At 70.2% G+C, this 56,917-nt stretch carries 54 protein-coding genes and 1 pseudogene (2 of these 55 cut by a window edge); 16 read left to right on the top strand and 39 right to left on the bottom strand.

The features are described 5' to 3' along the window. From ACZ63J_RS12605 to ddaH, 11 genes and pseudogenes are all read right to left on the bottom strand, one after another. Positions 1-115, bottom strand: partial view of a heparinase II/III family protein gene (locus ACZ63J_RS12605; protein ID WP_465439439.1) — the 5' end (the start) only. The gene continues 1,829 nt to the left of window position 1, outside the view; 115 of the gene's 1,944 nt are visible here — the first part of the coding sequence; it begins with the start codon at positions 113-115; its stop codon lies off the left edge, out of view. Next, complete coding sequence (locus tag ACZ63J_RS12610; protein ID WP_465439441.1) at positions 112-2,289, bottom strand: bi-domain-containing oxidoreductase; 2,178 nt, start codon at positions 2,287-2,289, stop codon at positions 112-114. The genes ACZ63J_RS12605 and ACZ63J_RS12610 overlap by 4 nt, the downstream gene beginning before the upstream one ends. Then, positions 2,286-4,196: an asparagine synthase (glutamine-hydrolyzing) gene (gene asnB / locus ACZ63J_RS12615; RefSeq protein WP_465439443.1), complete on the bottom strand. Its 1,911-nt coding sequence runs from the start codon at positions 4,194-4,196 to the stop codon at positions 2,286-2,288. Before asnB ends, ACZ63J_RS12610 begins: the two co-directional genes overlap by 4 nt. A 36-nt stretch (positions 4,197-4,232) precedes the next feature. Beyond that, positions 4,233-6,008: a Wzz/FepE/Etk N-terminal domain-containing protein gene (locus ACZ63J_RS12620; protein ID WP_465439445.1), complete on the bottom strand. Its 1,776-nt coding sequence runs from the start codon at positions 6,006-6,008 to the stop codon at positions 4,233-4,235. After that, positions 6,005-7,339 carry a YveK family protein gene (locus ACZ63J_RS12625; RefSeq protein ID WP_465439447.1) on the bottom strand — a complete coding sequence of 445 codons (1,335 nt, stop codon included), beginning with the start codon at positions 7,337-7,339 and terminating at the stop codon, positions 6,005-6,007. The genes ACZ63J_RS12620 and ACZ63J_RS12625 overlap by 4 nt, the downstream gene beginning before the upstream one ends. A gap of 125 nt (positions 7,340-7,464) precedes the next feature. After that, entirely contained in the window at positions 7,465-8,646 is a 1,182-nt protein-coding gene (locus ACZ63J_RS12630) for a glycosyltransferase family 4 protein (RefSeq protein WP_465439449.1), read from the bottom strand. Then, a complete protein-coding gene (locus ACZ63J_RS12635; protein WP_465308499.1) occupies positions 8,636-9,952 on the bottom strand; it encodes a nucleotide sugar dehydrogenase in 1,317 nt (438 codons plus the stop codon). The genes ACZ63J_RS12630 and ACZ63J_RS12635 overlap by 11 nt, the downstream gene beginning before the upstream one ends. A 185-nt stretch (positions 9,953-10,137) precedes the next feature. Beyond that, positions 10,138-10,296: pseudogene (locus ACZ63J_RS12640) on the bottom strand (helix-hairpin-helix domain-containing protein); the annotation flags it as partial. A gap of 100 nt (positions 10,297-10,396) precedes the next feature. After that, a complete protein-coding gene (locus ACZ63J_RS12645; protein ID WP_465439451.1) occupies positions 10,397-11,104 on the bottom strand; it encodes a glycoside hydrolase family 75 protein in 708 nt (235 codons plus the stop codon). Positions 11,105-11,543: 439 nt separating this feature from the next. Then, entirely contained in the window at positions 11,544-12,197 is a 654-nt protein-coding gene (locus ACZ63J_RS12650) for a polysaccharide deacetylase family protein (protein WP_465403544.1), read from the bottom strand. A gap of 80 nt (positions 12,198-12,277) precedes the next feature. After that, on the bottom strand, positions 12,278-13,105 hold the full coding sequence (gene ddaH, locus ACZ63J_RS12655; protein ID WP_465439521.1) for a dimethylargininase: 828 nt from the start codon (positions 13,103-13,105) through the stop codon (positions 12,278-12,280). Between the two features lie 83 nt (positions 13,106-13,188). Between ddaH and ACZ63J_RS12660 the strand changes: the two genes are divergently transcribed. After that, a complete protein-coding gene (locus ACZ63J_RS12660) occupies positions 13,189-13,635 on the top strand; it encodes an Lrp/AsnC family transcriptional regulator (RefSeq protein ID WP_155548792.1) in 447 nt (148 codons plus the stop codon). Positions 13,636-13,639: 4 nt separating this feature from the next. On the opposite strand, the gene ACZ63J_RS12665 is transcribed toward ACZ63J_RS12660, so the two are convergent. Beyond that, a complete protein-coding gene (locus ACZ63J_RS12665) occupies positions 13,640-14,023 on the bottom strand; it encodes a hypothetical protein (protein ID WP_465439453.1) in 384 nt (127 codons plus the stop codon). A gap of 23 nt (positions 14,024-14,046) precedes the next feature. On the opposite strand from ACZ63J_RS12665, the gene ACZ63J_RS12670 reads away from it, so the two are divergent. The 4 genes from ACZ63J_RS12670 (at position 14,047) to ACZ63J_RS12685 (ending at position 18,475) form a co-directional block, all read left to right on the top strand. After that, positions 14,047-14,802 carry an enoyl-CoA hydratase gene (locus ACZ63J_RS12670; protein ID WP_465439455.1) on the top strand — a complete coding sequence of 252 codons (756 nt, stop codon included), beginning with the start codon at positions 14,047-14,049 and terminating at the stop codon, positions 14,800-14,802. Between the two features lie 262 nt (positions 14,803-15,064). After that, positions 15,065-16,987: a 2-oxoacid:acceptor oxidoreductase subunit alpha gene (locus ACZ63J_RS12675; RefSeq protein ID WP_465439457.1), complete on the top strand. Its 1,923-nt coding sequence runs from the start codon at positions 15,065-15,067 to the stop codon at positions 16,985-16,987. Further along, positions 16,984-18,048, top strand: a complete 1,065-nt coding sequence (locus tag ACZ63J_RS12680; protein ID WP_465336036.1) for a 2-oxoacid:ferredoxin oxidoreductase subunit beta — start codon at positions 16,984-16,986, stop codon at positions 18,046-18,048. Before ACZ63J_RS12675 ends, ACZ63J_RS12680 begins: the two co-directional genes overlap by 4 nt. A 97-nt stretch (positions 18,049-18,145) precedes the next feature. Next, a complete protein-coding gene (locus ACZ63J_RS12685) occupies positions 18,146-18,475 on the top strand; it encodes a VOC family protein (protein ID WP_465439459.1) in 330 nt (109 codons plus the stop codon). Between the two features lie 43 nt (positions 18,476-18,518). Here the strand turns inward: ACZ63J_RS12685 and ACZ63J_RS12690 are convergent, their stop codons facing one another. The 3 genes from ACZ63J_RS12690 to ACZ63J_RS12700 all read right to left on the bottom strand — a co-directional run bounded on the left by ACZ63J_RS12690 (position 18,519) and on the right by ACZ63J_RS12700 (position 21,298). Next, the gene (locus ACZ63J_RS12690; RefSeq protein WP_465439461.1) at positions 18,519-19,787 is read right to left on the bottom strand and encodes a sunset domain-containing protein; all 1,269 of its coding nucleotides are present in this window, start codon (positions 19,785-19,787) and stop codon (positions 18,519-18,521) included. A gap of 16 nt (positions 19,788-19,803) precedes the next feature. Further along, positions 19,804-20,856 (bottom strand): polyprenyl synthetase family protein, encoded by a 1,053-nt coding sequence (locus ACZ63J_RS12695; protein ID WP_465309405.1) that lies wholly within the window; start codon positions 20,854-20,856, stop codon positions 19,804-19,806. A 115-nt stretch (positions 20,857-20,971) separates the two neighbouring features. After that, positions 20,972-21,298 (bottom strand): DUF6204 family protein, encoded by a 327-nt coding sequence (locus ACZ63J_RS12700; protein WP_465403532.1) that lies wholly within the window; start codon positions 21,296-21,298, stop codon positions 20,972-20,974. Between the two features lie 170 nt (positions 21,299-21,468). On the opposite strand from ACZ63J_RS12700, the gene ACZ63J_RS12705 reads away from it, so the two are divergent. The 5 genes from ACZ63J_RS12705 to ACZ63J_RS12725 all read left to right on the top strand — a co-directional run bounded on the left by ACZ63J_RS12705 (position 21,469) and on the right by ACZ63J_RS12725 (position 25,274). After that, a complete protein-coding gene (locus ACZ63J_RS12705) occupies positions 21,469-22,125 on the top strand; it encodes a hypothetical protein (RefSeq protein WP_465403531.1) in 657 nt (218 codons plus the stop codon). A gap of 235 nt (positions 22,126-22,360) precedes the next feature. Further along, complete coding sequence (locus ACZ63J_RS12710) at positions 22,361-22,708, top strand: hypothetical protein (RefSeq protein ID WP_465403529.1); 348 nt, start codon at positions 22,361-22,363, stop codon at positions 22,706-22,708. Further along, a complete protein-coding gene (locus tag ACZ63J_RS12715) occupies positions 22,708-23,337 on the top strand; it encodes a DUF3558 domain-containing protein (RefSeq protein WP_465403527.1) in 630 nt (209 codons plus the stop codon). The genes ACZ63J_RS12710 and ACZ63J_RS12715 overlap by 1 nt, the downstream gene beginning before the upstream one ends. After that, positions 23,337-24,596: a PPE domain-containing protein gene (locus ACZ63J_RS12720; RefSeq protein ID WP_465403525.1), complete on the top strand. Its 1,260-nt coding sequence runs from the start codon at positions 23,337-23,339 to the stop codon at positions 24,594-24,596. Before ACZ63J_RS12715 ends, ACZ63J_RS12720 begins: the two co-directional genes overlap by 1 nt. Further along, a complete protein-coding gene (locus tag ACZ63J_RS12725) occupies positions 24,597-25,274 on the top strand; it encodes an ESX secretion-associated protein EspG (RefSeq protein ID WP_465403523.1) in 678 nt (225 codons plus the stop codon). A 44-nt stretch (positions 25,275-25,318) separates the two neighbouring features. On the opposite strand, the gene nuoN is transcribed toward ACZ63J_RS12725, so the two are convergent. From nuoN to ACZ63J_RS12810, 17 genes are all read right to left on the bottom strand, one after another. Beyond that, on the bottom strand, positions 25,319-26,887 hold the full coding sequence (gene nuoN / locus ACZ63J_RS12730; RefSeq protein WP_465336045.1) for an NADH-quinone oxidoreductase subunit NuoN: 1,569 nt from the start codon (positions 26,885-26,887) through the stop codon (positions 25,319-25,321). Positions 26,888-26,889: 2 nt separating this feature from the next. Beyond that, the gene (locus tag ACZ63J_RS12735) at positions 26,890-28,440 is read right to left on the bottom strand and encodes an NADH-quinone oxidoreductase subunit M (RefSeq protein WP_465336046.1); all 1,551 of its coding nucleotides are present in this window, start codon (positions 28,438-28,440) and stop codon (positions 26,890-26,892) included. Next, the gene (nuoL, locus tag ACZ63J_RS12740; protein WP_465403521.1) at positions 28,440-30,341 is read right to left on the bottom strand and encodes an NADH-quinone oxidoreductase subunit L; all 1,902 of its coding nucleotides are present in this window, start codon (positions 30,339-30,341) and stop codon (positions 28,440-28,442) included. The genes ACZ63J_RS12735 and nuoL overlap by 1 nt, the downstream gene beginning before the upstream one ends. 11 nt (positions 30,342-30,352) lie before the next feature. Then, positions 30,353-30,652, bottom strand: coding sequence for an NADH-quinone oxidoreductase subunit NuoK (nuoK, locus tag ACZ63J_RS12745; RefSeq protein WP_247060354.1), 300 nt, complete (start codon positions 30,650-30,652; stop codon positions 30,353-30,355). Continuing rightward, positions 30,649-31,509: an NADH-quinone oxidoreductase subunit J gene (locus tag ACZ63J_RS12750; RefSeq protein WP_465403519.1), complete on the bottom strand. Its 861-nt coding sequence runs from the start codon at positions 31,507-31,509 to the stop codon at positions 30,649-30,651. Before ACZ63J_RS12750 ends, nuoK begins: the two co-directional genes overlap by 4 nt. After that, the gene (gene nuoI, locus ACZ63J_RS12755) at positions 31,506-32,030 is read right to left on the bottom strand and encodes an NADH-quinone oxidoreductase subunit NuoI (RefSeq protein WP_465308457.1); all 525 of its coding nucleotides are present in this window, start codon (positions 32,028-32,030) and stop codon (positions 31,506-31,508) included. Before nuoI ends, ACZ63J_RS12750 begins: the two co-directional genes overlap by 4 nt. Next, positions 32,017-33,378, bottom strand: a complete 1,362-nt coding sequence (gene nuoH, locus ACZ63J_RS12760) for an NADH-quinone oxidoreductase subunit NuoH (protein ID WP_465403517.1) — start codon at positions 33,376-33,378, stop codon at positions 32,017-32,019. Before nuoH ends, nuoI begins: the two co-directional genes overlap by 14 nt. Continuing rightward, positions 33,375-35,849, bottom strand: coding sequence for an NADH-quinone oxidoreductase subunit G (locus ACZ63J_RS12765; protein ID WP_465403515.1), 2,475 nt, complete (start codon positions 35,847-35,849; stop codon positions 33,375-33,377). Before ACZ63J_RS12765 ends, nuoH begins: the two co-directional genes overlap by 4 nt. Then, positions 35,846-37,129 carry an NADH-quinone oxidoreductase subunit NuoF gene (gene nuoF / locus ACZ63J_RS12770; protein WP_465403514.1) on the bottom strand — a complete coding sequence of 428 codons (1,284 nt, stop codon included), beginning with the start codon at positions 37,127-37,129 and terminating at the stop codon, positions 35,846-35,848. The genes ACZ63J_RS12765 and nuoF overlap by 4 nt, the downstream gene beginning before the upstream one ends. Further along, positions 37,129-37,986: an NADH-quinone oxidoreductase subunit NuoE gene (gene nuoE / locus ACZ63J_RS12775; RefSeq protein WP_465403512.1), complete on the bottom strand. Its 858-nt coding sequence runs from the start codon at positions 37,984-37,986 to the stop codon at positions 37,129-37,131. Before nuoE ends, nuoF begins: the two co-directional genes overlap by 1 nt. Next, positions 37,983-39,314, bottom strand: coding sequence for an NADH-quinone oxidoreductase subunit D (locus ACZ63J_RS12780; protein WP_465403510.1), 1,332 nt, complete (start codon positions 39,312-39,314; stop codon positions 37,983-37,985). The genes nuoE and ACZ63J_RS12780 overlap by 4 nt, the downstream gene beginning before the upstream one ends. Then, positions 39,311-40,060: an NADH-quinone oxidoreductase subunit C gene (locus ACZ63J_RS12785; RefSeq protein ID WP_465403508.1), complete on the bottom strand. Its 750-nt coding sequence runs from the start codon at positions 40,058-40,060 to the stop codon at positions 39,311-39,313. The genes ACZ63J_RS12780 and ACZ63J_RS12785 overlap by 4 nt, the downstream gene beginning before the upstream one ends. Positions 40,061-40,064: 4 nt before the next feature. Further along, positions 40,065-40,613 (bottom strand): NuoB/complex I 20 kDa subunit family protein, encoded by a 549-nt coding sequence (locus ACZ63J_RS12790; RefSeq protein ID WP_155548771.1) that lies wholly within the window; start codon positions 40,611-40,613, stop codon positions 40,065-40,067. 4 nt (positions 40,614-40,617) lie between these two features. Then, positions 40,618-41,037, bottom strand: a complete 420-nt coding sequence (locus ACZ63J_RS12795) for an NADH-quinone oxidoreductase subunit A (RefSeq protein ID WP_465308443.1) — start codon at positions 41,035-41,037, stop codon at positions 40,618-40,620. Between the two features lie 605 nt (positions 41,038-41,642). Continuing rightward, positions 41,643-42,929, bottom strand: coding sequence for a geranylgeranyl reductase family protein (locus ACZ63J_RS12800; protein WP_465403506.1), 1,287 nt, complete (start codon positions 42,927-42,929; stop codon positions 41,643-41,645). A gap of 10 nt (positions 42,930-42,939) precedes the next feature. Further along, the gene (locus ACZ63J_RS12805) at positions 42,940-43,629 is read right to left on the bottom strand and encodes a demethylmenaquinone methyltransferase (protein ID WP_465403504.1); all 690 of its coding nucleotides are present in this window, start codon (positions 43,627-43,629) and stop codon (positions 42,940-42,942) included. Between the two features lie 9 nt (positions 43,630-43,638). After that, entirely contained in the window at positions 43,639-44,184 is a 546-nt protein-coding gene (locus ACZ63J_RS12810; protein WP_465403502.1) for a DUF4386 domain-containing protein, read from the bottom strand. Positions 44,185-44,237: 53 nt separating this feature from the next. Between ACZ63J_RS12810 and ACZ63J_RS12815 the strand changes: the two genes are divergently transcribed. Further along, positions 44,238-44,705 carry a MarR family winged helix-turn-helix transcriptional regulator gene (locus ACZ63J_RS12815; RefSeq protein WP_465336057.1) on the top strand — a complete coding sequence of 156 codons (468 nt, stop codon included), beginning with the start codon at positions 44,238-44,240 and terminating at the stop codon, positions 44,703-44,705. A gap of 3 nt (positions 44,706-44,708) precedes the next feature. Here ACZ63J_RS12815 and ACZ63J_RS12820 read toward each other — a convergent pair whose 3' ends face one another. Beyond that, entirely contained in the window at positions 44,709-45,812 is a 1,104-nt protein-coding gene (locus ACZ63J_RS12820; protein WP_465308433.1) for a glycosyltransferase family 4 protein, read from the bottom strand. A gap of 1 nt (position 45,813) precedes the next feature. Next, positions 45,814-46,884, bottom strand: coding sequence for a glycosyltransferase family 4 protein (locus ACZ63J_RS12825; protein WP_465403500.1), 1,071 nt, complete (start codon positions 46,882-46,884; stop codon positions 45,814-45,816). Between the two features lie 176 nt (positions 46,885-47,060). Here ACZ63J_RS12825 and ACZ63J_RS12830 point away from each other — a divergent pair, with 176 nt between their 5' ends. Beyond that, a complete protein-coding gene (locus ACZ63J_RS12830) occupies positions 47,061-47,897 on the top strand; it encodes an inositol monophosphatase family protein (RefSeq protein WP_465308429.1) in 837 nt (278 codons plus the stop codon). 358 nt (positions 47,898-48,255) lie between these two features. Here ACZ63J_RS12830 and ACZ63J_RS12835 read toward each other — a convergent pair whose 3' ends face one another. The 3 genes from ACZ63J_RS12835 to menD all read right to left on the bottom strand — a co-directional run bounded on the left by ACZ63J_RS12835 (position 48,256) and on the right by menD (position 52,041). After that, positions 48,256-48,705, bottom strand: a complete 450-nt coding sequence (locus ACZ63J_RS12835; protein WP_465403499.1) for a DUF3592 domain-containing protein — start codon at positions 48,703-48,705, stop codon at positions 48,256-48,258. Between the two features lie 16 nt (positions 48,706-48,721). After that, on the bottom strand, positions 48,722-50,239 hold the full coding sequence (locus ACZ63J_RS12840) for a M1 family metallopeptidase (RefSeq protein ID WP_465403497.1): 1,518 nt from the start codon (positions 50,237-50,239) through the stop codon (positions 48,722-48,724). Positions 50,240-50,364: 125 nt separating this feature from the next. After that, positions 50,365-52,041, bottom strand: a complete 1,677-nt coding sequence (gene menD, locus ACZ63J_RS12845; RefSeq protein ID WP_465403495.1) for a 2-succinyl-5-enolpyruvyl-6-hydroxy-3-cyclohexene-1-carboxylic-acid synthase — start codon at positions 52,039-52,041, stop codon at positions 50,365-50,367. Between the two features lie 51 nt (positions 52,042-52,092). Between menD and ACZ63J_RS12850 the strand changes: the two genes are divergently transcribed. The 4 genes from ACZ63J_RS12850 to ACZ63J_RS12865 all read left to right on the top strand — a co-directional run bounded on the left by ACZ63J_RS12850 (position 52,093) and on the right by ACZ63J_RS12865 (position 55,381). Then, positions 52,093-53,016 carry a 1,4-dihydroxy-2-naphthoyl-CoA synthase gene (locus ACZ63J_RS12850; RefSeq protein WP_465308421.1) on the top strand — a complete coding sequence of 308 codons (924 nt, stop codon included), beginning with the start codon at positions 52,093-52,095 and terminating at the stop codon, positions 53,014-53,016. Position 53,017: 1 nt separating this feature from the next. Next, the gene (gene menE, locus ACZ63J_RS12855; RefSeq protein ID WP_465403694.1) at positions 53,018-54,151 is read left to right on the top strand and encodes an o-succinylbenzoate--CoA ligase; all 1,134 of its coding nucleotides are present in this window, start codon (positions 53,018-53,020) and stop codon (positions 54,149-54,151) included. Between the two features lie 51 nt (positions 54,152-54,202). Then, positions 54,203-54,349, top strand: a complete 147-nt coding sequence (locus tag ACZ63J_RS12860; RefSeq protein WP_465308419.1) for a hypothetical protein — start codon at positions 54,203-54,205, stop codon at positions 54,347-54,349. Between the two features lie 159 nt (positions 54,350-54,508). Next, positions 54,509-55,381, top strand: coding sequence for a 1,4-dihydroxy-2-naphthoate polyprenyltransferase (locus ACZ63J_RS12865; RefSeq protein ID WP_465403692.1), 873 nt, complete (start codon positions 54,509-54,511; stop codon positions 55,379-55,381). A gap of 4 nt (positions 55,382-55,385) precedes the next feature. Here ACZ63J_RS12865 and ACZ63J_RS12870 read toward each other — a convergent pair whose 3' ends face one another. Together ACZ63J_RS12870 and ACZ63J_RS12875 are read right to left on the bottom strand one after the other, a co-directional pair. Beyond that, on the bottom strand, positions 55,386-56,132 hold the full coding sequence (locus ACZ63J_RS12870) for a response regulator transcription factor (RefSeq protein ID WP_465403493.1): 747 nt from the start codon (positions 56,130-56,132) through the stop codon (positions 55,386-55,388). Between the two features lie 123 nt (positions 56,133-56,255). Continuing rightward, positions 56,256-56,917, bottom strand: partial view of a DUF7405 family protein gene (locus ACZ63J_RS12875; protein WP_465403491.1) — the 3' portion only. The gene runs 913 nt beyond the window's last position; 662 of the gene's 1,575 nt are visible here — the last part of the coding sequence; its start codon lies beyond the right edge, outside the window; it ends in the stop codon at positions 56,256-56,258.

Consider the following 56,917-nt stretch of genomic DNA (forward strand, 5'->3'; position numbering starts at 1 on the left):
GCTCCGGCAGCGAAGACCGCCACTGCCGCTGGACGACGGCGTGCCGCGCGCGGCCGACGACCTCCGCCGGCCCCATCCGGGACAGCCGGCGCAGGTACCAGCCGGGACCCATCATGCCGGGGCACCAGCCTTCCGCGGCAGGTCGAGCCGGACCGGCGCCGCGTTCGCGACGCTCGTCTGCGCGGCGAGCGTGGCCAGGGTCGTCGCGGCCAGCGAGGCGACCGAGATCGGCATCGGGCCCCCGGTCCGGACGGCTTCGAGGAAGGCGTCGACCTCGGCGGCCTGGCCCTTGTCGCGGCCCTTCGGGATCCGCGAGCTGGCCCACTTCTTGCGCGAGTAGACCGACGCGCGGACGAAGTCGTCGAACTTGAGGACCTTGCCGTCGGCCGTCAGGTCGAGCGTCTCCTTCGGGAAGCCGGCCGAACCCGTCTCCGCGTAGGTGATGACCGCCGTCGAGCCGTCCGGGTAGGTGAGCGTCACCTGGACGTCGCCGGTCGCGTACACCGAGACCGGGTCGGCGTCGAGCAGCCAGCTCACGGTGTCGATGAAGTGCCCGCCCTCACCGGCGAAGCGGGAGCCTTCGGTGGCGGTCTGGTTGTACCAGCTGCCGTGGTCGAGGCGGCCGGCGTTGACCAGGTACCGGACGGTCGCCGGGCCGACGCGCGGGCCGAACTGGCCGCGGGCCTCGTGCAGCAGCGGCGCGAACCGGCGGTTGAAGCCGACCTGCAGGCGGTCGTTGCCGGACTCCTCGATCGCGTCGAGGACCTTCTGGAGCTCCTCCGGCGACAGGGCGAGCGGCTTCTCGACGAACACCGTCTTGCCCGCGAGCAGCGCCTGCCGGGTCAGCTCGGCGTGCGAGCTGTGCCGCGTCACGACGAACACGGCGTCGATCGAGTCGTCGCCGAGCACGTTGTCGATGTCGGTGGACGCCTCGGCGAAGCCGAACTTGCGCCGGGCGTTGGCGCCGGAGAGCGCCGACGTCGTCACGACGTGCTTGAGCTGGGCGTCGGCCCGCTCGGCGAGGTGCGGCAGCAGCATCGACGACGCGTAGTTGCCGGCCCCGATGAACCCGAGGCGCACCGGCTGCCCGGCCGGCAGCGGCGCGGCCTTGTGCTCGACCAGCCCGACCCGCGCGGACGTCACGACCGGCTCGGTCTTCGCGACCGCGTCCGGGTAGCGGAACAGCACCGCCACGGCCTTCAGCTCACCGTCGTTGAGCGCCTGGTAGGTCTCGGCGGCGTCGGAGAAGTCCGAGATGTGCGTGATCAGCGGCTCGACGTCGAGGCGGTCGCGGGCGACGAGGTCGAGCACGCACTCGAGGTTGCGGCGCTCGGTCCAGCGGACCTGGCCGATCGGGTAGTCGCGGCCTTCGAGCTCGTAGGACGGGTCGTAGCGGCCCGGGCCGTACGAGCGCGAGAATCGGACGTCCAGTTCCTTTTCGTAGTAGGCGTTCCACGGCAGGTCGAGCTTGCACTTGCCGATGTCGATGACCCGGCCGCGGTCGCGCGAGAGCTTCGCGGCCAGCTCCACCGGCTCGTTCGTGTTGCCGCCGGCGGCGAGGTAGGTCTGGTCGACACCCGCGCCGTGCGTCAGCTCCGCGACGGCGGTGTCCACGATGCCGGACGCCGGGTGTGCGCAGGTCAGCGCGCCGAGGCTCTCGGCGAGCTTGCAGCGGTCCGGGTCCGGGTCGACGCCGACCACGCGCACGCCGGAGGACGCCAGCAGCTGCACGACGAGCTGGCCGATCAGGCCGAGCCCGATGACCAGGGCGACGTCGCCGATCTGCGGCTCGCCGCGGCGGACCCCCTGCATCGCGATCGAGCCGACGGTGCCGAACGCCGCGTGCCGCGGGTCGACGCCGTCGGGGACACGGGAGTAGAGGTTCTTCGGCACCCAGTTCAGCTCGGCGTGCAGCGCGTGCTCGTTGCCCGCGCAGGCCACCAGGTCGCCGACCGCGACGTCGGTGATGCCGTCGCCGACCTGCTCGACCACGCCGCAGAGCGAGTAGCCGAGCGGGGTGTAGGAGTCCAGTTTGGACGTCACCTTGCGGTAGGTCGCGGAGAGGCCGTTGGTGGCGACGCTCTGCATGACCTTCGCGACCTGGTCCGGGCGGGCCTTCGCCTTGCCCACCAGGGACATGCTCGCCTCGGACACCTTCATCATCTCGGTGCCGGTCGAGATCAGCGAGTACACCGTGCGCACCAGCACGCCGCCGGGCTTGCAAGCGGGCTCGGGGACCTCGAGGAGCGCCAGTTCCCCGCTCTTGTAGTTCTGGACTACCTGCTTCACTTCGCTCCCGCTCCAGACATCGCGTTCCGGTACCAGTACTCAAGGGTCAAGACGTGCCAGAGATGCTTGCCGCGGTCCTGCTGCCCGGCGGCGTCTTCGTCGACCATCCGCTGCAGGGCCTCGCGTTGCAGGAAGCCCGAGGAGACGAGCACCCCTTCGTTGACGACTTCGCGCACCAGCGGCGCCAGGTCGCGGCTCATCCAGGCCCGCAGCGGCGCGCTGAACAGGCCCTTGGGCCGGTGCACGATCTCGCTCGGCAGGATGTTCAGCGCGGCCTTCTTCAGCGCCATCTTCCCGGCGCGGCCGACGATCTTCTGGTTGCCGGGGATCCGGAACGCGGCGCGCACGACCTCGACGTCGACGAACGGCGTCCGCACCTCGGTGGACGCGGCCATCGTCGACCGGTCGGTGTAGGTGAGGTTCAGGCCGGGCAGGAACATCCGCGAGTCGGCCAGGCACATCCGGTTGACGAAGTCGTCGAGCGCCTGGTCGTGGTAGGTGTCCTCGTGCTCGGTGAGGACCTCCCCGACCTGGGGCGCGAAGTCCGGGTTCACCAGCGCGAGCAGCTCCGCCTGGTCGTACATCGTGTAGCTGCGCCGGAACGCCGTCTCCTCGGGCAGGCCCGCGAAGGACAGGAACCGCTTGGCGAAGCGCACCGAGCGGTAGCCGCGCTTGGCCGACGCCACCGGCAGTCTGTCCACAAGGGACTCGACCGGCCTGCGGACCGCGCCCGGCACCTTGTGGTAGCGCAGCGCGATGAGGTTCGCGAGGTGCTTGCGGTAGCCGGCGAACAGCTCGTCGGCGCCCATCCCGGACAGCATCACCTTGACGCCGGCGTCCCGCGCGGCCGAGCAGATCAGGAACGAGTTGATCGCCGCCGGGTCGCCGATCGGCTCGTCGAGGTGGTAGGTCATCTTCGGCAGCAGGTCGAGCACCTGCGGCGCGATCTCGATCTCGTGGAGGTCGACGCCGAACTGCTGGGCCACGATCCGGGCGTACTTGAGGTCGTCCGGCATCGCCTCGAACTTGGCGTCCTCGGCGCGGAACCCGATGGTGTAGGCGGAGATCCCCGGCTGCGACCGCGCGGCCAGCGCCGTCAGGTAGCTGGAGTCGAGGCCACCGGAAAGGAACGTCGCGACCGGGACGTCGGAGAGCAGGTGCTTGGCGGTCGACTCGGAGATCACCTCGTGCAGGTCGACGTCGCCCTCGTAGGCCGCGCCCTCCTCGGCGACCTCGCGCAGCGACCAGAACCGGCCGCGGTCGACCTGGCCGTCCGGGCGGCAGCGCAGCCACGTGCCCGGCTGCAGCTTCTCCGCGCCCTGGTAGGCGCACCGGCTGTCCGGCACCCAGTAGTAGAGCAGCGACGCGATCAGCGCGGCGTTGTCCACCTGCAGCGACCCGCCCAGCTCACCGGCCAGCGCCTTCAGTTCGGAGGCGAAGGCGACCCCGCCGGCCCGCTGCACGAAGAACAGCGGCTTGATGCCCAGCTGGTCGCGGACCAGGAACAGCTCGCCGGTGCCCTCTTCGAACAGCGCGAAGGCGAACATCCCGCGCAGCTTCGGCAGGCAGTCGGTGCCCCAGCGTCGCCACGCCTGCAGCAGCACCTCGGTGTCGGACGTCCCGCGGAAACGGACGCCGGCGCTCTCCAGCTCGGCCCGCAGCTCCGGCGCGTTGTACAGCTCGCCGTTGTAGCTCAGCGCGAGGCCGTCGAGGGCCATCGGCTGCGCCCCGGTCTCGGACAGGTCGATGATCGAGAGCCGCCGGTGTCCCAAGTGGACCTCACCGGCGCCGGCGCGGTGGTCGTACCGGCCGGAGCCGTCCGGCCCGCGGTGGGCCAGGGTCTTCGTCAGCCGGTCGGTCAGCGGTCCGCCGTCCGGCCAGAGATACGTGCCTGCGATGCCGCACATCTCGAGTGTGTCCCCTTCGGTCACGGTGCGGGGTGGTCAGGAGACCTCCGCGCTCTTTTCGGGCTCGAGCTCGGCGCCCAGTTCGCCTTGGTGCGTGGGCTCGCCGTGGTCACGCTTGAACGGCGTCGGCCGCTTCGGCTTGACCGGGGCGAACTTCTTCGTCGGCGCGTCCAGGTGGTCCGGGACGCTCACGGTGCCGGGTTCCGGCAGCGGCGCGGGTTGTGGCTTGGGCTTGGCGACCACCGCCGGCGGCGCCGCCACCGGCCGGACCGGCGCGATCCGGCGGGTCGGCAGCTCCGCGACGGCGACCCGCTCCGCGATGCGGGCGGCCAGTTCGTCGATGCGGTCCTCGTGCTCGACAACCGGGACGCGCTGCACGGTGGACGCCACCTTCGCGCGGCCGCGCAACGCCGTGTGCAGGCCGTCCCAGAGCGTGCCGTCGGACTTGTCGCGCGGGTCCGGGTCGACCAGCACGACCCCGACGATCGGGATCTGCTGCTCGGCGAGCTGCCGCGCGACGGTGTGCAGCCACAGCGTGTTCGCGTGCCCGGCCTTGACGACCAGCACGGTCTCCGGGCCGAGGTGCGCCAGGTCGGTCCACGCGGTGCCCGGGGACACCGTGCCGACGCCGATGCGGCGCTCCTCCGGCTCGGCGTCGGGGTCACCGGCGCCCAGCACGACGACTTCGCTGTGGGTCTCGGCCGCCAGCTTGCGGACGTTCTCGCCCGGCAGGTCGTCGACCACGCTCGCCTTGCCTTCGGCCGCGAGCTCCGTCGCGATGTCCAGCGCCAGCGCGGCCGCGACCTTGGGCGCGCCCAGCTCCAGCACCGACACCCCGGGCTGGTCCGCCTTGATCGCGCGGACCAGCGTCGTCGCGACGCGCTTGCGTTCGGAGACCGCCCGGGACCGCCGCCAGAACCGGGCCGGACCCGGCAGCCGGCTCTGCAGCTGGGCGATGACCGACGCGCCGAGCCCGGCGGAGATCTCGCCGCGCAGCACGGGCTTGTCCCGCGAGATCGCGGCGACCGCGGCGAACGCGAGCCCGAGCGCCAGACCGAGGCCGAGCCCGATGCCGCCGTTCAGGGCGCCGGCCTTCAGCCGGCCGCTCGGCAGCGGCCGGGCCGCGTCGACGACCTGCGTGCCCGCGGCCACGTTCGGGTTCCCGACCCCGGCCTGCTGGGCCCGGGAGGAGAAGTCCGAGATCTGCGACTGCAGCGCGGCGCGGCGGCTGTAGAGCGCGTCGAGGGTGCTGTCGTTCTTCTTGTTCCCCTTGCCCTCTTCCTCGACGACCTGCTGGTTGACCGCGGCCAGGTCGTCCTGGGCGGTCTTCTGCTGGTCGAGCAGGGCCTTGGCCTGCGCGTCGGCGACGGCTTTGTCCTGCTTCACGTAGTCGGCGATGAAGGTGTCCGCCAGCGCCTTCGCCTTGGCGACGGCGTCCTCGCTCGTCTTCGCCTTGACCGTGATCTGCATGATGTTGTTGCTCAGGCCGAGAGCCGCGTAGTCCTTGGTGAAGTCTTCGGGCTTTTCGGTGCTGCCGATGGCCTTCAGCGCTTGGCCCGCCATCTGGGTCGTCTGCAGCACCGTGATGTCGGTGCGGATCAGGGACCCGCTGTCGGTCGGCGAGTCCTGCGCGTGCGTGACCATCACCGTCACCATCGCGGTGGGCGGCGGCGGCAGCAGGACCGTGACCAGCACGCCGCCGATCAGGCCGAGCAGCGCGGTGGCCAGCCAGAGGCGCTTGCGGCGGCGGATCGCGACGACCAGCCGCTGCAGGTCGATCAGCGGCGCCGCCGGGGCGTTCGGGTTCGTCACGATCGACCTGCCAGTGCTTCGCCGGGAGCCTCGGACTCCGCTGAGGGGGCACGACCGGAAGGCCGCACCGGGCACGTCACGACCACCCCGGCGATTTCCCGCCCGGCCTCGGCGCACGCGGCGGACAGGTCGACGAGCTCCCAGTCGATGCGGGTGCCGGGGCTGGCCACGACGATGGTGGTGTCGTCGCCGTCCGGGACCAGCGGCCGCGCCGGCGACACCGGGCACACCCGCGCCGGGATGCTCAGGCGGTCCGCGACCTCGGCGAGCCGCTCGGCGGCCGTCTTCGCACCCGGGTCGTCTTCCGGCACGAGCACGAGGACACCGCGGGCGTCGGCGTGCACCTGGGCGAGCACCCGGCGGAACCGGATCTCACGCTGGGTGTCGCCGTCTGGGACCGCGATCGGGGGCAGCAGCCACGGCTGGTCGGCCCCGAGCAGCCGCCGGACCCGGCCGGCCAGGCCCTCGGCCTGCGGGCCGTCGGCGCCCGGCAGCTCGACGTCGACCACCGCGAGCGCCGCGGTGCCGAGCGCCGCGGCGATCTCGTCCTGGTGGCGCAGCCGGCGGTCCCGCCGGTAGGCCACGAGGTGACCGAAGACACCGACGATCACGAAGAGCAGCGCGCCACCGACGGAGACCTGCACCGGCGTCGGCGAGGCCTGGCCGGTCGGGGCGGGCGCGTTGCCCATCTCGACCGCGTTGTTGCTGCTGGCGGTGGCGTCGGCCTCGCCGAGCACCTTGATCGCCTGGTCGAGCGACGACCGCAGGCCTTCGAGCTGGGTGCGGGCGTTCACGCTCTCCACCGTGACGCCGTTCTGCGCGCCCTTGGCCAGTTCGTCGATCTGCTGCGAAGCCTCCTGCACCTTCTGGCGCAGGGCCGCGCGCTGTTCGCCGGCGAGCTGCACGGCCGCGTCCCCGGAGTTGCTCGCCACCTGACCGGCGTACTTCACGTACTGCTGGGCGACCTCGTCGGCGAGCAGCTGGGCGTGCTCACCGGTGTCGGCGGCCGCGGTGATCGTGATGACGTTGCCGTTCGCCGCCGACGTGCTGACCTGCTTCTTCAGGTCGCTGCCGCTCGGGTGCCACGGCAGCTGCGCGGCCGCCCGGTCGAGCACCACCGAGCTCACCGCGACCTCGGCCTGGGTGAGCAGCTCGTCCGCCTGCCGCGGCCCTTGGAGGAGCACGCTCGACGTGGTCTGGTAGCCGGGCGAGAGCACCATGGACGCCCCGTAGCCGGCGAGACCGCCCAGGACGGCGAGGACGGCGAGCAGCCGCCAGCGCCGTCGGAGAACCTGCCCGATGAGGGCCAGGCGTACCGTGTCGTCAGTCAACGGCGGGTTCTCCATTCCTGGGACGGCTACGCCGAACGGGTCTCACGTGATCGGCCGGTTACCCCAACCGTCGTCGGGCCGGGAGCATTGGTTACACGTCCGGTGGCTTCTTGACCGAATGGCGATCAGGACTTCACAGCGTGCTCATATGCGGCGAGCAAGTTCTTCGCCGAGTTCTCCCACGAGAGCGCGCCGGCCACTCTGGCCTGGCCGAGCTTGCCCATCCGGGCCCGCTCCTCCGGGTCGTCGAGCAGCTGCGCGACGAGCTTCGCGAACGCCGACTCGTCGTTGGCCGGGGCGTAGACGGCGGCGTCCCCGGCCGACACCCGCGCCTCCCGCAGCTCGAACGAGACGATCGGCTTGCTCATCGCCATGTACTCCATGACCTTGTTCATCGTGGAGACGTCGTTGAGCGGGTTCAGCGGGTCCGGCGACAGGCAGACGTCGGCGGTCGAGAGGTAGCGGACCAGGTCCTCGTCGGAGATCCGGCCGGTGAACTCGACCTGGTTGGCCAGCCCGAGCTTGCCCGAGAGGGCGACCATGTCGTCGAAGGCGTCCCCGGAGCCGACGAACACCGCGTGCCAGTCGGTGCGGCCGACCTCGTCCCGCAGCTTCGCGAGCGCGCGCAGGGCGTAGTCGACGCCGTCCTGCGGGCCCATCACGCCGAGGTAGGCCAGCAGGTGCGGCTTGCCCTTCTTCAGCTCGGGCTCGACGGGGACCTCGTGGAACCGCTCGACGACCGGCGCGCTGCGCACCACGAAGACGTCCTCGGGCTTCTTGCCGCCGCGGATCCGGGCGACCTGCTTGTAGCTCTCGTTCGTCGAGATCACGACGTCGGCAGCGCGGTAGGTGGCGCGTTCCAGCGCGCAGACCCCGCGGTAGAGCAGGTCCTGCCCGCGGTCGAACCGCGAGAGGTACAGCTCGGGGCAGAGGTCGTGCTGGTCGAAGATGAACCGCGCGCCCTGCCGCTTCAGGTACTTTGCGACCAGGTAGAGCAGGTCCGGCGGGTTGCAGGCGTGCACGACGTCGACCGGCCCGACCTTGCGGGCCAGCCGCAGCGTGTGCCACAGCGCGCTGCCGTACTCCTGCAGGTACCCGGCCGGGCCGCCGGTCGCGGCCTTCAGCGGGTACCGGTGGATGTGGACGCCGTCGATGACGGCCTCGGCCTCGGTGTCGCGCTTGGTGCCCTGCGGGCAGATGACGTGGACTTCCCAGCCGGCGTCGCGCAGGGTCGTGGACTCCTGCCAGACGCGGCGGTCGAAGGGGACGGACAGGTTTTCGACGAGGATGAGCGCTTTACCAGGCAAGGCCGGCGTATCCCTCTTCAAGGCGACGCGTCTCGGCGTCGGGCAGGCGGACGAGGTCGATCAGCACCCGGTCGCCGCCGTGCGGCAGGGCCGCCAGCACGGCCGGGTCCTTGCAGCCGACGATGACGACGTCGGCGTGGTCCATGACTTCTTCGACGGATCCGGCGAGCAGCTGCCCGAGGTGCGGCAGCCGGCCCTCGATGTACTCGCGGTTGGCGCCCATCAGCCGCGAGAGGCTGACGTTGGCGTCGTAGATCTTCAGGTCGTAGCCCTTGCCGAGCAGCTTCTCGGCCAGCTCGACCAGCGGCGACTCGCGCAGGTCGTCGGTGCCCGGCTTGAAGGAGAGGCCGAAGAGCCCGACCTTGCGCTTGCCGGTGCGCGCGACCAGGTCGAACGCCCGCTGCAGGTGCTCTTCGTTGGAGCTGAGCACGTGCGACAGGATCGGCACCTTCACGTCGGCGCGGTGCGCGGCGTAGACGAGCCCGCGCAGGTCCTTCGGCAGGCACGAGCCGCCGAACGCGAAGCCGGGCTTGAGGTAGGCCGGGCTGATGTTGAGCTTGGTGTCCGCGAGGAAGACGTCGATCACCTGGTGCGAGTCGAGGCCCAGCGCGCGGCAGATCGAGCCGAGCTCGTTCGCGAACCCGATCTTCAGGCCGTGGAAGGAGTTGTCGGCGTACTTCGTCATCTCCGCGACCGGGATCGGCACGCGGAAGACCGGCCCGGGCAGGCCCTCGTACAGCGCCGCGACGGCGTCGCCGCTCGCGGTGTCGATCTCGCCGATCACCGTCTTCGGCGGGTCGAAGAAGTCCTTGACGCTGGTGCCCTCGCGCAGGAACTCGGGGTTCACCGCGACGCCGAAGTCGACCCCGGCGGTGCGGCCCGAGGACTTCTCCAGGATGGGGATCAGCAGGTCGAGGCAGGTGCCCGGCAGCATCGTGCTGCGGAAGACGACGGTGTGCCGTTCGCTCTTGTTCGCGATCGCCTCGCCGATCTCCTCGGCGACGCGCTCGAGGTAGACCGTCGAGAGGCTGCCGTTCGGCGCCGACGGCGTGCCGACGCAGACCAGCGAGATCTCGCTGTCGGCGACGGCTTCCGCGACGTCGGTCGTGGCTCTCAGCGCGCCGCTCGCGACGACTTCGGCGGTCAGCTCGCCGATCCGCTCCTCGACCACCGGGGCCTTGCCCTGGGTGATGAGGTCGATCTTCACCGGGTTGACGTCCACGCCGACCACCCGGTGCCCTTGCCCCGCCAGGCACGCGGCGGAGACACAACCGACGTAACCGAGCCCGAAGACACTGATCTTCACGCCAAACCTCCGCATTTTCCGCGCGACCCTCAAGTTGGTCGGCGGGGCCCCCTGGATCGTTACCGGGGGCGCGGCGAACGAGGTAAAGCGTGAGGAGGCCGTTAGGCGTAACGGTTTTCGCGTAAAAATCGGGTCTCGAATTGCAACTTGGCCGTGGGCGGGCAACACGCTCGGCGCGGTTTTCGTCAGCGGCTTTCGTAAAGCCGTTTCCGTTCGGGGGTGTAGGTCCACCACGGCCGCGGCGGCGCGCCGTCCGCCTGGTCGACCGCCGACATGAAGGTGTCGAGCACGCAGGGGTCGTGCCGGACGCCGTCGGTCTCGCAGAGCCGCTCGTACAGCTCGACGGCGTCGCGCCCGGCGTTTCAGCAGTTCTTGGCTCATGCCCCCAGGACAGCAGCCGGGGCCGATCCGCGTCTTGAACGGATCGGCCCCGGAATGCGTGTGTCAGTTGTTGTTGACGAACGTGGTGGCGAGGCCCTCACCCTTGCTGATCGCGGCGGAGTGGTTCTCGATCGGCGAGACGGTGGAGTTCTTGAAGCAGATGTAGGTCACACCGGAGTCCGTGCCGCCGTTGGACGGGTCGGGGTTGATGCCGAGGTCCTTCGCGGTCGCGTAGGAGGCCTCACCGATGATCTGCGTCGGGCCGGTGTCCCCGATGACGGTGTACTCGACCTTCCCGTTGTAGATCACGGCGCAGGAGCCGCCGCCCTTCAGCTGCGAGGAGGAGTACTTCCAGATGCTGCTCGAGCTCGGCACGACGATGTAGGGCAGCTTCGCGGCGTTGAGCGGCTTGCCGTCCGACTGGTGGAAGGCGGTGTCGTCCTGGTAGCAGCAGTCGGTGTCCTCGTTGCACTGCGTCGAGCGCTGGCCGTCGCAGTCGATGTCCATGTCGGCTTTCCAGAAGACGGCACCATTGGCATCACAGACGGCGACGGTCTTGGCCGAGACGTCCTCGTCGGTCTTGTACTTGCCGTTGGAGATCTGCTTGCAGCTGTTCGTCTTGGCGAGCAGCTGAGCCGCGGTGGGGGCAGCGGCGACGGTCTGGGCCGGCTGGGCCTGGACCGAGGCGGGCGCCGGGGCCGCTGAGGCGAGCGCCGAGGGCATCACGGCCGCGGCCAGCGCCATGGTCGCGAGCAGGATCAGTTTCCGCATTCCTGGTTGCTCCCTTTAGTTAGGAAACTTTCCTTACGGCGGCGAGGCACTCAGGATGCACCCGGGGAGGGGGCGGTTCAAGACCTTGCGGTGCGGGAATTTCCCATCATGCGGCCGGTCTTGACGAAAAGGCTGCTCAGTGGGTGCGGCAGCGTTAAATTGGTCTGGACCGTGTTCCGGCCACCGGGAAACCGGCTGATGAGCAGAGGAACGGTCAAAACGGTCTTAGCGGATTCACGGGGCGTAGTGTGGGCGGCCCGTTCGCGACGGTACTGACGGCGGGTGGTTCCCGGCAGCCGACCCGCGAGCCGCCGGAGGTACTCGGCGAGCCACCCGCGGCCGCCAAGCCGCGCACGAGCCGCCGCGGCCACTCCGGGCACGTCCGACAGTGAACGCAGCATCCCCCGACCACGCGCGCACCCCAGCCGCACCACCCCGGCTAGCGGCCACCCCGCCGAAACAACCGCTCCACCCAGCTCCCCCGCCGCCGTCCCCCGGCGAGCACGCCATCCAGCCACTCGCCGTCCAGGTCGTGCCGGACCTCGGTGCGCCCCTGAAGCCACCCGTCGCGATGGGCCTCGCCGCCGTCGCTCGTGTACACCCGCGTTGCCCCCGCCTGCTTGAGCCGCGCCAGGACCCGCCGGTCGTACGCCCCGAACGGCAGCGAAAACCGCTCCACCGGCCGGCCGCACAGATCCCCCAGGAGCTTCGGCGCGTCCGTCAGCTCGCGGCGGGCGTGACGGTCGTCGAGGCGGCGCCAGTCCCTCGGCTCCCAGCCGTGCGAACCGATCTCCATGCCCGCCCGGACCAGCTCGCGCAGGCCGTCGCGGTCGAGGTAGCCGCGCTGGCCGAGGCGGCCCGCCAAGGGGAAGAACTCCGCCGTCAGGCCGCGGTCGACCAGGCGCGGCAGCACGATCTCGACGTCGGACTCGTTGCCGTCGTCGAAGGTCAGGTGGACGTCCTCCCCCTCGACCGCGTCCAGTACGCGCTCGAACTGCTCGACCGTCACCCAGCGCTCGTCCTCACCGGGGTCGAGCGGGCGAGCCGGACGGCCGATCCCGTGCACGGCGAGGTTCACCGTCACCTCTCCCACCGCCTGCCACCGCGAGTAGTCGCTTTGTTACCTCGATTAATCGCGGTGGCAAACGGGTGAGTTACAGTTTTTCCGGAAATTCAGCCCTTCCGGATTTCCAGCGTGCAGCACTTCGGGCCGCCGCCGGCTTTCCGCAGCTCGGAGATGTCGACGTAGACGGGCTCGTACCCGCGGTCGGCGAGGAGCTCACCCAGCCGGGTGGCCTCGACGGGCAGCACGACATTGCGGCCGTCGGAAACGCCGTTCAACCCGAAGCACTCGGCGTCGGCGGCGGTCGCTTGCACGGCGTCCGGGAACAGCCGCTCGAGCACGCGGCGTGTTCCCGCCGAGAACGCGTCCGGGTAGTAGACGATCTGCGCGCGGGTGGTGTCCGTGGCCTCGGCGAGCACGAACAGCGCCGTGTCGAGGTGGTAGTAGCGCGGGTCGGTCAGGTTCAGCGAGACGACCGGGACCCCGAGGACCTCCTGCGCCTCGGCGTGCGCGGCCGGGTCGGTGCGGAAGCCGGTGCCGGCCAGCAGCACCGAGCCGGTCCAGGCGAAGTCGCCCTCGGCCTCGTTGATCTTCTCCGGCATGGTGATGTCGCGGTAGCCGTGCTCGACGAACCAGCGGCGGAAGTGCTCGGCCTCCGCGGCGCGCTGCGGCGCGCGGAACCGCGAGCCGAGGACGCGGCCGTCGACGACCGTGCCGGAGTTCGCGGCGAAGACCATGTCGGGCAGGCCGGGCTGGGGCTCGATCTCCTCGACGGTGTGGCCGAGGCGGCGGTAGGTGTCGCGCAGCTCGGTCCACTGCGCGACGGCGACGTCGGCGCTGACCGGCTGGGTCGGGTCCATCCAGGGGTTGATCACGTAGTCCACCGCGAAGTGCCGCGGGGAACACATCAAGTATCGACGGGTGGTCGGTACACGCATCGCCTGCATGATTGCAGGGTAAGGGGCACCTAAACTCGCAATCAATCGCTGTTCGCTGCGCGCATCTGTGCTAAATGTTGCGTGTGAACACCATCGACCAGCGAATCGTTTCGTGCCTCGTGGCGAACGCCCGATCGAGCTACGCGGAGATCGGCAAGGTCGTCGGCCTGTCCGCCCCGGCGGTGAAACGGCGGGTCGACCGGCTCCTCGAAACGGGCATCCTCCGCGGGTTCACGGCGGTGGTCGACCCGGAGGCGCTCGGCTGGGGCACGGAGGCGTTCGTCGAGGTCACGTGCCAGGGCAACATCACGCCGGCCCGCATCCGCGCGCGCCTCGAGCCGCTGCCGGAGGTGGTGGCGGCGTACACGGTGTCCGGCGCGGCGGACGCGATCGTCCACCTCCGCGCGGCGGACATCCACCACCTGGAGACGGCGCTGGAGCGGCTGCGCGGGCTGGAGATCGTGGACCGCACGGTGTCGACGGTGGTGCTCTCCCGGCTGCTGGAACGCCCGCCGACGCCGGAGAGCTGACGCCTCACCCCGCCAGCCCCCGCAACACCAACGGCGCCTCGTCCGGATGCACCCGCAGCTCGGTCGCACCCGCCTGGAACGTCACCGCCTGCCGATCAACCGCCTGCATCGTCAACTCACCAGGCTCGAACACCACCGGCTCCCCACCCGGCACCCGCCACTCCGCCACCCCACCGCCGACCGCCACCCAGCCCCGCCGCGTGCGCCCCTCCGTCAGCTCCGGGTCCCGCAGCACGCACGGGAACTCCACCCGCGAGCCGCTCTCGAAAGCCTTCCGCCGGGCGCGACGGCGGCGGCCACCGAACAGCTCCGAAGTGTCGACCACCGTCAGCGCGTTGCCCGCCAGCACGATGATTCCCTTGACCAGGACACCGAGAAGTTCCCCCATGCCTCCACCCATACCCTGGACCGATGACCGACCGCATCGTCAGCGAGCACGAATCCGGCATCGCCCTGCTCACCATCGACGCGCCCGGCAGCCGTAACGCGCTCACCCTCGACCTGTCCGCGCAGCTCGCGGCCGCTGTCGAAGCCGCGGAGCGCGACACCGAAGTCCACGCCGTCGTCGTCACCGGCACGCCGCCCGCCTTCTGCGCCGGGGCCGACCTGTCCGCGCTGGGTGAAGCCGACGAACGCGGCCTGCGCGCCATCTACGAAGGCTTCCTTGCCGTCGCCCGGTGTGCGCTGCCGACGATCGCCGCGGTCGGCGGGGCGGCCGTCGGCGCCGGGCTGAACCTCGCCCTCGCCGCCGACGTGCGGCTGGCCGGGCCGCGCGCGAAGTTCGTCGCCCGGTTCCTCGAGCTCGGCCTGCACCCCGGCGGCGGCATGACCTGGATGACGCAGCGGCTCGCCGGGCCGCAGCAGGCCGCCGCCATGACGTTGTTCGGCCAGTCGCTCGACGCCGAGGAGGCGGTCCGCGCCGGGCTGGCGCTGCGCGTCGTCGACGGCGACGTCGTGGCCGCGGCGCGGGAGCTCGCGGCGCCCGCCGTCGCCGCTCCGCGAGAGGCTCTCCTGGCCACCAAGCGCAGCCTCCGGAAGACCGCTTCGCTGGCCGCGCACGCCGACGCCGTGGACGTCGAAATCGAGCCGCAGCTGGCGTCGCTGGCCTCGCCCGAGTTCGCCGAACGGCTCGAAGCGATGCGGGCGCGGATCCGGTCCCGGGCCTGAATCCCAGCGGGTGGACACTCTCCCCGAGACACGTGTCACAGCGTGCCCTGCACTTTGCCCGTTACCATCGGTTACAGGTAATTGCCGGACCAGCGCAGAGGAACCGGCAAGCGCACAGATGAGGTCGCCGGCAAGCCGGGAGTCTAGGAACATCGAGGTCGTGCGCGAGCTAACCTCGTGGTAGGGCCTGGTGATCGGCCTGTCACGACACCGGGCGGGCGAACGAAGGCCGCAACGTCGGGAGAGAGGGAATCCCTGACCCATGAGCACGAGTGCGAACGGCAACGGCGCTGGTGACGGCTCGCTCGCCGCTACCAGGCCCACCGAGGTCAGCAAGCTGGACCGGGTCGTCATCCGGTTCGCGGGCGACTCCGGTGACGGCATGCAGCTGACCGGTGACCGCTTCACGTCCGAAGCCGCCGCGTTCGGCAACGACCTGTCGACCATGCCGAACTTCCCCGCCGAGATCCGTGCGCCCCAGGGCACCATCCCCGGCGTCTCGAGCTTCCAGGTGCACTTCGCCGACTACGACATCCTCACCCCCGGCGACCGCCCGGACGTCCTCGTCGCGATGAACCCCGCCGCGCTCAAGGCCAACCTGGCCGACGTCCCGCACGGCGGCACGATCATCCTGAACACCGACGACTTCATCAAGCGCAACCTCACCAAGGTCGGGTACGCCACCGACCCGCTCGACGACGACACGCTCAGCCCCTTCCAGGTGCACCGGGTCGCCATGTCGACGCTGACCCAGGGCGCGCTTGCCGAGACCGGCCTCGGCAAGAAGGACGCCGAGCGCTGCAAGAACATGTTCGCCCTCGGCCTGCTGTCCTGGATGTACCACCGGCCGACCGAGGGCACCGAGCGGTTCCTGCGCGAGAAGTTCGCGAAGAAGCCGGACATCGCCGAGGCGAACATCCTGGCCTTCCGCGCGGGGTGGAACTACGGCGAGACCACCGAGTCGTTCGCGACGACGTTCGAGGTCGCGCCGGCCAAGCTCGCCCAGGGCACCTACCGGCAGATCACCGGCAACACCGCGCTCGCCTACGGGCTGGTGGCCGCCGGGCAGCGCTCGGGCCTGCAGATCCTGCTCGGCACGTACCCGATCACACCGGCGTCGGACATCCTCCACGAGCTGTCCAAGCACAAGAACTTCGGCATCATCACGCTCCAGGCCGAGGACGAGATCGCCGGCATCGGCGCCGCGCTCGGCGCGTCCTACGGCGGCGCGCTCGGCGTCACCTCGACCTCCGGGCCGGGTGTCGCGCTGAAGTCCGAAGCCGTCGGCCTCGGCGTGATGGTGGAGCTGCCGCTGGTCGTCGTCGACGTCCAGCGCGGCGGTCCGTCCACCGGCCTGCCGACCAAGACCGAGCAGGCCGACCTGCTGCAGGCGATGTTCGGCCGCAACGGCGAGTCGCCGGTGCCGATCGTCGCGCCGCTCTCCCCGGCCGACTGCTTCGACGCGGCCGTCGAGGCCACCCGGATCGCGCTGAAGTACCGCACGCCGGTGCTGCTGCTCTCGGACGGCGCGATCGCCAACGGCTCCGAGCCGTGGCTGATCCCGGACGTCGAGAAGCTGCCGGACCTGCGCGTCGAGTTCGCGTCGGAACCCAACGCGGACAACGACTCCGGCGAGTTCTGGCCGTACGTGCGCGACCCCGAGACCCTCGCCCGCGCGTGGGCGATCCCGGGCACGCCCGGGCTGCAGCACCGCATCGGCGGGCTGGAGAAGGCCGACAAGACCGGACACATCTCCTACGACCCGGACAACCACGAGAAGATGGTTCGCCTGCGGCAGGCCAAGATCGACGGCATCGACGTCCCGGACCTCGTCGTCGACGACCCGAGCGGCGGCAAGGCCCGCGTGCTGGCGCTGGGCTGGGGTTCGTCGTTCGGCCCGATCGGCGCGGCCTGCCGGCGCGTGCGCAAGCTCGGCATGCCGATCGCGCAGGCCCACCTGCGGCACCTCAACCCGCTGCCGGGCAACCTCGGCGACATCCTGCGCAGCTACGACAAGGTCGTGGTGCCGGAGATGAACCTGGGCCAGCTCTCGCTGCTGCTGCGGGCGAAGTACCTCGTGGACGTCCACTCGCACACCAAGGTCGCCGGGATGGCGTTCAAGGCCGAAGAGCTGCAGAACGTGTTCTCGGAGATCATCACCGGCGTTATGGAGGCGGCGAAGTGACTGCGACCGACTTGGGGCTGCCCGCACTGGGCGGTCTGGATCTCGTGCCCACCACCGAAGAGCCGCAGAAGGCCAAGGACTACAAGTCCGACCAGGAAGTCCGCTGGTGCCCCGGCTGCGGTGACTACGTCGTGCTGAACGCGGTCCAGTCGTTCCTGCCGACGCTCGGCCTCAAGCGCGAGAACATCGTGTTCATCTCGGGCATCGGGTGCTCGTCGCGCTTCCCGTACTACCTGAACACCTACGGCATGCACTCGATCCACGGCCGCGCGCCGTCGATCGCGACCGGCCTGGCCACCACGCGCCCGGACCTGTCGGTGTGGGTCGTCACCGGCGACGGCGACGCGCTGTCCATCGGCGGCAACCACCTGATCCACGCGCTGCGGCGCAACGTGAACATCAAGATCCTGCTGTTCAACAACCGGATCTACGGGCTGACCAAGGGCCAGTACTCCCCGACGTCGGGGCAGGGCATGGTCACCAAGTCGACCCCGATGGGTTCGGTGGACACGCCGTTCAACCCGCTGTCGCTGGCGATCGGCGCCGAGGCGTCGTTCGTGGGCCGCGCGATGGACTCCGACCGCAAGGGCCTCACCGAGGTCCTGCAGGCCGCGGCGCAGCACCGCGGGTCGGCGCTGGTGGAGATCTACCAGAACTGCCCGATCTTCAACGACGGCGCGTTCGACGTCCTCAAGGACGCCGACGAGGCCGCCGCCCGGCTGATCCCGCTGCAGGCCGGCGAGCCGATCCGCTTCGGCCCCAACCAGGAGTTCGGCGTCAAGCGCGGCGACTGGGGCGGTCTGGACGTCGGAAAGGTCGCCGACATCGGCGAGGACAACGTCGTGGTGCACGACCCGTCGATCGCCGACACGTCGTACGCGTTCGCGCTCTCGCGCCTGGGTGACCAGAGCCTGAACCACGTCCCGACGGGCATCCTCCGCCAGGTCGAGCGCCCGACCTACGACGACGGCGCCCGCGCCCAGGTCGAGCAGGCCCGTGCGGCCCGCACGCCCGACCTGCAGGGCCTGCTGCGCGGCAAGGACACCTGGACGGTCGCGTAGTTCCACGCTGCTCCGAAGGCCGCCACGCCCAGCGCGTGGCGGCCTTCGGTGTTTCCGGGGTTGCCAGATTTGGGACAAGTGTCCTAAGTTTTGGGTCATGCGACCTTTTGTGTTCTTCGACGTCCGGACCGCCGATGTGGCCGGCACCAAGCGGTTCTTCGGCGAGCTGCTCGGCTGGCAGTCGTCCGGCGCCCTGCTGACCGACAACGGCACGCCGTGGGGCGGCCTGACCGAACTGACGCCGGACGACGGCCGCGCGCCGCAGTGGCTGCCCTACGCGCCGGTGTCCGATGTGGACTCCGCGGCCGCGAAAGCCGTGGAGCTGGGCGGAAAGGTCGTGCGCGAGCGCACCGATCTGCCGGTCGGCTCGCTCGTGGTGGTCACCGATCCCGGCGGCGCGGCCATGGTCCTGTTCCAAGCGGCCTGAAACGACGAAGGGCCGCCCGAAGGCGGCCCTGGGTCGGGGAAACTCAGGTGATCGGCCGGAACCCGACCCGCTCGGCGTCCTCGGCGGTGCGGAACCACACCTCGGCCACCATCTTCGGGAACTGCGCGGATTCCTCGGTGCAGTACCGCAACGCCGTGACGCTCGCCTTCACCACGAAGCCGTCGCTCGGCGCTCCGCCGCCGGGGCGCGGCATCGCCGAGCCCGGGCCGAACGGGCCGGGCGGCACCGCGTCGCCCGCCGTCTGCCGGGCCGGCGGCGGCTCGGGGGCCGAGACCGCCGCCTGGTTCGGCTGCACGGACGGCTCGAACAGCGAGCCGCTGTGCGCGCCGGCCAGGTCGGGCTCGCGCCGCTCGACCGTGCGCATCGACGGCTGGATCGGTTGCGGTGCGTCGAACCCGCCCCGCACCGCACCCCGCGGCTGCCGCTTCGGCAGCACCTGCGTCGCCTCGGCCGGAGTCTCCGGCGGCACGTCCAGCTCGCCGCCGGTGGCCGCGTCATCTCCGGCGAAGGCGTACTGCGGCGTCTCTTCTTCGTCCTCGTCGTCTTCCGGCTCCGCGTGCCGCGCCGAACCGGGGTGCTCACCGATGTACCGCGTGCGCTCCATCGGCTCCTCGAACGCCGACCGCTCGGCCGGCGGCTCGTGGTCGAACCAGTCCGGATCGGGCGCGTGCGACTCCCCCGGCGGGGGCTGGAACAGCGAGCCCGCCGTGCTGTCCGGTTCGAGCTGCTGCTCCAGCCGCGAAAGCGCGGGCGTCTCGGGCTCGGGCTCCTCGTCGGGGACCAGGTACTCCGTCACCGCGGACGGGTACGGGTCGGCGTCCGGCTCGACCGCTTCGCCGACCGGGGACAGGAACTGCGTCGCCGCCGAGCGGTACGGGTCGTCCGCTTCGGGCTCCGGCTCGGGTTCCGGCCGGTAGGCCTCTTCGGGCTCCGGCAGCGTCCCCGGCGGCACCCGCGAGTCCAGCTCGGCGAAGTCCTCGTCGATGTCGTCGTGGACGTCGCCGCGGCTCATCGGCGGCGCGGCGACCAGCGTGCCCGGGTAGGAGGTCTCCTGGCGCGAGGGCTCCGGCTCCGGCCGCGGCTCGGGCCGTGCGAAGACCTCGGTGCCCGGCGCGGCCAGCCCGGCGGCGTTCGCGGGGGTGCGCGCGGCGTCGGCGTGCGCCTGCGCCAGCGAGCTCTCCAGTTTGCGGACGCTCTTGCGGAGCGGCAGCACCAGCACCAGCCAGGTGAGGAGGACTCCGACGAAGAACGCGGCGAGGCTCCACAGCCAAACCTGTCCGAATATGGACATCTATCCCTGCCCCTGTTTAGTGCGTGCGCGCGACCAGGTAGTCGGCGACCGACTCACACGCGTCCCGGGCGGGTGACGCGGGCAACGCGGCGAGCTCGGCTCGCGCGCGACGAGCGTAGTCGGAAAGGGTGACGCGTGCTCGTTCGAGTCCACTGCTCGCCCGGAGCAGCTCCAGCGCCTCCTGGACGACGGCGTCGTCGGCGATCGGGCCCGAGAGCAGCTCGACCAGCCGGGGGTCGGTGCCCGGGTCGGCGAGCGCGTAGAGCATCGGCAGCGTCCGGACTCCTTCGCGCAGGTCGGTGCCCTGCGCCTTGCCGAGCTCGTCCGACGGCGACGCGATGTCGATGATGTCGTCGGAGATCTGGAAGGCGGCGCCGATGATGTCGCCGAAGCGCCGCAGCGCCCCGATGTGCTCCTCGGCCGCGCCGGACATCATCCCGCCGAACCGGCCGGAGGTGGCGATCAGCGAACCGGTCTTCTGGCCGATCACGGTGAGGTAGTGCGCGACGGCGTCGTCACCCGGGCCGGGGCCGACGGTCTCGCGCATCTGGCCGGTGACGAGCTCGCCGAAGGTCTCGGCGATGATCCGCGCGGCGTCCGTGCCGAGGTCGGCGACCAGGCGGGAGGCGTGCGCGAAGAGGAAGTCGCCGGTGAGGATGGCGATGGTGTTGTCCCAGCGGGAGTTGACGCTCTCGGCGCCGCGCCGCATGTCCGCCTCGTCCATGACGTCGTCGTGGTAGAGCGTGGCGAGGTGCACCAGCTCGACCGCGGCGGCGGCGATCACCACGTGGTCGTCCTGCTTCGGGCCGAACTGCGCGGCGAGCAGGGTGAACAGCGGACGGAAGCGTTTGCCCCCGGCTTCGACCAGGTGCAACGCGGCGTCGTTGACGGCCTGGACGTCACTGCGGACGACGTCGCGCAGCAGCTTCTCGACCTCGGCCAGCCCGCCGGCGATCGCGCGCAGCAGGGCTTCGTCGTCGATCTGCAGGCCGACGGACGCGCGCAGGTCCTCGAGGGCGCCACCCGGCGCAGCGGGGAGGGATCCCGCCCCGGGGGCTGGGGAAGGCACAGACACGTCGGCTCCGCTCTACTCGTGCACCGGTCGGGTTGTCCCTTGAGCGTAGTGGTTACCCCGCGCTGTCGTTTACCCGCTGTCCTGCGGAAACGGTGACGAACATGACACCTCACCGGCGCCTGGCCCGGACGTCGTCCAGGCACGTGGAGCTGACGGTCAGATCGCGGTACGGGTAGCCCTCGCGCTCCAGCAGTTCCATGGCCGCGAGCTCCGCCTGGTCGTGCGCTGCCTGGGTGGCGCCGTCACCAGCAGCGACCTCGACGGTGACCCGGAAGCTGAAGCCGCCGAGATGGTGACTGTAGGTGAGCGTGCCGGCTTCGCTGAAGAGCTGTCCGGCCAGGTCGTCTCCGGTGTCGAGGGCGGCGAGGAGTTTCGCGCGCGTTGCCTGGGTGGGGTGGTCGAACTTGCCCCGGGCGAGGACGCGGTAGGTCGGCATGCGCGTCAAGATACAGACCTGTATCCGGATACCGAAGGGATTATCCACTGGGTGGTTCATGATCCACGAAGGGGTGATCAGCGGTTTCGGGCGCAACGGACGTCTCCGGCGGGCGGATATTCAGCTCGAGGAAGAGCGTGGCTCTCCCCGGTCGGCAAGGAGGACGCGAAATGCGCAACACCCTCGCGAGGCGGGCCGCGCTCGCCGGAACACTGATGGTGGCCGGCATCGCGGTGACCGCGGCCCCGGCCCAGGCGGCGCCCCAGCCGGGCGTGGCCCAGATCGGCTCCGCCGAGTTCACCAAGAGCGGCACGACGATCAAGGTCCCGGTCCAGGGCAAGTGCGCCCTCGACGGCCCGACGACGGCCACGGCCCAGTCGGTGACCAAAACGGGCATCACGTTCGGCGGCGGCACGTCGTCGTGCACAACGACGGTGACGGACCCGAACACGGACGCGACATCGACGACCTCGACGGCAACGGGCAAGAACTTCGAGCTCTCGGCCCTGGTCAGCGCGGGCGGCGCGCGCATCAAACTGTCGAGCTTCAAGGTGACGTGCACGGCAACGCAGACGCAGACGAACGCGAGCTGGACATACGGCGGAATGTCCGGGATCCCGAACCCGCCGAGCCCGGTGCCGGTCGGGTACGTGGCGCCGATCAAGAAGTCCAACGGCACGGTGCTGGCGAACGCGGTGTTCAACACGCAGAACCTTCCCGGGGACGGGAGCATCGGGCTGACGATGTTGAAGATCGACTTCCTGCCGGCGTCGGGGATCAGTGGGCAGGTGGTGCTGGGGCATACGTCCTGCTCACCGACCCCGTAGGGGTGACCGAGGGCCGCGGCCGAGGGGGCCGCGGCCCTCGTGCTGTTTCGGGATTTCGGGTGGGGGAACCCTGGTAAGGTTTTCGCCGTCGGATACGCAGGGTGCTCGGGAGGGAGCACACTGCGAGCCAGGGGAGAGCTGATGACGACTGCGGTATCGGTGATGCACGGTGCCTGAACCACCGGTTTACGACCCGAGCGGGGATTGGGAGCTTCCGGGACCGAATGGGGTTCCGGTGGCGGGTTCGTATGGGGTGGAGTCCAGTGGGGGGCCGGGGTTCCAGTACGACGAGGCGACGCTGCATGAGCTGGTTCGGGAGTGGAACGACCTGGCGAACGAGTTCCGCAACGATCAGCGACGAGCAGAACTGCTGGCACAAACTGAAGGACCCGGGCTCGAGTACGCGAGCAGGGGAAATGCAAAACAGATACAGATCTCCGGTCGGGCCTTGCTGGAGACGCTCGAAGAACGCGAGCGCTACTGCCGGGCAATGGCCAAGAAGTTCGAGACCGCTCTGGGCAAGTACGCCAAGGCCGAAGACACTTACAGCTCCGACATCAAGCAGACCGGAGGCACGCTCTGATGCGCCGCATCTTCTTCCCGATCTGCGCGTCGCTACTTGCCCTCACCGGTTGTACCGCAACCACGGACGGCACCGCATCACCGTCCGAGAGTTCTGTGGGTCAGTCGAACTCACCTGACTCGCCCTCTCAGAATGTGCCCGCGCCCGGCGTGCCCAAGGTGGAGACCCCGCTCGACGTCAGCCACTTTCAACAGGCTCCTTGCGACTCCCTGACTTCCGCGGAGAGCCAGGAGTTGCTCGGCTCGGGCGTGACCGCCAAACCGGTCGTCGATGACGAGGCCGGGCCCACGTGCAACTGGGACGTCCCCGCTGTTTCCCAGGCCGGCGTCGGAGTTACCTACTTCAAGAAGACCCAGCTGGGTTTGACCGGGATTTACCAGTCGAAGGGCACCGTGTATTCGCTGTTCGAGCCGCTCGACCCGATCGACGGTTACCCCACCGTGGCATTCGGCACGGTCGACGAACGAAACACAAAGGGCCGGTGCCTGCTGGCCTTGGGCACGAGCGACACGCAGCAGGTCGACATCGCTGTCTCACTTTCGGAGTCCAACATCGGCAAGAAGGATCCCTGTGCTGCTGCCCATGACGTCGCGGCGAAGGTGCTGGGAAACCTCCGGAAGGTGAACTGATGGTCGACGAAGGACTGCTGACCGCCGCTGAGATCTACGAGCAGATCACGGGCGGGAAAGGCACCCAGTCGCTCGGGACCGCGCAGGAAAGTGCTGACCACTTGACCACTCGGATGGTTGAACGGGCCCAACGGATCAGTGCCCTCCGGGCCAAGACCATGGCCGGCTGGCAGGGGCGCGCTGGGGACTCTGCTGCTGATGCCACCCTTCCCCTCGTGCAGGCCGCTGCTGATGATGCTGTTCATCTTGCGAATGCGCGGACCGCTGTTGGGGCTCAGATGGATGCCTTCGGGACCGCCAAGAACTCCGTCAAACCCGTGGCCCCCGCTGCGCCTGAGTTGACTGCTGCTGATGTTGTCGATGCCATCAGCAACAAGGGCTGGGGCTCCTACAACTCCAAGGTCGCCGGCTGGCAGGCCGATAGTCAGGCCAACATCGACGCCTTCAGCGCCTATCACTCTGCCAGCTCGGCCAATGGCGGGCAGATGCCCGCTCAGTACGCCCAGCTCCGTGACTCCGGTGCGCCCGTCTCCATGGCTGACGACACGCCGAAGAAGACCAGCGGGACCACCGATACCGGTGAGTGGGCGCGCAATCCGCGGCAGCCTCAGGTTCCCGTGCAGCAGAATCGGCAGACCGTCCAACCCGGACAGAATCAGGTTCAGAACCAGCTGCAGAATCAGAATCAGCACCAGATCCCCAACCCGAACCAGGGACAAAACCAGGTCCAGCAGCCCGGGAACACCGGTGGGGACAACACCCACGCCGACAGCTACGTTCCCAAGCCCGTCATGCCTCCGGTCGCGCAAGGCGGCTATGAGTTCGGGCCCACCGGGCAGCCCATCAGCAACCTCGGCGGGAACAACGCCTTCGGGCCCGGGACCGGTGGCTACTCCGGCGGTGGCTTCGGGCCCGGCACGGGCGGATACGGCACCGGAGCGAACCCAAGCACCGGATACCGACCAGGAACAGGGCCGGGAACAGGGCCAGGCCAAGGAATGCGCGGCCCAGGACCCAACTCCGGCGCCCGCCTCCCCGAAGAACGCAACGGCCCCACCACTCGCGGCACCGCCGGTCCCCGCGGCGCCAACGGCATGCCCATGGGCGGCCCCCTCGGCGCCGGCCGCGGCGGCAAAGACGAAGACCGCGAAAAGAAAAAAGCCCCCTACCTCCAAAACCCCGATCCCGACGAGACCTTCGGCGGTTTCCCCGAAAAGCCGATGCCGCCGGTGATCGGGGAGAGCCGGAACAAGAAATAAATGCTCAACGCCGAATTCTCGCTGAACACCCTGCTCACGGCCATGCGCCAGATCGGCTGCGGGGACCCGCATCCCGTCTTCGCCCACGGGCTTCGGTACATCCCGCCGAGCAGCAAAACCGCGGTGAACCGCCAGGCCTTCGAGGAGCTCAGCGAATACGGGTTCACCCAGGGCGACGGCTTCACGCCCGAATTCGAAGACGTCCTGCACCTCATCACGCGGCCCGCGCGGGAGTTCTTCGGCTACGCCCGGGACACAACCGGGCAGATCGGGATTCTCGTCGCTGCGAGTGGGCGGACCGCCGTCTCCGTGGTCTGCCGGGGTGAACGGATTGAACTCGCCGGGGTCTCCGCCGACACCCGGCCCGTCGACGCTCTTGTCGGCGCCCTGCCCGGCTACCCCGCGGCCGGCATCAGGCCCTTCTCGCTCCCTCAGGAAGACTTCGAAAAGGCCGAGGAGAGCGACATCTTCGACGACGCCCCCGCGCGCAGCCGGGAAGCGCAGGAGCTCGATGCCCTCTTCGCTCAGCCCTACCACGGCATCGGGCAGCTGTACGCCGGGGACAAGACCCTCAGTTATCTCGACCTCGACGCCGGGCGCGTGGGCTTCACCCTCGCCGACGGGTACATCAGCGTTGTGCCCGGGGAACCCGTCCTGCTGAGCCAAAAACTGCACTAAAAAGGGGCCGCCGCTCCGAAGAGCGACGGCCCCCTAAAACAAGCTCAGAGAGCGAAACCGCCCGCCCCGGCCCAAGACAGGGCGAACGCCGGCACCAGGCCCAGCACCAGCGTGACCGCCGTGCCGAGGAAGATCGCCGTTCCCGTGCCGAAGCCCGGGACCGAGACCGACGGGCCTTCGGCCGCCGGCTCCGAGAAGTACATCAACACGATCACGCGCAGGTAGAAGAACGCCGCCACCGCGCTGAACACCAGGGCCACCACCACCAGCGGGGCCATTCCGTCCGACAGCGCCGCCGAGAACACGACGAACTTGCCCACGAACCCCGATGTCAACGGAATTCCCGCCAACGCCAGCAACAGGAACGTGAACACCGCCGCCAGCAACGGTGACCGCTTCGCCAGCCCCGCCCACGCCGAGAGGTGTGTTGCCTCGCCCGAGGAATCGCGGACCAGGCTGATCACGCCGAACGCCGCCAGCGTCGTGAAGCCGTACGACAGCAGGTAAAAGAGCGTGCTGGACAGGCCTTCCGACGTCATCGAGATCGCGCCGATCAGCAGGAAGCCCGCGTGGGCGATCGACGAGTACGCGATCATGCGCTTGACGTCGGTCTGGGTCAGGCCGAGGATCGCGCCGATCACCATCGAAATGATCGCCACACCCCACAGCACTCCGCGCCATTCCCACGAAGTCGAACCGAACGCCACCGACAGCACGCGGAGAATCCCGCCGAACGCCGCGACCTTCGTGCACGCCGCCATGAACGCCGTCACCGGGGTCGGCGCGCCCTGGTAGACGTCCGGGGTCCAGGTGTGGAACGGGCCGACCGACCCCTTGAACAGCAGGCCGACCACCAGCAGGCCGAGGCCGGCGAACAGCAGTGTGTCCGAACGGTCCGAACCGGCCGCCGCCGCCGCGATGTCGCCCAGCTTCACGGAGTTCGCGTAGCCGTACAGCAGCGCGAGTCCATAAAGGAAGAACGCCGAGGAGAACGCGCCCAGCAGGAAGTACTTGACCGCCGCCTCCTGGGAGAGGAGACGCCGGCGCCGCGCGAGGCCGCACATCAGGTACAGCGGCAGCGAAAGCACTTCCAGCGCGATGAACATCGTCAGCAGGTCGTTCGCCGCGCAGAACGCCATCATGCCGCCGAGCGCGAACAGCGTCAGCGGGAACACCTCGGTCTGCATGACCGTCGCCGTCTGGGCGCGGTCCTGGACCGTGCCCGGGCGGATGCCGGCCTGCGCGACCAGCGCGCCGCCCGGCTCGACCACGCGGTCGGAGATCAGCAGCACCGCGCCGACCGCCAGGGCGAGCAGCGTGCCCCAGAGGAACAGCGCCGGCTTGTCGACCGAGATCGCGCCGCTGAACGTCGTGACGCCGGTGGACGGCGAGCCGATCGCGTAGGTGATCAGGAAGACGCCGGCCACGACGATCGCCGCCAGGCTCAGCACGACCTGCACGCCGAACCGCGAGCGCTTCGACGCGAACGCCTCGACGAGCACGCTCACGCACGCCGCGCCGAAGATGATCAGCACCGGCAGCACGGCGCCGTAGTTCACCGACGGCACCTGCACCGGTGGCTCCGGTGCCTGGGCCAGGAGGATGTCGAGCACGGTTACTTGCCTCCCTGAACCGCGGACAGCGTCTGCTGCACCGTCGGGGTGACTGTGTCGAGCACCGGCTTCGGGTAGAAGCCGAGGACGATGATCAGCACGACCAGCGGCGCGAGGATCGCGATCTCACGGCCGTTCAGGTCGCGGATGGCCTTCTTCGCGCCCAGCTCCGGCGCGATCGCCGTGCCCGGTCCCCCGCCGACGCCCACGAGGGCGTCACCGCGGACCGGGCCCTGCATCACGCGCTGGTAGAGCCACAGCACGTAGGCCGCGGCCAGGACCATGCCGACCGTCGCGAGGATCGTGTACACCGGCTGGTCCACATAGGACCCGATGAGCACCAGGAACTCGGAGACGAACGAGTTGGTGCCCGGCAGGGACAACGTGGACAGCCCGGCGAGGAGGAACAGGCCCGCCAGCAGCGGGGTCACCTTCGCCATGCCGCCGTAGTCCGAGATCTTCGACGACCCGCCGCGCGCGATGACCAGGCCGATCACCACGATCAGCATGCCGGTCGCGAGGCTGTGGTTGAGCATGTACGTCGCCGAGCCGATCATCGCCTGCTCGTTGAACGCGAAGATGCCCAGCGAGATGAACCCGAAGTGCGCGATCGAGACGTAGGCGATGAACCGCTTCATGTCCCGCTGGCCCGCGGCGAGGATCGATCCATAGAGGACACCGATCACCGAAAGCACCAGCACCAGCGGCGCCAGGGTCTTGCTCGCGTCCGGGAACATCGGCAGGCAGTAACGCAGGAAGCCGAACGTGCCGACCTTGTCCAGCACACCGACCAGCAGGACGGCGACGCCGATCGGCGCCTCCCCCGCCGCGTCCGGCAGCCAGGTGTGGAACGGCACCAGCGGCGCCTTGATCGCGAACGCCAGGAAGAACCCGAGGAACAGCCAGATCTGGGTGGACAGCGGCGCGTCGCGGACGACCGTGACCAGCGTGGCCCAGTCGAAGGTGCCGTGCCCGTTCTTCTCCACCGAGAGCGAGTACGCCCCGATCGCCGACGCCAGCATGATCAGGCCGCCGAGGAAGGAGTAGAGGAAGAACTTCACCGCCGCGTACTGCCGGTTCGCGCCGCCGTACCCGCCGATGAGGAAGTACATCGGGATCAGCATGATCTCGAACAGCACGTAGAAGAGGAAGACGTCGGTCGCGGCGAAGACGCCGATCGTGAGCGCCTCCTGCAGCAGGATCAGCGACAGGAACCCGCCGGCGCTGCGGCCGGGCGGGAGCTTGTCCATCGTGCCGAGGCCGCCGACGACGATCGGCACCAGCAGCGCGATCACCGCGATCATGATCAGCGAGATGCCGTCGGTGCCGAACGCGATGTGGACGCCGAAGCTCGGGATCCAGTCGAAGCTCGACGTCATCTGCAGCCGCGCGCCCGAAGGCGAGTAGCTGAGCCAGAACGGGATGATCAGCAGGAACTCGAGGATCGAGAACGCCAGCGCGGCCAGCACCGCGGAGCGGTCGTTCCCCTTGAGGAACGCCAGCACTCCGGCGCCGACCAGCGGCACCAGGATGAGGATCAGCAACCAGGTCATCAGGAGAACCTCACCAGCAGGAGAGCCGCCAGAAGCAGGAACGTGCCGCCGAGCATCGACAGCGCGTACGACCGGACGAAGCCGGTCTGCAGCCGCCGCAGCCGGCCGGAGCCGCCGCCGAGCGAGGCGGCGAGGCCGTTGACCGCGCCGTCGACCCCGCGGTTGTCGACGAACACCAGCGCCCGCGAGAGCCAGGTGCCCGGGCGGGCGACCAGGGTTTCGTTGAGCGTGTTGCCGTACAGGTCCTTGCGCGCGGCGCGGGTGACGAACGAGACCCGCTCCGGCCGCTCGACCGGGACCGGCCGGCGGAAGATCAGCCACCCGATCAGCACACCCAGCAGCGAGAACACGATCGCCGCGGCGGAGATCACGCCGGCGCCGAGCGGCGAGTTGTGTTCCTCCACCAGTTCGCCGACCGAGGGGGTCAGCCAGTGGGCGAAACGCTCACCCTGGGAGAAGAAGAAACCGGCGCCGACCGAGCCGACCGCCAGGATCGCCATCGGGGCCCACATGATCGCCTTGGACTCGTGCGGGTGGAAGTCGCGGCCGTCGGAGGACTTGAGGTCCTTCCAGCGCTCCTTGCCGAAGAAGGTCATCATCATCAGGCGGGTCATGTAGAAGGCGGTGAGGCCGGCGCCCAGCAGGGCCGCGCCGCCCATCACCCAGCCACGCCAGCCGCCCTGGCTGAAGGCCGCCTCGATGATCGCGTCCTTGGTGAAGAAGCCCGACAGCGGCGGGATGCCGATCAGGGCCAGGTAGCCGAGGCCGAAGGTGATCGTGGTGATCTTCATCTTCTTCCAGAGGCCGCCGAACTTCCGCATGTCGACCTCGTCGTTCATGCCGTGCATGACCGACCCGGCCCCGAGGAAGAGCCCGGCCTTGAAGAAGCCGTGCGCGACCAGGTGCATGATGCCGAGCGCGTACGCGATGGGCCCGAGCCCGACCGCCAGCATCATGTAGCCGATCTGGCTGACCGTGGAGTAGGCGAGGACCTTCTTGATGTCGTCGTACGCGCAGCCGATGATGCACCCGAGCAGCAGGGTCACCGTGCCGACGAGCGTGACGATCAGCCTGCCGTCCTCGGTGGCGTTGAAGATGTCCTTCGAGCGGGCCACGAGGTAGACGCCCGCGGTGACCATCGTCGCCGCGTGGATGAGGGCCGAGACCGGGGTCGGGCCCTCCATCGCGTCCGGGAGCCAGGCCTGCAGCGGGAACTGGCCGGACTTACCGCAGGCGCCCAGCAACAGGAAGATCGCCATCGCGGTGATCGCCGCCGGCGAGAACTTGCCGTCGCCGACCGCCTGGAAGACCTGCGCGTAACCGGTCGAGCCCGCGTACTTGAACATGATGAAGATCGCCAGCGCGAGCCCGACGTCGCCGACGCGGTTCATCAGGAACGCCTTCTTCGCCGCGGTCGCGGCGGACGGGCGGCCCTGGTACCAGCCGATGAGCAGGTAGGACGCGAGACCCACGCCCTCCCAGCCCAGGTAGAGCGTCACGAAGCTGTTGCCCAGCACCAGGATCAGCATCGAGGCGACGAAGAGGTTCAGGTACGCGAAGAAGCGGTACCGGCCCTCGTCGTCGGCCATGTAGCCGATCGAGTAGAAGTGGATCAGCATGCCGACGCCGGTGATGAGCAGCACGAACGTCAGCGACAGCGCGTCGATCCGGAGCCCGAAGTCGATCTGCAGCGCGCCGGCCGGGATCCACGAGTACAGCTTGGTGTCCGTCGTGGCGCCGGTGTCGGCGGTGAAGAACGTGATCAGGCCCCAGACGAAGGCGAGCGTGACGGTGGCCGTACCGAGCAGATGCCCCCAGGCCTTCGAACGCTTCCCCGCCAGCAGGAGGATCAGGGCGCCGAGGCCAGGCAGGGCCACCAGCAGCCACGATGATGCGGTCACTCGGGGGTCTCCTAGTACTTCAGCAGGTTGGTGTCGTCGACCGAGGCCGAGCGCCGGGTGCGGAAGATGGCCATGATGATCGCCAGGCCGACCACGACCTCGGCGGCCGCGACGACCATCACGAAGAAGGCCATGATCTGGCCGTCGAGGCTGCCGTTGATCCGGGCGAACGTCACGAGCGAGAGGTTCACCGCGTTCAGCATCAGCTCGATGCACATGAACACGACGATCGCGTTGCGCCGCACCAGCACGCCGACGGCGCCGATCGAGAACAGCAGCGCCGACAGCAGCAGGTAGTACGTCGGGGTCATTCCTTCTCCCCTTCCGGAGCACCTTCGGCGGCGACCAGCGCGTGCGCGTCCGGGTGCGGACCCTCGTCCTTGACGAGCTTGCGTTCCTTCGCCAGCTCGATCGCCGAGGTGGACTCGATGATCGCCGACAGCGACTCCGGCGCGACCGTGCCGTCCGGCAGCAGCGCCGGGGTGGCCACCGAGTTGGCGGTGGCGAAGACACCCGGGCCGGGCAGCGGCGACGGCCGGTCGTGCTCCCCGCGGAAGCGGAGGACGACCAGTTCCTTCTGCGTGAGCTTCCCGCCCTTGGCGTGCCGGTCGGTGAAGGCCAGCACCATCGCGCCGACCGCGGCGGTGATGAGCAGCGCCGACGTCAGCTCGAACGGGAAGAGGTAGTCGGTGAAGATCAGCCGGCCGAGGCCCTTCGGCCCGCCGCCGGCCGGGGTGGCCGAGTCGAGCGGGACGGCCGGGGTGACGGTGTCCAGCGCCCGGTAGATGCCGGTGGCCAGCAGTGCGGCCAGGCCGATGCCCAGCACGGTCGCGGCGAGCCGCTGGCCGCGCAGGACTTCGACGACCGAGTCGGAGCTCTCCCGGCCGACCAGCATCAGCACGAACAGGAACAGCATCATGATCGCGCCGGTGTAGACGATGATCTGCGTGAAGCCGAGGAACGGCGCCGACTGGATCATGTACAGCGCGCCCAGGCTCAGCATGGTGAGCACCAGCCACAGCGCCGAGTGCACGGCGTTGCGCGAGAAGATCATGCCGAGCGCGCCCAGCAGCGCGACCGGGCCGAGGATCCAGAACGCGACGGCCTCGCCGACCGACACGCCCGCGGCGGCGCCGGTCGGGGCCTGGGCCAGGAGAACGGAGATCACTTCTTCGCCTCCCCGCGCGCCAGCTCCGGGCCGTTCACGTAGTAGTCCTGCTCGTTCTCGCCCAGCCGCATCGGGTGCGGCGGCTGCTCCATGCCGGGCAGCAGCGGCGCGAGGAGGTCTTCCTTCGTGTAGATCAGCCGCTGCCGGTCGTCGTCGGCCAGCTCGTAGAAGTTGATCATCGTCAGCGACCGCGTCGGGCACGCCTCGATGCAGAGGCCGCAGCCGATGCAGCGCAGGTAGTTGATCTGGTAGTCCGCGCCGTACCGCTCGCCCGGCGAGAACCGGGCTTCCTCGGTGTTGTCACCGCCCTCGACGAAGATCGCGTCCGCCGGGCACGCCCACGCGCACAGCTCGCAGCCGACGCACTTCTCGAGGCCGTCCGGGTGGCGGTTCAGCTGGTGCCGGCCGTGGTACCGCGGGGCGGCGGGGGCGCCGGCCTCGGGGTATTCCTCGGTGGCGACCTTCTTGAACATCATCCCGAAGGTGACGCCGAAGCCCTTGACGGGATCAAGAAACCCCATCTTGCGCTCCTTCCTGTGCGGTACCGACGGCCGCCGGCTTGCGGCGGGCCGCCTTCGCCTCGGCCTTGGCCAAGGCCTTCTGACGCGGGGTGGTCTGCGGGACCTTGAGGTCCAGCGGCGGGACCGGGAAACCGCCGCCGGTCACCGGGACGCTCTCGCTCTCCTCCTCGCGGCCCGCGGCGCGGACGTAGAAGAACAGGGCCAGCACGATGAAGATGGCGACGGCGGCGATGATGATCGACGCGGTGTTCCAGGTGATCACCTTGGCGAAGGTGACCATCACGATCCACACCAGGTTCAGCGGAACCAGGACCTTCCAGCCGAGGCGCATGAACTGGTCGTAGCGGAGACGGGGCAGCGTGCCGCGCAGCCAGATGAACCCGAACAGCAGGATGAACATCTTCGCGAAGAACCACAGCACCGGCCACCAGCCGGTGTTGAGCACGTTGTTCCCGATCAGCGACAGCGGCCACGGGGCCATCCAGCCGCCGAGGAACAGCGTCGTCGCGAACGCCGAGACGATCACCATGTTGACGTACTCGGCGAGGAAGAACATCGCGAACTTCATCGAGCTGTACTCGGTGTGGAACCCGCCGACCAGCTCCGACTCGGCCTCCGGGAGGTCGAACGGGGCGCGGTTGGTCTCGCCGACCATCGAGATCAGGTAGATCACGAAGCTCGGGACCAGGTAGAGGAACCACACCTTGTGCTGCGCGCCGACGATGTCGGCCAGGTCCAGCGACCCGGCCTGCAGGATCACCGCGACGATCGAGAGGCCCATCGCGATCTCGTAGGAGATCACCTGCGCGGCGCTGCGGAGACCACCGAGCAGCGGGTACGGCGAGCCGGACGCCCAGCCGGCGAGCACGATGCCGTACACGCCGATCGAGGAGCAGGCCAGGATCACCAGCGCGCTGACCGGCAGGTCGAGCAGCTGGAGCACGGTCCGCTCACCGAAGATCGAGACGACCGGCCCGAACGGGATGGCCGACAGCGCGATCAGCGCGGGCACCGCGGAGAGCACCGGCGCGAGGAAGTACACCTTGCGGTCGGCGGTGTCCGGGATGATCTGTTCCTTGAACGGCAGCTTGATCGCGTCCGCCAGGGACTGCAGGTAGCCGCCCGGGCCGACGCGGTTGGGGCCGGGCCGGTTCTGCATCCGGCCGACCGCCTTGCGCTCCCAGACGATCAGGAAGATCGTGAAGATCGGCCCGATCAGCAGGATCACGACGGACTTCAGCAGGATCAGCCAGAACGGGTCGTCCGCGAGCAGCGCCGCACGCGTCGCCGCGTCCGGGACACTGCCGGCCACAGCGTCGTTTACAGACGTGGTCAGCAACGGAGTCACTGTTCACCCCCAGCGAGGTTCACCACGGCGCCGTGACCGGCGCCGAGCGTCTTGAACACGGCGGAGCCGTCGGAGTTGCCGGGCAGCCACACCACGCCGTCGGGCAGGTCCGCGACCTCGACCGGCAGCGTGATCGTCCCGCGTTCGGTGCTCACCTTCACGGTTGTGCCCAGGCCTTCGGCGGTTGCCGCGGACAGCCGCGCGACCGGCGGCCGCTGGGTGCCCTTGAGGTGCGGCTCGCCGTCCTGCAGGGACCCGTTGTCGATCAGCTGGCGCCAGGTCGAGAGGACTGCCTGGCCGGCGCCCGGGGCAACCGTGGCTCCCCCGGTCTCCGCCTCGACGTGACCCCAGCGCAGCGCGGAGGCCGGGCCGAGCTTCTCGTAGTCACCGCGCGCGGCGGCCGGAGTCTGCGTGAACAGGTCGACGTCCATCTCGACGGCCAGGGTGTCGAGCACCCGGCAGTCCGGCAGGGTGCCGACACCCTCGATGGTGATGTCGAACGGGCGGGTGCGGCCTTCCCAGTTGAGGAAGCTGCCGGCCTTCTCGTCCGACGCCGCCACCGGGAGCACGACGTCCGCGCGCTCGGTCACCGCGCTGTGCCGCAGCTCGAGGCTGACGACAAAACCGGCGTTGTCCAGGGCACGCAGCGCGAGGTCCGGGTCCGGCAGGTCGAACGGGTCGACCCCGCCGACGACCAGGCCGCCGAGGTCACGGCCCGAAGCGGCCTTCAGGATCTCGGTCGCGTCGCGGCCGGGAGCGGACGGAAGCGGGACGCCCCAAGCGTTTTCGACAGCGACACGCGCGGCGTCGTCACCGACGCGGCGGCCGCCCGGCAGGAGCGTCGGCACGCAACCGACTTCCAGCGCGCCCCGGTCACCGGCGCGGCGCGGGATCCACGCGAGCCGGACACCGGTGCGCTCCACCAGGTCGTGCAGCGCGGAGAACAGGCCGGGCACCTGGGCGGCGCGCTCGCCGACGAGGACGACGGCGTGCTCGCCGCTCAGCGCCTCGTCGAGGTCCGGCGCGTGCTTGGTGATGCCCTCGATCGCCGCGGCCTCCTGGCCGGGGACGCAGGCGAGCAGCTCGCCGAACGTCTTGCGCACCGACGACGTCGTCCACTGTCCCAAGTGGACAACGCGGGTACGGTTCTTGCGCGCGGCCTTGCGCAGCCGCAGGAACACGATCGGCGCCTCGTCCTCGGGCTCGAACGCCACGCACAGGACCGTGCGGGCCCGCTCGATCTCGGCGAAGGTGACGCCGGACTCCGGCGTCACGCCCACGACGTGCGAGGTGAGGAACGCCAGCTCCTCGGCCGAGTGCGGCCGGGCGCGGAAGTCGACGTCGTTGGTCTGCAGGGCGACGCGCGCGAACTTCGCGTACGCGTAGGCGTCCTCGACCGTCAGCCGGCCGCCGGGCAGGACCCCGACGCCGCCGTTCGCCCGGGCGGCGGTCAGACCGGCGGCCGCGGCCCGCAGCGCGTCGGTCCAGGAGGCCTCTTCCAGCTCACCGGTCTCGGTGTTGCGGACCAGCGGACGCCGGATGCGGTCCTCGGCGCCGGTGTAGCGGAAGGCGAAGCGGCCCTTGTCGCAGATCCACTCTTCGTTGACCTCGGGGTCGTCGCCGGCCAGCTTGCGCTGGACCTTGCCGCGCCGGAAGTCGGTGCGCTCGGCGCAGCCGGACGAGCAGTGCTCGCACACGCTCGGCGCGGACACCAGGTCGAACGGGCGGGAGCGGAACCGGTAGGCGGCACTCGTGAGCGCGCCGACCGGGCAGATCTGGATGACGTTGCCGGAGAAGTAGCTCTGGAACGGCTGGCCGGACGTCGTCCGCGAGGCCAGGTCCAGGACGTCCGCCGTCTCCGCGGTGCCGATCTGCTGGTGGGCGCCGCGTTCGAGGAGCTCGATGAACGGGTCGCCGGCGATCTCGCGGGAGAACCGGGTGCAGCGCTGGCAGAGCACGCAGCGTTCCCGGTCGAGCAGCACCTGCGAAGAGATCGGCAGCGGCTTCGGGAACGTCCGCTTGGTGTCCACGAACCGGGACTCCGTGCGGCCGTGGGCCAGCGCCTGGTTCTGCAGCGGACACTCGCCGCCCTTGTCGCAGATCGGGCAGTCCAGCGGGTGGTTGATGAGCAGCAGCTCCATCACACCCTGCTGGGCCTTGTCGGCGACCGGCGACGTCAGCTGCGTCTTGACGACCATGCCGTCGGCGACGGTCATCGTGCAGGACGCCTGCGGCTTCGGCATCGGCCGGCCGCCCATCTCGACCTCGACCAGGCACTGGCGGCAGGCGCCCGCCGGGTCGAGGAGCGGGTGGTCGCAGAACCGCGGGATGACCGTGCCGAGGCGTTCGGCCGTGCGGATCAGCAGCTCACCCTTGGGGGCGATGACCTCTTCGCCGTCGATGACCAGCTTCACGTGGCCCTCGGGGACCGGCGTCGACGCCGTCTCGGGCTTGTCGGGGGCGATCGTCATGATGCCTGCGCTCCCACCAGTTCGCGCTTGGTCGACTCACACAGAGCCAGGAATTCGTCGCGGAAGTACTTGATGCCGCTCTGGATCGGCGACACCGCGCCGTCACCGAGGGCGCAGAACGACCGGCCGAGGATGTTGTCGCAGACGTCGAGGAGGGTGTCGATGTCCTCTTCGGTCCCGTGGCCCTCGACCATGCGCTCGAGGATCTGCGCCAGCCAGTACGTGCCCTCGCGGCACGGCGTGCACTTGCCGCAGGACTCGTGCTCGTAGAACTGCGTCCACTTCATCACGGCCCACGGCACCGACACGGTCTCGTTGAAGACCTGGACGGCGGTGGTGCCGAGCATGGAGCCAGCCTCCGCCGCGCCTTCGAAGTCCAGGGGAACGTCGAGGTGCTCGGTGGTGAACATCGGGGTGGACGAGCCGCCCGGGGTCCAGAACTTGAGCGGGACGCCGTCCTTCATGCCGCCCGCCAGCTCGAGCAGCTCGCGCAGCGTGGTGCCGAGCGGGCACTCGTACTGGCCGGGCTTCTCGACGTGGCCGGAGATCGAGTAGATCTTCGGGCCCGGCGACTTCTCGCGGCCCATCTCGCGGAACCAGCTCGACCCGCCGTTGACGATGAACGGCGCGCTCGCGATGGTCTCGACGTTGTTGACCGTGGTCGGCGCGGCGTAGAGGCCCGCGGCGGCCGGGAACGGCGGCTTGAGCCGCGGCTGGCCGCGACGGCCTTCCAGCGAGTCGAGCAACGCCGTCTCCTCACCGCAGATGTACGCGCCGGCGCCGGCGTGCACGGTGATCTTGAGGTCGAAGCCCGAGCCGAGGATGTTCTCGCCCAGGTAGCCGGCCGCTTCGGCTTCACGCACAGCCGCGTTGAGGCGGCGGATGCAGTGCAGCGCCTCGCCGCGGACGTAGATGAAGCAGTGGTTCGAGCGCATCGCGTACGAGGCGATGATGCAGCCCTCGATGAGCGAGTGCGGGTCCGCCATCATCAGCGGGATGTCCTTGCACGTGCCCGGCTCGCCTTCGTCGGCGTTGATCACCAGGTAGTGCGGCTTGTCGAAGTTCGGCGGCATGAACGACCACTTGACGCCGGCCGGGAAGCCCGCGCCGCCGCGGCCGCGCAGGCCCGAGTCCTTGACCAGCTGGACGAGCTGCTCCGGCGTGCCGGCGAGCGCCTTGCGGACGGCCGTGTAGCCCTCGAGCGCCTCGTACGTCGCGATCTGCCAGGAGTTCGGCGACAGCCAGCGCTTCGTGAGGACCGGGGTAATGGGATCGGCCATTACTTCTTCTCCACTTCAGGAAGCGGGACGTCTTCCGCGACCGGCGCGACCCAGCCGCGGTCCTGGGCGAGCTTCGCGCCGCGCAGCGTCTCGACGGCCTGCGACGGGCCGTCGATGTCCTTGCGGTACTGGCGCTCGTCCTCCGGGAAGAACCCGGCGAGCTGCAGCTCGGCGCCCTTGAAGTTCGTCAGCGGGGCGCCGCGCGTCGGGGCCGGGCGCTTGCCCGCCTGCAGCGCGTCGACCAGCGCGACGGCCTTCTCCTCGGTCTGGTTGTCGAAGTACTCGTAGTTGACCTGGATGACCGGCGCGAGGTCGCAGGCCGCGAGGCACTCGGCGTGCTCGAGGGTGATCGAGCCCGGCTCGTTCGGTGTGCCCGCGGTCTCGTTGTGCCCCAGCGGCTCTTCCTCGGACCCGAGGTGCGTCTGGAGCTTCTTGTAGATCGCGTCGCCGCCCATGGCCGCGCACAGCGTGTTGGTGCAGACGCTCACGAGGTGCTCGCCGCACGGCTTGCGCTTGTACATCGTGTAGAACGTCGCGACCGCGCTGACCTCGGCGTCGGACAGGTCGAGCTGCCGCGCGCAGAACGCGATGCCCTCCTGGCTGACGTACCCCTGCACCGACTGCACGAGGTGCAGCAGCGGCAGCAGCGCCGAGCGCGACATCGGGTAGCGCGCGATCAGGTCCTGCGCCCGGGCGACCACGCCTTCGTCGAAGATGTCTTCGAGCGGCGTGTCTTCGATGATCCCGGCGGCGACCGCGGGGTCGGGCGCGATGGCGATCACGTCGACGTCGCCGCCGGCTGCCGCGTGCGTCCGGGCAGCGTCGTTCGGCCCCGGTTCGGGAACTGCTGTGCTCATCGGTCCACTCCCCCCATGACGGGGTCGATCGAGGCGATCGCGGCGATCACGTCCGCGACCAGGCCGCCTTCGGCCATGGCGGGCATCGACTGCAGGTTCACGAAGCTCGGTTCGCGCACGTGAACCCGCAGCGGCCGAGTGCCGCCGTCGGAGACCAGGTGCGCGCTCAGCTCGCCGCGCGGCGACTCGACCGAGGTGTAGACCTGCCCGGCCGGCACCTTGAAGCCCTCGGTGACCAGCTTGAAGTGGTGGATCAGGGACTCCATCGACTGGCCCATGATCTTCTTGACGTGCTCGAGCGAGTTGCCCATGCCGTCACTGCCGATGGACAGCTGCGCGGGCCAGGCGACCTTCTTGTCCTCGACCATGACCGGGCCCGGCTCGAGCTTCTCCAGGCACTGCTCGATGATCTTGAGGCTCTCGTGCATCTCGTGCACCCGGATCAGGTAGCGCGACCAGCAGTCGGCACCGTTGTCCACCGGCACGTCGAAGTCGAACTCGTCGTAGCAGGAGTACGGCTCGGTCTTGCGCAGGTCCCACGGCAGGCCCGCGGACCGCAGCACCGGGCCGGTGACGCCGAGCGCGAGGCACGCGTCGACCGGCAGGTACCCGACACCCTTGAGCCGGTTGCGCCAGATCGGCTGGCCGGTGAAGAGCTTGTCGTACAGCGGAAGGCGTTCCTTCATCGTCTTGACGAATTCGGTGACCTTCTCGCGGTAGTCCTCGGGCATGTCCTGCGCGAGGCCGCCGGGGCGGATGAACGCGTGGTTCATGCGCAGGCCGGTGAGGTGCTCGAGCAGGTGCAGGACGACCTCGCGCTCGCGGAAGCCGAGCGTCATCGCCGTGGTGGCGCCGAGCTCCATGCCGCCGGTGGCGATGTAGACCAGGTGCGAGCCGATGCGGTTGATCTCCAGCAGCATCACGCGCAGCAGCTGCGCGCGGCGCGGGGCCTCGATCTGCAGCAGCTTCTCGACGCCGAGGCAGTACGCCATCTCCGTCGAAAGCGGGGCCAGGTAGTCCATGCGCGTCACGAAGGTGACGCCCTGGGTCCAGGTCCGGTACTCGCAGTTCTTCTCGATGCCGGTGTGGAGGTAGCCGATGACCGACCGCAGCTGCGTGACGGTCTCGCCCTCCATCTCCAGCACGAGCCGGAGCACGCCGTGCGTCGACGGGTGCTGCGGGCCCATGTTGATGACCATGCGCTCGTCGTGCGCGGCGTCGGCGATGACGTCGTCCCAGTCGCCGCCGGAGACGCTGTAAACGCGGCCTTCGGTGGTGTCGCGGCTGTCGGCTTCGGGAACTGCCGTGGCGTCTTCGTTAATCGTCACGAGTACGACCTCCGCTGGTCCGGCGGCGGGATCTCCGCGCCCTTGTATTCGACCGGGATCCCGCCGAGCGGGTAGTCCTTGCGCTGGGGGTGGCCGTCCCAGTCGTCCGGCATGAGGATGCGGGTGAGCGCGGGGTGGCCGTCGTAGACGATGCCGAACATGTCCCAGGTCTCCCGCTCCTGCCAGTCGGCGGTCGGGTAGATCCCGACCAGCGACGGCACGTGCGCGTCCTCGACGTCGAGGGTGACCTCGAGCCGGATGCGGCGGCGGTAGGTCAGGGACGTGAAGTGGTACACCGAGTGCAGCCGCTGCGGGACGTCGACGCCGTAGTCCACACCGGACACCGAGGACAGCAACTCGAAGCGGAGACCGCCGTCGTCGCGCAGGACCTTCGCGATGGCGACGAGGTGCTCGCGGGCGACGTAGAAGGTGATCTCGCCGCGGTCGACCGTGGTCTGCAAGACCGCTTCGGCGGGGATCTTGTTGTCCGACAGGGCCGCGTAGAACTCGTCGGCGAACTGGTCGAACCAGCCGCCGTACGGGCGCTCGGCCGGCGCGGGGCTGTAGGCCGGGAGCCGGACGCCGCCGTAGCCGGAGGTGTCACCGGTGCCGTGGACACCGAACATGCCCTGGCGTTCGCGGCCGGTGACGACGGGCTCGGCGGGCCGGGCGCCCTGCGGCTCGAGGCCGCCTTCGGGGCGGTCGGCGCTGGACTGCTCGCCGCCGGTCTCAGGAGTTTCAGTCATCGCTCTACTTCTTCGCGTACTTGATCGACGACGCGACGAGCTCGGTGCGGGCCCCGCTGGCGGCGCGGATCGCGGCGCGGCGGGCGTTGATCGGCTCGTCCTGGATCTTGGCGTGCAGCTTGAGGATCGCGTCCAGCAGCATCTCCGGCCGCGGCGGGCAGCCGGGCAGGTACATGTCCACCGGCACGACGTGGTCGACCCCCTGGACGACCGCGTAGTTGTTGAACATGCCGCCGGAGGACGCGCAGACGCCCATGGCGAGCACCCACTTGGGCTCGGCCATCTGGTCGTAGATCTGGCGCAGGACCGGCGCCATCTTCTGGGTGACCCGCCCGGCGACGATCATCAGGTCGGCCTGCCGCGGCGTCGCGCTGAAGCGCTCCATGCCGAAGCGGGCGATGTCGTAGCGGGAGCCGCCGACCGTCATCATCTCGATCGCGCAGCAGGCGAGCCCGAAGGTGGCCGGCCACATCGAGTTCTTCCGCGACCAGTTGACGAGACCTTCGAGGCTGGCCAGCAGGATGCCGTTGGGGAGTTTCTCTTCGAGGCCCATGGGTCTAGTTCCAATCCAGGCCGCCGCGCCGCCACACGTAGGCGTACGCGAAGCCGACCGTCGCGATGAACAGCAGGATCTCCACCAGGCCGAACGTGCCCAGCGCGTCCGCCTGCACGGCGAACGGGTAGAGGAAGACCATCTCGATGTCGAACAGGATGAACAGCATCGCGGTGATGTAGTACGCCACCGGCATCCGGCCACCGCCGACGAGCGGCTGCGGCGACGGCTCGATGCCGCACTCGTAGGCGGCGAGCTTGGCCTTGTTGTAGCGGCTGGGGCCGACGAGCGGGCCCAGCAGCACCGACAACACGGCGAAGCCGAGGGCCAGCACGAACAACAGGACCAGGGGCAGGTAGGGCTTCAGGCTCGGGGCCTCTTGCGCCAGCTGCACCGTGTCGGTCCGGGTCAGCAACGTCAGCACGGGGTCTTCGCCATCCTTTCCGCGCCGCTGCGGTTTTGCTTGTGGTGGAACCGCGGGCCTCGTCGGCACCCTAAGGGACCTGGGTCACACCGCCGAGGGTCAGGGTCTCCTTACGGCCCGTGGCGGGGCCCGGGCGTGCTTGTGAAATAGTTCACAAGCCACTCGTCGTGGATGTGAAGGGATTCACAAAGCATGGGGGGAGTGTAGGACGCGACTCACATTCTTGTCCCTAGCCCCCCGTGTTATAAGGGTGCCCTAAGTTCCACCGCCAACGTTGTCACGACGCGGTGACGCCGCCCGCGCGACCTGCGCGAAGGCTCTTCAAGATCGCTTCACGGCCGGACAATCCGGGCGCGCGCGTGTGAGCTATCCCACTGACCGCACGGCCAACTTGCTAGTCCACTCGTGTGTCCGCGCGCGACGAACCAGGCATCACGCGTGTCTGGACGGGCATCACGCGTGTCTGAGCGGGCATCACGCGTGACTGGCGAGGCATCACGCCGATGCCCCTCTGAACACGCGTGATGCCCGCCTGATCACGCGTGAAGCCCCTTGGATCACGCGTGATGCCCTCCGGATCACGGGTGATGCCGAGATGCGCTTGGTCAGCGGGGGCTGGGGGCCGCCTTGGCGAGAGCCGAGATGAGGCGGTCGACGCCGTCGCCGCCCTTGGCGTCGTAGCAGCCCGAGAGACCCTTGTAGACCAGCGGGAGGATCTTGTTGATCCGCAGCCCGTACTGCGTGCACGCGTGCATGATCTTCGGCTTCCCGATGATCTTCGCGAAGACGTTCCCCAGCTGGTAGTAGCCACCCATCAGCTCGCGGACCGCGCGCGGGTACGCCTCCAGCGCCCGCTCGCGCGAAGGCCCTTCGCGCCGCGCCAGGGCCTGCACCACGACCTCCGCCGCGATCTGCGCGGACTCCATCGCCGCCGAGATGCCTTCGCCGTTGAACGGGCTGACCATGCCGCCCGCGTCGCCGAGCAGCAGGAGGCCGTCGCGGTAGTGCGGGGTGCGGTTGAAGCCCATCGGGAGGCCGGCGCCGCCGACCTTGCCGATCGCGTTCTCCTCGCGGTAGCCCCACTCCTCCGGCGTGCCGTCGAGCCACTGGCGCAGCAGCGCGCGGTAGTCGGTGTTCCGGAACGACGCCGACGTCGAGAGCATGCCGAGGCCGACGTTCACCGTGCCGTCGCCGAGCGGGAACGCCCAGCCGTAGCCCGGTAGCAGCTTCGGGTCGCGCGGGTCGGAGCGGTCCCACAGCTCGAGGTGGCCCTCGATGAACGGGTCGTCGTGGCGCGGGCTCTTGTAGTACTGGCGCACGGCGACGCCCATCGGGCGCTTCTCGTTCTTCTGGATGCCGACGCTCAGCGCGAGCCGCGCGGACACGCCGTCGCAGGCCAGCACCAGCGGCGCGCGGTACTTCACCGGCGTGCGCTCCGGGCCGACCTTCGCCTCGACGCCGACCACGCGCCCGGTGGCGTCGGTGATGGCGCTCGTGACGGTCGTGCGCTCGTACAGCCGCGCGCCCGCCTTCACCGCGAGCTTCGCCAGCAGGTCGTCGAAGTCGTGACGCGTGCGGGAAACGCCGTACGGCGGGTAGCTCGTCAGGTCCGGCCAGTCGAGCTCCAGCGTGAGGTCGCCGGTGAGGATCCGCAGGCCGCGGCTGTGCACCCAGCCGGCGTCCTCGCTCGTGTCGATGCCGAGGTCGATCAGCTGCTTGACGCCGCGCGGGGTCAAGCCGTCGCCGCAGACCTTCTCGCGCGGGAACTCGGTCTTCTCCAGCAGCAGGACGTCGACGCCCGACCGGGCGAGGTAGGTCGCGACGGTGGACCCGGCCGGTCCGGCGCCGACGACGATGACTTCGGCGTCCTGATCTGCGGTGCGACGACTCATGTACGCGAGTTTAGGCAGGCTTGCGCGCGCGGTGGATCGCCACGACGCCGAATGTGAGGTTCAACCACTCGACGTCGGCCCAGCCCGCGCTCGCGATGATCTCGCCGAGCGTGCGCTGGTCGGGCCAGGTGAGCATCGATTCTGCCAGGTAGGAGTACGCCTCGGGGTTCGACGACGTCCGCTTGCCGACCCAGGTGAGCAGCTTCAGCATGAACCGCCGGTGGACGAACCGGATCGGCGCGAACGGCGGCGTCGAGACCTCGCAGATGACCAGCCGGCCGCCGGGCTTGACGACCCGCGCGATCTCGGTGAGCGCGGCCTTCGGGTCGACGAAGTTGCGCAGCGCCAGCGAGATCGTCACGGCGTCGAAGCTCTCGTCGGCGAACGGCAGGTTGAGCGCGTCCGCCGCGACCATCGGGACCTTGCGGTGCAGCCCGGCCCGGAGCATGCCGAACGAGAAGTCCGCGGCCAGGCACCAGGCGCCACCGCGGGCGTACTCGACGGTGGACACCCCGGTGCCGGCGGCGAGGTCCAGGACCTTCTCGCCGCGGCGGGCGTCGAGCACGCGGGCGGTGGTGGTGCGCCAGCGGCGGTCGAAGCCGAAGGTCATGAACGAGTTCGCCCGGTCGTACCCGTCCGCGACACCGTCGAACATGGCGGCGACTTCGTGCGGGTCCTTGTCCAGGCTTGCGCGTGACATGGCTTGAATCTAGTCGTCGCTCTTGCGGAAGGTGACGAGCACCAGCCAGATGAGCCCGCCGAAGCGGCCGACCGGGATCAGCGGGTACAGCACGTCGGTCAGCATGCTGAACGCCGAGAGCCCGGCCAGCGCGGCGACGACGTACCCGGTGATCGCCAGCCAGCGGGGCGTGGACAGGGCGACCGCCGCGATGAGCAGCGCGAGCGGCACCGCGAACCCGAACGCGCCCGCGGCGAAGGCCAGCGAGGTGAAGGCGCGAGCGACGTCCGGGGTCTGCGCGGCCGTCCAGGTCGCCAGGCCGCTCAGCAACAGCGAACCCGACGCGAGCAGTCCCCCGGCGAAGCCGAGCTGCGGCGGTCTGGCCGCCGCGGTCCAGGTCGCGAGCGAGAGCCCGGCGCCGAAGACGACCAGCGCGAGCAGCTGGACGAGTCCCTGGTGGGTCGTGGTGTACGCCGCGACGTCGGCAGCGGAGGAGTCCGGGCGGGTGCCGGTGGCGCCGAGCACTCCCCCGGCGACGGTGAACAGGCCGTAAGCGATGACAGCGATTCGTTTCATGCATTAAACGATTACACTGGTGTAATCGATTGTCAACGACTATCGTTCCGGCCATGGACGGTCCTCGGTTCGGCACCGCGTTCCAGCTGGCCCAGGTCGGCGCGCACGCGGCCCAGCGGTTCACCGAGCGCATCGCCGAGCTGGAGCTGACCCCGGCGCAGGTCGGCCTGCTGCGGCTGGTCGCGATGCGGCCGGGGCAGAGCCAGCAGGCGCTGGCCAAGCAGCTCGGCACGCCGGCGACGCGGCTGGTCCCGCTGGTCGACGGCCTGGAGAAGCGCGGCCTGATCCACCGCCGCCGCAATGCGGAGGACCGCCGCCTCTACGCGCTGGAGCTGAGCCCGGAGGGCCGCGAGCTGATGGTCCGCGTCGCGCAGTCGGCGCTGTCGCACGAACGCGCGATCACCGCGTCCCTGACCGAGGACGAGCGCACGACCCTGCACGAGCTGCTGTCGAAGATCGCTGACGACCAGGGCCTCACCTCCGGCGTCCACCCCGGTTACAGCCGCCTCGGCAAGCCCTGAGCGTCAGCGGAAGGTGGCCAGCATCCCGGCCACCGCGGCGGGCCAGGTGAACTCCTCTGCCCGCGCCCGGGCCGCCGCGCGGCGCAGGTCTTCCGGGCTCTCCAGCAGGTCCGTCACGGCGGTGGCGAACGCGGGCGCGTGGTCGTCCACCGCCGCGCCGCAGCCGGGCCGCACGATCTCCCGCAGCGCCGACGACGCCGACACCACCACCGGCGTCCCGGACGCCAGCGCCTCCAAAGCCGCCAGCCCGAACGTCTCGTGCGGGCCCGGCGCCAGCGAGACGTCCGCGCTGGCCAGCAGCCGCGCGACGTCGCCGCGGCCGGACAGGAACCCCAGGAACGTCACCGGCAGGCCGCGCGCCCGGCGTTCCAGCGCCCGCCGCCGCGGCCCGTCACCCGCGACGACCAGCCGCACCCGCGCGCCCGCCTCCGTCAGCTCGGCGACGGTGTCCACGCTGCGCTCGACGTGCTTCTCCGGCGAAAGCCGTCCACAGTGGACGAGCAGGGCGTCCGCTCCCCCGCTCAGGTCGGTGCGCCAGCCGTCGTCGCGCATGGCGGGCCGGAACGTCGCGAGGTCGACGCCGAGCGGCACCCGGTGGACGTTCGGCGCCTCGATCCGGTCGAACTCCGCACGGGCGAAGGCCGTGGTGCAGACGACCGTGTCGTAGCTCGCGGCCATCCGCTTGTTCGCGACGTCGGCGACGCGGCGCGCCACCGGCTCGGGCAGCAGGAACTGCTCCAGCAGGCGGTCGAGCCGCTCGTGCGAGATCACCGTGCTCGGCACCCCGTGGCGCCGCGCCCAGCCACCCATCCCCCGCAGCGTCAACCGGTCCGAGACCTCCAACCGGTCGGGTTCGAGCTTCCGCAGCACCGCGCGGACCCGGTGCGGGTCGACGGCGCGGTAGCCGCCGGTGCCCGGGATCTTCGGCGCCGGCAGGGAAAACCGGCGGACACCGGTGGGCAGGACTTCGTCGGCGTAGCGGGTGCCGGGCACCACGAGCGTCACTTCGTGCCCGCTCGCGACGTACCCGGCGCCGAGGTGGTGCAGCGCCGTCTTCAGGCCGCCCGAACGTGGTCCGTAGAAGTTCGCGAGCTGGACGATGTGCATGTCAGGCCGCGCGGGCGGCCCGGCCCTGCACGGCTTCGTAGTGCCCCATCAGCTCGCGGCAGACGGCGGGCCAGGTGCGCCCGAGCACAACCTTGCGCGCCTTCTCGCCGAGCCTCGCCCGCAGCGCGGGGTCGCGCAGCGCGTCGATCTTCTCGACGAGCGCCGGGCCGAACAGCTCGCGGTCGGCGGGCAGCAGGTAGCCGGTGCGGCCGGGCAGGACGAGGTCCTTCGGGCCGCCCGCGTCCGGCGCGAGCACCGGCAGCCCGGACGCCATCGCCTCCTGCACCGCCTGGCAGAACGTCTCGTGCGGGCCGGTGTGGACGAAGACGTCGAAGCTCGCGTACGCCGCCGAAAGCTCGTCGCCGTATTTCGCGCCGAGGAACGCCGCGTCCGGGAGCTGCTCCTTGAGAGATTCGAGCTCCGGCCCGTCTCCGACGACGACCACGCGGATCCCGGGCACGCCGGCCAGCGCGGCCAGCCGGTCGACCTCCTTCTCCGGCGCCAGCCGGCCGACGAACCCGACGAGCAGCTCGCCGTTCGGCGCGAGCTCGGCCCGCAGCGCGGCGTCGGCGTGGTCCGGGGAGAACCGGTCGATGTCGACCCCGCGCGCCCAGCGGTGCACCCGCGGGACGCCGTGCAGCCGCAGCTGCTCGACGGAGTCGCTGGAGGGCGCCAGCGTCCGGTCGGCGCGCGAGTGCAGCCGCCGCACCCAGCGCCACGCGGCGCGGGCGGCGATGCCGAAGCCGTACGCGGCGGCGAACCCTGCGATGTCGGTCTGGTAGACGGCGATCGACGGCACCCGCAGCCGCCGTGCCGCGGCGAGCCCGCGCGCGCCGACCACGAACGGCGAGGCCAGGTGCACGACGTCCGGGCCGAAGGCGGCCAGCGCGTTCAGCACGGTGCGCGTCGGCACGCCGATCGGCAGCGAGTGGACGCCGGGGAAGTCGAGCGCGGGGATCCGGATCACCGGGGCGCCGCGGTAGGAGTCGGGGCCGGGCCCGGGAGCGATGATCAGCACGTCGTGCCGGCGCTCGCGCAGGTGCTCGACCACCCGGAGGACGGAGTTGGTCACGCCGTTCACCTGGGGCAGGAAACTTTCGGTGACTATCGCGACTCGCACGATCCGACCTTCGCACCCGATCCTGGCGACCGCGTGACACGGCGGCCAACGGTTCCGGAACAGATCGGCTACGACATGTCATCTCAAGGTCGTGTCCCGGAAACCAGCGGGGCCCAGACTAAGCAGGCATGACCCTCTTGTCCTCCAGGCCGCCGCGGCCCGTGGAGCCCGGCCTGCTGTCGAGGGCCCTCGAAGTGGCCGGGCGCCTGGCCAACGACGCGACCGACGTGATCACCGCGACCGCCGGCCGGGGTGCGCACCCGGCCACCCTGGACTCGCCGTTCGACTGGGTCACCGACACCGACCGCATCCTCGAGCGGCACACCCGGCGCGTGCTGACCGCGGAGTTCCCGGGCATCCCGGTGGTCGGCCACGAGTTCGGCGCCGACCACGGCGCGGACGTCGCGGAGTACCGGTGGGTGGTCGACTCGGTGGATGGCACGGCCAACTACGTCGCCGGAGTGCCGTGGTGCGCGTACAGCCTGGCGCTGGTCGACGCGGCCGGCCCGGTGGTGGGAGTGGTGGCGGACCCGTACCGCGCCCAGATCTACGCAGCAGCGCGCGGACGAGGGGCCCGCGCGAACGGCAAGCCGGTCAAGCTGACCGACCGCTGCGTAACGGCGGGCGCGCTGGTCTGCACGGAGTTCGCCCGCCGAGGCCCCTGGCCGGGCATGGGCGGCTTCATCGAGCGAGCGGCAGCGGCCCACGCCGGAGTGAGGGTCCTGGGCTCAGCGGCCCTGTCGATCGCCCAGGTGGCCCTGGGCCACGCGGCAGCGGCGGTGTTGCACAGCTACCACGAATGGGACGTAGCGGGCTCGGTGGCAATGGCCATCGAGGCCGGAGCGGTGGTCCTGGACAAGCACGGCGAGGACACTGCACTGCCAACGGACGGACTGCTGGTGGCAGCACCGGGGGTAGCGGACGAGGTCCTGGGCTGGTGGCAGGAGACGGCCCACGCAGGCTGAGAGCGGCGCACAACAACCGCCCTAGACCACTCCCGCCCCTCGTCCCAGCCGCAGTCAGCACCGGAGACCCGGGGTCAAGGGTGAGCGAAGCTCATCGCGAAGCGACGCCGAAGGCGCCCTTGAGGCCGGGTCTCCGGTGTTGAACAATCGAGGACGAGGAGCGGAAGAAGCAACAACCGGCGCAAACAATCCGCGGCGACGGCCAGGCCAAGGTCAGGTCAGGTCCGGCCGAGTCAGGTCCGGCCAAGTCAGGTCCGGCCAAGTCAGGTCCGGCCAAGTCCAGATCAGGCCAAGTCCAGATCAGGCCAAGTCCAGATCAGGCCGAGGTCAGGTCAGGTCAGGCAGGGAATCCGCCCGCTCAACCCGCAGCCGCCACCTCAGCCCGAGCCCGCCGGTTCTGCCGCCGTATCCACCAAAGAACCGGCCCGGCCACCAACCAGGTGAAAACGACAAAACTCCCCAACGGCAACAAGGTCAACGCCGCCGACCGCCCCGCAACCCGAGCCAACTCCGGATCAGTCGCGTCGTACTCGATCCGCACCAACTGACCCGCAGCCAGCCCATCCGGATACAACACCCCGTTCGCCGGACTGTGGACAATCCCGTCCGGCGTCTCGAAGTGGATGATCGTGCGGTCGAACGCCACCGAATCGACCGTCGCCGTGGCCTGGCCGAGCTGGGCCGAGATCGCGCGGTCGTTGCGGATCGCCGCGAAGAGCAGGCAGACGCACATCACGGTGAGGAGCGAGGCGACGCCGATGGTGGTCCACCAGCCGACGCGCCTCGCCCGCTCACCTTTCGTGCTCACGCCGCGAGCGTAGCGGCTACCCCGCGTGTTCGGCGGCGAGGTTCCGATGGTTCGCCTGGATCTGGTCGTACGACTTCGGCTTCACCGAAGCCGCCCGCGCGGTGAAGGCCGCCGGGGCCGTGCCGTTCGGGCCGGCCGACGGCTTGCCCGCCGTGTACAGCCACGTCTGGAACAGGTCGTACAGCGGCTTGCCCGAGACCTTCTCCGCCAGCGCGATGAACTCCTGGATCCGGCCGTGCGACCCGCCCTTCTGGACCTGCCACGCCTTCAAAATGGCAAAGAACGCCTCGTCGCCGACGGCGGTCCGCAGCGCCTGGAGCGTCAGCGCGCCCCGGTCGTACACCGCGTTGTCGAACTGGTTGTCCGCGCCCGGGTCGGCCGGGACGAGCTTCCACAGGTCGCCGTCGGCCGGGTTGGAGTCGTACGTGTACTGCGCGAGCTCGGCGGCCGTGCCCTCGCCCTCGTGCTCCGACCACAGCCACTCGGCGTAGGACGCGAAGCCCTCGTTCAGCCAGATGTCGCTCCAGCGGCCGAGCGAGACGTTGTCGCCGAACCACTGGTGGGCGTTCTCGTGCGCGATCAGCGTCGTGTTGGAGCCGGCCGCGAAGTTGCGCGCACCGTACGTCGGCCGGGTCTGGTTCTCCAGCGAGAAGCCGATGCCGCTGGTCACGACGCCGCCCTCGGCCTCGAACGGGTACGGCCCGAACTTCGTCGCCAGGAACGCGTCGATCTCCGGGGTGCGCTCGACGCTGGCCTTCGCCGCGTACAGCGAGTCGCCGAGGTCGGAGCCGTACGCCGTGATGAACGGCTTGCCGTCCGGCGTCGTCGACTGGTTCAGCTCGTACTTGCCGACGATGAACGACGTCAGGTACGTGGCCTGCTGCTTCGTGCTGCGCCACTGCCAGCGCGTCCAGCCGGCGCGGCTCTTCGTCTTCCGGACGAGCGTCCCGTTGGTGACGGCAACGTTGTCATCCGGCGCCTCGATGGAGACGTCGTAGGTCGCCTTGTCGGTCGGGTGGTCGTTGGCCGGGAACCACCACGCGGAGCTCTGCGGCTCGTCGACGCCGAGCGCGCCGAAGGAGCCCTTCTTCCAGCCGTTGATCCCGTCGACCGTCGCGGTGGACGGCGTGTCCGAGTAGGCGACGACGACCGTCGCGGTCTGGCCCTTGAGCAGCGGCTGCGCCGGCGTGACGACGAGCTCGCCGTTGCCGGTCTGGTTCGTGAACTGCGCGGGGCGGTTGTTCACCAGCACGCTCGACGCCTTGAGCGCGAAGTCCAGGTCGAAGCGCGAGAGGTCCTGGGTCGCGGTGAGCAGCAGCGTCGTCGTCCCGGCGAGGACGTCGGTCGCGGGCTGGTAGGTCAGGCGGATGTCGTAGTGCAGCACGTCCGTCCCGCCGTTGCCGGCGTTCGGGTAGTACGAGTCACCGACGCCGGGCGCACCGGGCGTCGGGGCCGCACTGGCGGTGCCGGCCAGCAGCACCGACGCGACGCCGGCCGCGAGCACACCGAGGCCGGTGCGAGTTCTTGCACGCATTCGAATCCCTCCAACGGGTGAGGAGCAGCGCGCTCGAACGTAGCCAGCCAGGAAGCACCCAGGAACAGCCGAAGGGAGGATCTTGCCTGCTGGGATCCCACCCGGAAAGCGGTTGACCAAACCTGTCAGACGGCGGAGACGGCCGTCGACACCGCCGCTCGCAACCGTGCGTGCAGGTCGCGGTGCCGCGAACGGTCCACTCGCACCTCGACGACCCGCAGCCCGGGCGCGGGCCGTAGCGCCGCCTGGAACTCCGTCAGCGTCTCGGCCACCACGTGCGGGACGCGGTAGCCGGCGCACAGCGCGCCCAGGTCGGCGCCGTGCGGGGTCCCGAAGACGCGCTCGAAGCTCGCCGAGTGCTCGGGCGCGCCCTGCTCCAGCAGCGAAAAGATGCCGCCGCCGTCGTCGTTGCACACCACGATCGTCAGGTCCGGGCGCTGCTCGGCGGGCCCGGTGAGCAGCCCGGACGCGTCGTGCAGGAACGTCAGGTCGCCCAGCAGCGCGTACGACGGGCCGCGGTGGACGTACGCCGCGCCGATCGCCGTCGAGACCGTGCCGTCGATGCCCGCGACACCGCGGTTGCGGTGCACGAGCACGTCGGGGCGCAGCCGGCCGGCCAGGGCGACGTCACGGGTCGGGTTGGACGAGCCCACCACCAGCAGCGAGTCGGCGGGCAGCGCGTCCACCAGCTCCGACGCCAGGCGCAACCCCGAAGGCCACGGCTCCGAGGCCAGCACCGAGGCGACCGCCGAGGACGCCGCCGCGTCGGCCCGGCGCCAGCTCGCCAGCCACTCCGGGTCGGCGGGCTTCGTCGGCTCGTCGAACCACTGCCCGACCTGCCGGACGTTGTGCGCGGGCGCCGGCCAGTCCGAGTCGGGACGCACCAGCAGCACCTCGACCGAGGCGTCCGAGAGCACCTTCTGGATCTGCCGGAACACCGTCGGCCGGCCGAGGCAGAGCACCTGCTCCGGTTTGTGCCGGGTGATGAAGTCCTCGACGCCCAGCAGCCACGCGCCGGACGAGATCGCCGTGCCGCCGGACAGCCCGAGGCCGCCGGTCTCCGAGATCACCGGCCAGCCGTGCTGCTCGGCCCACTCGCTGGCCGCCTGCACACCGGTGTCACACGCGATGACCAGGCCGTGGCGCGCCGAGGGCACCACGAACGACGGCAGCGCGCCGAAGTCCGGCAGCTCGGTCCAGCGGGAGCCGTCGGCGCGGCCGTCGAGGGATTCGTACCATTCGCCGTCGTCGTCCAGGTCGGGCACGAGCGGCTCGCGGAACGGGATGTTCAGGTGCACCGGCCCGCAGCGCCACTCGCCGTACGCGGCGTTCCAGGCCCGGCAGATCTGGCTGCGCCAGTACGAGTTCTGCCCGGCCCGCCGCTCGGCGACGGCCAGCTCGTCGAAGTAGCGGGCGGCGTCACCGTAGAGCTGGTGCTGGTCGATGACCTGCGACGCGCCGGCCGCGCGCAGCTCGGGCGGCCGGTCGGCGGTCAGCACGATCAGCGGGACGCCGGCGCGGTCGGCCTCCAGGACGGCGGGGTGGAAGTTCGCGGCCGCGGTGCCGGACGTGCAGAGCACGGCCACCGGACGGCCGGTGCGCGCGGCGATGCCGAGCGCGAGGAACGCGGCGCCCCGCTCGTCGATGCGGACGTGGAGCCGGAGCTTCCCGGCGGCCGCCGCGTCGTACAGCGCGATCGACAGCGGCGCGTTGCGGGAGCCCGGGCAGAGGACGACGTGCGAAACGGTGTTGCGGACGAGTTCGTCGACGATGACCCTGGCCTGCGCGGTGGAAGGGTTCACCGGCAGGCTCCGTCGAGATCAGATGTGTCCACAGGTCCTATTCTCCCAAACGTGGATGACGCCCGAGTTTCCGAGCTGTTCGATCCGGCCGCGTGGACCGAGGTCGAAGGTTTCGCCTTCACCGACATCACCTACCACCGTTCCGCTGAGAACCGCGGTGGCAAACGCGTGGTGCGCGTCGCGTTCGACCGTCCGGAGGTCCGCAACGCCTTCCGGCCGCACACCGTCGACGAGCTCTACCGGGCGCTGGACCACGCCCGGATGAGCTCGGACGTCGGGTGCGTCCTGCTCACCGGCAACGGCCCCTCGCCCAAGGACGGCGGGTGGGCGTTCTGCTCCGGTGGTGACCAGCGTATTCGCGGACGCTCCGGGTATCAGTACGCGAGCGGCGAGACCTCCGACACGGTGGACCCCGCGCGGGCCGGCCGGCTGCACATCCTCGAGGTCCAGCGGCTGATCCGGTTCCTGCCGAAACCGGTGATCGCGGTCGTGCCGGGCTGGGCCGCGGGCGGCGGGCACTCCCTGCACGTGGTGTGCGATCTCACGCTGGCTTCCGAGGAGCACGCGAAGTTCAAGCAGACCGACGCCGACGTCGGCTCGTTCGACGGCGGGTACGGCTCGGCCTACCTCGCGAAGATGGTCGGCCAGAAGTTCGCCCGGGAGATCTTCTTCCTCGGCCGGGAGTACTCCGCCGCGGACATGCACCGGATGGGCGCGGTCAACGCCGTCGTCCCGCACGCCGACCTGGAGAAAGAGGCGCTGGACTGGGCGTGGACGATCGTCGGCAAGTCGCCGACGGCGCAGCGCATGCTCAAGTACGCGTTCAACCTCACCGACGACGGCCTGGTCGGCCAGCAGCTCTTCGCCGGGGAAACCACCCGGTTGGCCTACATGCAGGACGAAGCCGTCGAAGGCCGGGACGCGTTCCTCCAGAAGCGTGACCCCGATTTCAAGGACACCCCCTATTACTACTGAGCTGCGCCCGGTCCACCTCGACGGTTCGCCCCAGGCGCTCGAAGCACTGAAGAAGGCCCTCGCGGACGCGCTGGGCGGCGGCCCGGCGGTCCTGCCGTTCACGGACCCGGCGCTGCGGGACGCGATGGCGCCGGGCGAGCCCGCCGAGCCGGACACCGCCGTGGTCATCGCCACCTCGGGCTCGACCGGCGCGCCCAAGGGGGTGCTGCTCTCGGCCCGCGCGCTGACCGCGTCCGCCGAGGCCACGCACACGCGGCTCGGCGGCCCCGGGCACTGGCTGCTCGCGACGCCGGCGCACTACATCGGCGGGCTGCAGGTGCTGGTCCGCTCGCTGCTGGCGAGCACCGAACCGGCGCTGCTCACCGGCCAGGGCTTCCGGCCGGACGCCTTCGCGGCCGCCGCGGCGACGCTGACCGGCGGTCCGCGGTACACCGCGCTGGTGCCGACGCAGCTCGTCCGGCTGCTCGACGACGGCGGCGCGGGCCTGGCCGCGGCGAAGACGTTCGACGCGATCGTGGTCGGCGCGGCGGCGACATCGGCGGACCTGCGCGAGCGCGCGGCCGACGCCGGGGTCCGGATCGTGCCCGCGTACGGCATGAGCGAGACGGCGAGCGGCTGCGTCTACGACGGCTTCCCGCTGGACGGCGTCCGGGTCGACCTCGACGGCGGCCGGATCCGGATCGCGGGCGACGTCCTCTCCCACGGCTACCGGCGCCGGCCGGACCTGACGGCGGAGTCGTTCGGCGACGGCTGGTTCACGACGTCGGATCGTGGTGTTCGCCACGAAGACGGCCGCCTGGAGGTCCTCGGCCGGGCCGACGACATGATCAACACCGGCGGGGTGAAGGTGTCCGCGAACGCCGTCGAACGGTGCCTCTGCGCGCAGCCGGGGGTGCGGGACGCGTGTGTCGTCGGGGTGCCGGACCCGGAGTGGGGCGAGGCCGTGGTGGCGCTCGTCGTCCCGTCCGGTGAACCTCGCGAAGCGGACGAACTGCGAGCGGCGGTGCGGGCCGAGCTCGGCGCGGCGGCCACGCCGAAACGCGTCGAATACAGCGCTGAGCTGCCCCTTCGCGGACCGGGCAAGATCGACCGGGCGGCGGTGAAGACCCGACTTGAGTCGGGTTCGCGCGGCTGAATGGTGGCACTTCGTTGACACACACGGGGTGCGCCCGCTTGGCTACTCACCATGACGCGCTGGATCAAGACTGTTCTCATCAGCACCGCCGTCACGCTGGGGGTTCTCGTCTCCGCGGGTTCGGCGCTCGCCGCCGAAGGCCCCACGGTCGACCCCAACAGCGGCTCGCTCGTCTGGCAGCTGCCGACCGACGACTGACTTCCCGGGTTCCCGGCAAAGTCGGACTCGTACGGCCGGACTGCCGTCGGCCGGCTCCCGCCGCTGCGGCGGGCCTCAGTCCTCGTCGACCGCGCGACGCCGGACCGACCTTCCCGGGTTCCCGCTCGCGGGTGATCACCATGGCGTTGAATGACGTCCATGGCGAGCATGAGCGAGTGGGTCGAGGGCGCGCGGCCGCGGACGCTGCCGAACGCGGTGGCGCCGGTCGTGGCGGGGGTCGGGGCGACGATCGCGCTGGACGCGTTCTCCTGGTGGCGTTCGGTGCTGGCGCTGCTGGTCTCCCTCTCGCTCATCGTCGGGGTCAACTACGCCAACGACTACTCCGACGGCATCCGCGGCACGGACGAGAACCGCGTCGGCCCGCTGCGGCTGGTCGGCTCCGGCGTGGCCGCGCCGAAGGCCGTCCTCCGGGCGGCGCTGGTCTCGCTCGGGCTGGCCGGGGTGCTGGGGCTCGTGCTGGTGGTCAGCAGCGGGCACTGGTGGCTGCTCGCGATGGGCGCGTTGTGCATCCTCGGCGCGTGGTTCTACACCGGCGGCAAGAAGCCCTACGGCTACTACGGCTTCGGCGAGATCGCCGTTTTTGTGTTCTTCGGCCTGGCCGGTGTCCTCGGCACGGTGTACGTCCAGGCGGGCCGGGTCAGCTGGGCCGCGCTGCTGTGCGCGGTCGCGGTCGGCTGCTTCTCGACGGCGGTCCTGACCGCCAACAACCTGCGTGACATCCCGACCGACGTCGAGGCGGGCAAGCGCACCCTGGCGACGCGCCTCGGCGACCGCGGCACCCGGAACCTCTACCTGACGCTCGTGGCGGTGCCGTTCGTGCTCAGCGTGGTCCTGCAGTTCACCACGCACTCGCTCGCGGTGCTCACCCTGCTGAGCGCACCCCTGCTGGTCCAGTCCGTCAGGGCGATCGTCCGGAACGCCACCGGCCGCGCCCTGATCCCCGCGCTGCGCGACACCGGGCTGGCGATGCTGGCGTGGGCGGTGCTGGCCGCGCTCGGCCTGAACCTCTGACGGCTCAGACCTCGATCAGCCGCAGGTCGTGGGCGGCGACGAGGGCCGCGGTGCGCGTGTGGACCCGCAGCTTGCGGAACAGCGAGCCCTGCAGGTTCTCCACCGTCCGCGCGGAGATCCCGAGCTCCGACGCCGTCTGGCGGGTCGTCTGCCCGGAGCCGATGGCCGCCAGGATCTCCCGCTCCCGCCTCGTCAGCGACAGCGGGTACGGCCCCGGCAGCTCGGCCGACGCGCCGACCAGCCCGAGCCGGACGGCGTGCGCGACCGCGTGCGCCTGGCTGTGGACGTCGAGCTTCGCGAAGATCTGCTGCTTGTGGTTTTCGACCGTGCGCGGGCTGATGCCCAGCTCCACCGCGACCTGACGCGGGGTGCGGCCGGCGCTGATCAGGCACAGCACCTGCCGCTCCCGCGTGGTCAGCGACGGTGTCCTGGCCGGCGCGCCGGCCTGCCTGACCAGCTCGAGCAGGACCCGGAGCCCGCTGCCGTACGGCACGACGGCGGCCGTCCCCGCCGCCCGGGCCCCGGGTCTTTCGTCGCACAGGCCGATCAGCAGGACCGGGGAAGGCAGCGGCCCGGAATCCTTCCCGTCCGCCTCGAACACCGCGACGTCCGGGGTGCGGCCCTCGCACACTTCGGCCAGCCGCGTGCGGGACGGCACCGTCCCCACGACGGCGACGCCGGGAACGCGCGCCAGGTTGTCCGCGAGAAGCTCACGGAACAGGCGGTTGCCGTGCTGCACAACGACTCGCACGGCAGGCTTCGTCGCCACACCCCACCTCGATCCGGTCGGCTCTCTCCCCTCGCGAATCGTCTGTTCGACAGTTTCGCACACCCGCTCACGAAAGGGTCTGGACCAAATGGCGGCACTGCGGGCTCAGGTCAGCTCGACGAGCGGGAACGCGCGGTGCCGCCGCGGCGGGATCAGGTAGTTCTGCCGTCGGGTCGCCGTGATGAAACGTTCCAGGCCGTGGTCTTCCTCTTCCAGGTCGAACTCGTCGAGCAGATCGACGGAAGCCTGGCTGCGGCGCAGATCCGCGAAAAAGTCGGCGCTCGGGAAGAATCCCGAGAACTGCAGCTTCGGCGTGTTCCGGCCGGTGCGGGTGTCCATCGTGTCGAAGCCGGGACCGTCGATGCGCAGGTGGATCGGACGTCCTTCGGCGGTCCGGCCGGTGCGGTGCAGCTGCGAGACGTGCCCGATCCTGGCGAACTGCCGGGCACTCGTGCGCGCGTAGTCGCGGCCGTTGAACTGGTTGCGCAGCACGGCGCCGCGCATGCCGAGGCTGCGCGGGCCGCCGCCGTCGAGGAACGGGTCGGCCGGATCCTCCGGTACTTGTGCCGGTGACTGGAACATGTACTGCAGCCGCTCGTCGAAGTTCTCGCGGTGGTCGACGGCCGCGTCGGGTTCGCGGCCGTCCACGTAGAACTGCTGCAGGTCGAGCAGGACGTGCGAAAGGTGTTGCACGGCACCGTTGTCGAAGTAGCCGCCGGGCTGCGCGTTCGTCAGCCGGATCCCGTGCCCGCCGACGAAGGTGACGT

The sequence above is a fragment of the Amycolatopsis sp. NPDC104863 genome, from assembly GCF_055582965.1.

Bases quoted from the DNA above. Each gene is read 5' to 3' on its own strand.
- asnB (WP_465439443.1), bottom strand. From the start codon at position 4,196: ATGTGCGGCATCGCAGGCACGTATCTCTGGCCGGACGGCGGACCGCTG.
- ACZ63J_RS12645 (WP_465439451.1), bottom strand. From the start codon at position 11,104: ATGCGGAAACTGATCCTGCTCGCGACCATGGCGCTGGCCGCGGCCGTG.
- ddaH (WP_465439521.1), bottom strand. From the start codon at position 13,105: ATGCGTGTACCGACCACCCGTCGATACTTGATGTGTTCCCCGCGGCAC.
- ACZ63J_RS12665 (WP_465439453.1), bottom strand. From the start codon at position 14,023: ATGGGGGAACTTCTCGGTGTCCTGGTCAAGGGAATCATCGTGCTGGCG.
- ACZ63J_RS12670 (WP_465439455.1), top strand. From the start codon at position 14,047: ATGACCGACCGCATCGTCAGCGAGCACGAATCCGGCATCGCCCTGCTC.
- ACZ63J_RS12675 (WP_465439457.1), top strand. From the start codon at position 15,065: ATGAGCACGAGTGCGAACGGCAACGGCGCTGGTGACGGCTCGCTCGCC.
- ACZ63J_RS12685 (WP_465439459.1), top strand. From the start codon at position 18,146: ATGCGACCTTTTGTGTTCTTCGACGTCCGGACCGCCGATGTGGCCGGC.
- ACZ63J_RS12690 (WP_465439461.1), bottom strand. From the start codon at position 19,787: ATGTCCATATTCGGACAGGTTTGGCTGTGGAGCCTCGCCGCGTTCTTC.
- ACZ63J_RS12700 (WP_465403532.1), bottom strand. From the start codon at position 21,298: ATGCCGACCTACCGCGTCCTCGCCCGGGGCAAGTTCGACCACCCCACC.
- ACZ63J_RS12705 (WP_465403531.1), top strand. From the start codon at position 21,469: ATGCGCAACACCCTCGCGAGGCGGGCCGCGCTCGCCGGAACACTGATG.
- ACZ63J_RS12715 (WP_465403527.1), top strand. From the start codon at position 22,708: ATGCGCCGCATCTTCTTCCCGATCTGCGCGTCGCTACTTGCCCTCACC.
- ACZ63J_RS12720 (WP_465403525.1), top strand. From the start codon at position 23,337: ATGGTCGACGAAGGACTGCTGACCGCCGCTGAGATCTACGAGCAGATC.
- ACZ63J_RS12725 (WP_465403523.1), top strand. From the start codon at position 24,597: ATGCTCAACGCCGAATTCTCGCTGAACACCCTGCTCACGGCCATGCGC.
- ACZ63J_RS12735 (WP_465336046.1), bottom strand. From the start codon at position 28,440: ATGACCTGGTTGCTGATCCTCATCCTGGTGCCGCTGGTCGGCGCCGGA.
- nuoK (WP_247060354.1), bottom strand. From the start codon at position 30,652: ATGACCCCGACGTACTACCTGCTGCTGTCGGCGCTGCTGTTCTCGATC.
- nuoI (WP_465308457.1), bottom strand. From the start codon at position 32,030: ATGGGGTTTCTTGATCCCGTCAAGGGCTTCGGCGTCACCTTCGGGATG.
- ACZ63J_RS12765 (WP_465403515.1), bottom strand. From the start codon at position 35,849: ATGACGATCGCCCCCGACAAGCCCGAGACGGCGTCGACGCCGGTCCCC.
- nuoF (WP_465403514.1), bottom strand. From the start codon at position 37,129: ATGGCCGATCCCATTACCCCGGTCCTCACGAAGCGCTGGCTGTCGCCG.
- nuoE (WP_465403512.1), bottom strand. From the start codon at position 37,986: ATGAGCACAGCAGTTCCCGAACCGGGGCCGAACGACGCTGCCCGGACG.
- ACZ63J_RS12785 (WP_465403508.1), bottom strand. From the start codon at position 40,060: ATGACTGAAACTCCTGAGACCGGCGGCGAGCAGTCCAGCGCCGACCGC.
- ACZ63J_RS12790 (WP_155548771.1), bottom strand. From the start codon at position 40,613: ATGGGCCTCGAAGAGAAACTCCCCAACGGCATCCTGCTGGCCAGCCTC.
- ACZ63J_RS12800 (WP_465403506.1), bottom strand. From the start codon at position 42,929: ATGAGTCGTCGCACCGCAGATCAGGACGCCGAAGTCATCGTCGTCGGC.
- ACZ63J_RS12805 (WP_465403504.1), bottom strand. From the start codon at position 43,629: ATGTCACGCGCAAGCCTGGACAAGGACCCGCACGAAGTCGCCGCCATG.
- ACZ63J_RS12810 (WP_465403502.1), bottom strand. From the start codon at position 44,184: ATGAAACGAATCGCTGTCATCGCTTACGGCCTGTTCACCGTCGCCGGG.
- ACZ63J_RS12815 (WP_465336057.1), top strand. From the start codon at position 44,238: ATGGACGGTCCTCGGTTCGGCACCGCGTTCCAGCTGGCCCAGGTCGGC.
- ACZ63J_RS12820 (WP_465308433.1), bottom strand. From the start codon at position 45,812: ATGCACATCGTCCAGCTCGCGAACTTCTACGGACCACGTTCGGGCGGC.
- ACZ63J_RS12830 (WP_465308429.1), top strand. From the start codon at position 47,061: ATGACCCTCTTGTCCTCCAGGCCGCCGCGGCCCGTGGAGCCCGGCCTG.
- ACZ63J_RS12840 (WP_465403497.1), bottom strand. From the start codon at position 50,239: ATGCGTGCAAGAACTCGCACCGGCCTCGGTGTGCTCGCGGCCGGCGTC.
- ACZ63J_RS12860 (WP_465308419.1), top strand. From the start codon at position 54,203: ATGACGCGCTGGATCAAGACTGTTCTCATCAGCACCGCCGTCACGCTG.
- ACZ63J_RS12865 (WP_465403692.1), top strand. From the start codon at position 54,509: ATGGCGAGCATGAGCGAGTGGGTCGAGGGCGCGCGGCCGCGGACGCTG.